Raw genomic sequence first — 53,967 nt, forward strand, 5'->3', positions numbered from 1 at the left:
ACCAGAACGAGCAAAAGGAGCTTGAAACAAAAATAAGACAGCTTCACGAAACGATGGAAGCCGCCGTACAGACCGCAGCGGACGCTGAAAAGTGGATTGCCCTGATGAAACAGTATGTCAACCCTGTGGCGCTGACCGCCGAACTTCTGAACACTCTAATTGAAAAAATAACCGTCCACGAAGCTGTCAAGGGCGAGGATGGAAGTCGTGAGCAGGAAGTAGAAATCTACTACCGCTTTATCGGCAAAATCGATTGACCTTTCTTTTTTACCCAACAATATCTTTAATTAAGGGAAACGGGCAACAGTCTGCCTGAGATCACGCTGCTTGGAACTCTCTGTGAAGCATTGGACAGTAATGTTAATGAATTATTGTCCGGAGAAAAAATTGTAGATACGGAGTATTCAAAGAAAGCGGAGGAAAATATGATGAATTTAATTGCAGACAGCAGGAAGAATGGAAAGGCAGAATTTATTTTTGGAATTATCCTGGCAGTTGTACTGATCGTACTGCTTGGACTTGGTGTACAGAGCTTTGGGGGTGGAAGTGGAGTTAAAATTGGATATTATATCGATGTGCCAAGCCTCTTTTTTCTGGTACTTGGATGTCTTGCCTTTGGGATGATCGCAGTGGAAAAGACACTGATGGGATTTCTGAGGGTAGCAGAAGCGCTGGTGATCCCGTTTAGTGTCATGGAAACAATGATTCAGATGCTGTATGTCCTGCATCATGTGAATGAAATTACCAAGCTTGGACCAAATGTGGCTGTCGCACTGTGCTCGACTCTGTATGCATTGATTATTTATGTGGTCGTAAGACTGATCAGGTTCCGGAAGGAAAGACAAAAGGTATGCTAAGATTCACAAAACAGCGTAACAGAAGTGATAACGACTTTGCAAAACACGAAATGAGAAGCACAGATCTGCTTGATGAAAGAACTTCAATGACTTATAATTTTTGTTGAAGTTCTTTTTTGTATAGGAAAGTTGATTCAGGAAGATAATTTCTGATCTGTCATACAGAAAGGCAGAAGAGGTGAAGAATGATAACCATAGATTTAATTACGGGCTTTTTGGGATCTGGAAAAACAACCTTTATCAAAAAATATGCCAGGTACCTGATGGATCAGGGACTGAAGATAGGTATTCTGGAGAATGATTTTGGGGCAGTAAATGTAGACATGCTGCTTTTGCAGGAGCTTCTGGGAGAGCAGTGTGATCTGGAAATGGTGTCCGGCGGATGTGATAAAGACTGCCATATCAGAAGATTCAAGACTAAGCTGATCGCCATGGGAATGAGCGGCTATGACAGAGTGATCGTAGAACCGTCCGGCATTTTTGATGTGGATGAATTTTTTGATTCTTTAAGGGAGGATCCACTGGATCAGTGGTATGAGATCGGAAATGTGATCACGATCGTAGATGCCCTGTTAAATCTGCGGCTTTCCGAGGAGTCAGATTATCTGCTGGCTTCTGAGGTGGCTGATGCAGGAAAGGTTATCATAAGCCATGCAGATGAAGCTGATCCGTGGCAGATTGATGGGACAGTACAGCATCTGAATCAGGCGCTTGCGAAGATCAAATGTAAAAGACAGCTGACAAATGAGGATGTCATTGCTGAAAATATGGAACAGCTTTCTGAAAAGGCACTGGATGCTGTTTTTCACTGCGGCTACCGGCTGGAAAGCTATTGCAAGCTGGATGCTGGGGATTACAGGGGATTTGATTCTGTTTACTTTATGAATGCAGAGATTTCAGAGGAAAAGCTGAAGGAAGCGGCCGTGAAGATCCTTTTGGATCCAGCCTGTGGCAACGTATTCCGTATTAAGGGATTTATCAGGAAAGGCAGTGGATGGCTGCAGCTGAATGCTACACGTAGCGTGGTCGAACTGAGGCCGATCGGAACCGGACAGGAGGTTCTTATTGTGATCGGTGAAAATCTGAAGGCGGAAGTTATCAGCGATATTTTTGGAGCGAAGCCTGCTGTATAGGAAAAAGAAAGGAAAATACAGATGATTAAGATATTAGAGGCACTTCTGCCGGTTCTGCTGATGATGGGACTTGGTGCCTTCTGCAAGGCCAGAGGCTGGCTGAAGCAGGAAAGTATAAATGGATTGAAATTTCTTGCCACAAAGATTATTCTGCCGGTAGCGATTTTTCATGCACTGTCTACGGCAGATTATAGCAGCAGTATTTTTAAAATTGTACTGATCATGTTCTGCATGCTGCTTATCTCCTTTGGGGCAGGTTTTCTGGTAAAGGGGTTTGTAAAGCCGCCATACCGAAAGTATGTACCGTTTCTGGTCAGCGTGTATGAGGGCGGCATGATGGCATATCCGCTGTATACGAATCTGTGCGGTACAGAGAATCTGTCACAGATTGCAGTACTGGATATTGCAGGACTGTTGTTCGGGTTCAGCGTTTATATGAGTCTGCTCCGGGCAGTAGATGGCTCTGAAAAGATGGGAGTGCGTGACATATGTCTGGACGCTGTGAAGAATCCGGCATTCATTGCTACCGTACTTGGTATTTTGTGTGGGCTTACCGGCATAGTCAGAGGACTTCTGGAGAGCAGTGCCGGAGACCTGTACCTGATATGTGAGTCCATGATTACCAGTCCTCTGTCAGCCATCATCCTCCTGATTGTAGGATATGAGCTGAAACCGGACAGGGCACTTATGATCCCATGTCTGAAAACACTGCTGCTGCGTATGGCTGTGCAGGCGGTGATGATACTTGGAGTTCTGGCTGCAGTACACCGGTTTGCAGGAAGAAATCAGCTTCTTGATCTGGCAGTTCTGATCTATATGTCAGCACCAGCGACATTCAGTCTGCAGACTTTTGTGAAAACGGAGGAAGGGTCTACTTATATTGCAACGACCAATTCTCTGTACTGTTTTATCAGCATTGCTGTTTATGCCATAGCGGCATTTTTTGTGAGATAAACACAGGATGTGATTACCTGTGAGAGGGGTTAACTGACAGTGAAAAAGAAAGCACTGAAGGCAGCTTTTCCTTATACGCTGCCTATTTGTATCGGATTTTTATTCCTGGGGATATCCTATGGATTTCTGAGTATTGCAGGCGGCACCATTCTTTATATGGTACTGGTGCAGACTGTTTTTCAATGAAAAGGAGAAGCTTTATATGAGTACAATGAACACATATACGGGGAAACAGTTTGATCCAATGCTAATGACAGAGGAGGATGTAAGTCTCCGGGACATTGCCCATGCCTTAAGCCTGCTTTGCCGGGGCGGCGGACAGGTGACCTACTTCTATTCGGTAGGACAGCACAGTGTGAACTGTGCCAGGGAAGCCAGGGCACGTGGATGGTCAGATAGACTGGTGCTTGCCTGCCTTCTGCATGATGCCAGTGAGGCTTATCTTTCTGATATTATCAGGCCGGTGAAGGAGCATCTGCAGGGATATCGTGAGATTGAATCGCAGATCATGCAGGTGATTTTTGAAAAATTTGGTCTTGGTGATCTGACAGCAGAAGAGAACCGGTGCTGGAAGCAGATTGATAATGAAATACTCAGTAACGAGATGCCGGCTATGCTAAATGGAAGGATGCCCATAGAAAAGGTAAAAATCTATTCAGAGCCAGATCTTGCAGAGCATCCGTTTCGGAAAGTAGAGGAGGAATTTTACTCCATGGCAGAAGAATTGCTTTCTCTCAGGGAATAGAAAATGAAATTCTGATCCATAATATCATTGTAAAAACAGGTGAAGGAGTGGAATGCAATGATATTAAAGGAAAAAGAAAGAACAGCGATCGAAGATCTGCAGACACAGGAAAAAAGCTGTGTGGAAAAGTATGGAAAGTATGCAAAGGAAGCCAAAGACCCGGAGCTGAAGAATCTCTTTTCCAGACTACAGAAGGAGGAGCAGAAGCATTATGATTCCCTTTCGCAGGTACTGAATGGCAGTGTACCGGACTGTGACTGCAATGACAGTCAGGGAAGGGATTACACACCCAAGGCGGCATATTCATCCATGAGCAGCAATGCTGACAAAGAGCATGATGCATTTCTGGCTACTGACTGTATTGGCACGGAGAAGCTGGTATCTGGAGAATATAATACAGATGTATTTGTCTTTGGAGAGAGCAAGATCCGAAAACTGCTGGCCGATATCCAGATCGAAGAGCAGAATCATGCGGAGATGCTGTTCAAATACAAGATGGCAAATGGAATGGCATAAAGAGAAAAACACTTCTGCAAAAAGAAGAGGGCTGTCAGATGGGTAAATTTACCTGGACGACAGCCCTGTTTTATACCTGCTTTTACGTCATTTCTTCCGGTTTTTGTTCCTAATTTATTGTTGGTTTGATGATAAGATTGTTATTATATTACGGTTTACAGGCTGAAACATGTCTGATATAATGCTAATTAAGGAAAGTCAGAGAGCAAAGGTGGCACCCTCTAATATGGAGGGGCTAATCCCTCCAGACGAAAGAAAGGAGGGCGATGCCAATGGTTACATATTCAGAGCTTATAGAGTTCAGTATGTTCATTGTTACCCTTATTGGATTGTGTTATGCAATCTTCAAAGGTAGAAAATAGCCGCCAACTACTCGCACTAGTTGACGGCTTGGTATAAAAGCTAAACTATAGAGGGTAGACCGCTTCTCTGGCTTTTCCTCTACTCAAGGATAGCATATAAATCAGCAAAAAGCAAGAATAGTTCAGCCTGTTCTGATACCATCCGGCTTTAAATCAGCTTTACATAAACAGCGGTTCCACCGTCTACAGAAACACCACCTTTTTCAAGGACAGCATTGCCGCCAACCGTAGTCAGGATCTCGCCGGCAGTGTCAGGAACAAAGGCAGGCTTCCCGGCAGGATTGATGACCACAAGGATGGTTTCTTCCTCGCAGCTTCTCTGGTAAACCATAGGATAGTCATCCTTCAGGAATGTAACGGCAGCTTTGCTCTGCAGTGCAGGATGCGCCATACGAAGAGCAATCAGATGTTTTACGGTACTGCGGAGGGAAGAGGTGTCGTTCATCTGGCTTTCCGCATCCGGACGATCTTTGCTTTCATCCTGCTTAATATAAAGCTTTTCTGCTGCGGCAGTGGAGAAACCGGCATTGGTCATCTTATTCCACTGCATGGGGGAACGGGAACCGGTACGCTCATAGCCGCCTTCAACAGAAGTCAGCCCTTCCACATAACGCATACCGATCTCATCACCATAGTAAATAAAAGGTGCGCCCGGCATGGAAAGGAGGAACGCAAAGGCAACCTTCATTTCTTCCGGCTCCAGCCGTCTTGCCATTCTATCCATATCATGATTACCGGAAGGAATACAGATCAGTCCTTTTCCATTTGTCTTTTCATAGTTACCCTGATAGGTTTTAATAAACTCTTTGGCACTGCCAAGTCCCCTTCTTGAAAAATAAGGCTCCTCACAGCGGAAAAGATCATTGTAATGGGAAGGACCAAAGTGAAGCAGAAAGTCCATGTGGAAGCCGCCGATCAGGCTCTTGTCAGGTTCGCCCCATTCGCTGACCATGGCAGCCATAGGAAATTCTTCATTTAAAAAGGTACGGATATCCTGCCAGAGTGCAATCGTACCCTTGCCGTCTTCATCATTTTTGACAAGGGAGCCGGCCATATCCACACGGAAGCCGTCACAGCCCATGGAAAGCCAGAAACGCATGATATTTTTCAGCTCTTCCCGGGTGGAAAGAGGACCCTCATCATTCATGGACTGCTGCCATTTTTTATCCGGATCCGGCTTGTAGAAGCCGTAGTTCAGGGCAGGCTGATGGGAGAAGAAGTTGACGATACAGGAACCGTCACGGGGAGAGATGCCACGGATACAGCCCATATTGTCAGGGGATTCCCAGACGCTGTCTGTCCATACATAGCGGTCTGTATAGGCATTCTTTTCTGCCTTCATGGATTCCTGAAACCATTTGCAGGTAACAGCAGTATGACCAGGAACCAGATCCAGGATCACATGCATATCGCGCTTATGGGCCTCGGCAAACAGATTTGCCAGATCTTCATTGGTACCATAACGGGGTGCTACGGTATAATAATCCTCTACATCATAACCGGCATCGCCAAAAGGGGACTGGAAGCAGGGATTCAGCCAGAGAGCTGTGCATCCAAGTTCTTTGATATAATCCAGCTTACTGATGATACCGTTGATATCACCGATACCGTCGGCATTGGTATCGCAGAAAGACTGGGGATAGATTTCATAAAAAACAGCATTGTCAAGCCATGCGGGCTGTTTTACAGTTGTGCTCATGAGAGATTCCTCCTTAAAAATAGTGTTTCCGTTTTTGCAGAAATGTGTTTTGACCGAAGATGAAAAAGAAGTTGTTTCTTTTTCCTTATAACGATACAATACTATTAGAAAAGGAATCATTCAACTGAAATTCTATGAAAAACTGGTATGATTCTACTGCGGATATCCAAAAGAAGATTCCATCACATTGTAGAACAAACAAAAGCAGGATGACAGAAAGCAGCTATGGAAAAAGAGAAGAGAGTACACAGTTCAATATTGATCCCCTACAGTTATTACTCCGGCCGGATCCCTGATTACTTCCCCTTTGTGCCCCTGCACTGGCACAGGGAATGGGAGCTGAATGTGATCACAGAAGGAAATGGTGTGGTACGTCTTGGGGAAAAGGAAACAGAGGCAAAGGCTGGTGATATCGTGCTGATCCAGCCAGAATTGTTGCATGCCATTACCACTGATGACAGACTGTTCTATGACACCGTGGTGTTTAGTAGTGATATGTTCGGAAACGGGGAGGACCGGAGTTACCGGAAGATGGTGCATCCTCTTTGCCTTGGCAGGGCCTGCCTGCAGATCGCTGAGGAGAAAAATGTGTGTTACAAGGAAATCAGAGAATGTGCAGATACTGTGATCTGCTGCGCAAGAGAGAATAGTGCGGAGGCAGATCTTTTGATGAAAGGAGAACTTCTGCGGCTTTTATGGTTCTTTTATGAAGGTGACCTGGTGTCCGGAAACAGGGAGCCTGTGCAGAACGTGGAGATCAAGGCGGCCATTGATTATATGTCGATCCACTATGCTGAAAATATTACCATTGCAGATCTGGCAGGGCAGGTGAATTTAAGCCAGAGCTACTTTATGCAGAAATTCCGGGAGATGGCCGGAATGGGAGCGGCAGAGTACCTGAACAGACTGCGGATCCAAAAGGCCTGCGAAGAGATTCTTTCCGGAAGCAGCATCTCCGGGGCAGCTTTCGACTGTGGATTCCGGAACCTTTCCAATTTCAACAGACAGTTCCGCATGATGGTAGGGTGTACCCCGAGGGAATACAGGGGAAGAAACCAATGCCCGCCTGCAGAAATTGCAGGAAGAGGTATCTTTCAAGCAGGGGATATGCTATGATAGGAAAGACAGGTAACTGGATGAGGAGGAATGAATATGAAGGCATTAAGCAGTAGAACAGCAGATTTTACAGATTCCGTTATCAGACGTATGACCCGCGTTTCCAATCAGCATGGTGCCGTGAATCTTTCCCAGGGATTTCCTGACTTTGATCCCCCAAGAGAGATTACAGACCGTCTTTCTGAAGTGGCGAAAAGCGGTCCTCATCAGTATGCACTGACCTGGGGGGCACAGAATTTCAGAGAGGCTCTTGTCAGAAAGCAGGAGCATTTTTCCGGCATGAAGTTTGATCCGGATAAAGAGGTCGTGGTGACCTGTGGCAGTACGGAAGCCATGATGGCGTCCATGATGAGTGTATGCAATCCGGGAGACAAAGTAGTGATCTTTTCTCCTTTTTATGAAAATTATGGCGCTGACACCATTTTAAGTGGTGCGGAGCCGGTTTATGTACCGTTAAAGCCGCCCACGTTCTGCTTTGATGCGGATGAACTGGAAGCGGCCATGAAGCAGGATGGCGTGAAAGCACTGATCCTCTGTAATCCTTCCAATCCCTGTGGTAAAGTATTTACAAGGGATGAGCTCCTGGTGATCGCTGATCTGGCGAAGAAATACGATCTTTATGTGATCACTGATGAAGTTTATGAGCACATTTTATATAAGCCTCACGTACATACTTATATGGCATCTCTGCCGGGCATGAGAGAACGCACGATCATGTGCAATTCCCTGTCAAAGACCTATTCCATTACCGGCTGGCGTCTTGGCTATGTGATTGCCCCGCCGGAAATCGCAGACCGTGTGAAAAAGGTGCACGATTTCCTGACAGTAGGTGCGGCAGCTCCGCTGATGGAGGCAGCTGTGGTCGGCCTGAACTTCGGAGATGACTATTATCAGCAGCTACAGGCACATTATACGCATATGAAGGAGCTGTTTGTGGGAGGACTTAAGGATATCGGACTTACCTTTACAGAGCCCCAGGGCGCTTACTATGTACTGATGGATATCAGTGAATTTGGATATGACAGTGACCTGGTATTCTGCGAGGAACTGGCAGAGAAGGTTGGCGTTGGCGCTGTGCCGGGCTCCAGCTTTTTCAGGGAGGATATAAACCATCTGATCCGTTTCCACTTTGCAAAGCAGGATGAGACTCTTAAGAAGGCACTGGACAGACTTGCCGATATCCGTACAAAGATGAAAAAATAAAGGACGGGAATACCGATGAAATATAAAATACTGGTAGCAGAGGATGATACAGATATTGCAGATTTTATCAAGCTTTATCTGGAAAATGAAGGCTATGAGGTGATTCCTTCGGCAGATGGGATGACAGCTTATGAGAAACTGAAGGAAAGCAGGGCAGATCTGGCAGTTGTTGACATCATGATGCCGAAGTTAAACGGCTATGATCTGATCCGGCGGATCCGGGAGGACAGTAATATTCCCATTATCATTTTGTCTGCGAAAAATCTGGACAGTGACAAGATCCTCGGTCTTGATCTCGGTGCAGATGATTATCTGACAAAGCCCTTCAATCCCCTGGAGCTGATTGCCAGGATACGATCTAATATCAGAAGATATTACAGCCTTGGCAGCCAGGCAGAGGCTGAGGCGAAAGAGAGCAGACAGATCCGTGTAGGTGATCTTGTACTGGATGAGGATTCCGTTACTCTGAAAAAGGGTGATCAGGTGATCACTATCACGCCTACAGAATATAAGATGCTTTCTCTGTTTATGAAGTCTCCCGGTAAGGTGTTTACCAAGATGCAGATCTATCAGGCAGTTAACGGAGAGTGCTATGTCAATGATGACAATACGCTGATGGTGCATATTTCCAATCTGAGGGACAAGATCGAGGATAATCCGAGGGAACCCAGATATATCAAAAACATAAGAGGTATCGGTTACAAAATTGAAAAGCTATAAGAAGAAAGAAAAAAGTCTGTATACCCTGCTGATCAAAAACTATGTGATTTTCGCTGTTGTTCTGCTTCTGGCAGTTCAGATCCTCGGGCTGTTGGAAGAGCTTATGGATCAGAAGATTGCACGGCTGCCCAGAATCGATCACCCCGTCGGAGAGCAGGAAAAGCTGGCGGATGAAGACTATGGATCCCTTTCCATGAAAGCTTTGCTTGGAACGGAAGGCTATTTTGATATATATACAGCAGCGGGAGAAAGGTTATACACAGACTATGATGCTTTTGGGAGCAGCTATACACTGAAGGAGATCAGTCTGATCCCGGAGTGCAATACACATGTCAGCTATGAAACAAAGAATTATGAAATGGAAGATGGCAGCAGGCAGATCCTGGTGACAGAAAGTAAAAAAGAAGAGGATACCGGATATCAGGAGAACATTGCCTATTATCTGTTTGATGGAGAACTGAGGCTTCTGGAAAGCAGTGTCTCATTTCCGTATAAGCAGATCACAGAGCGGGAGCTGCGTCTTCTCACAGCTGCAACAGATAACGGGTACAGTACCTATAAATATTCCTACAGAACAGAAAATGGGGAAGACAGGATCCTGCTCATGCATGTGAAAAGAATGGACAGACAGAGGGTTAAAAGACTGATGGTTTTCAAACAGATCTTTATTCCTGCTTATGTGTTGATCCTGATAGGGGCTACACTGTTCTTCGCATTATGGATGCACAGGCGTGTGAGGGAGCCTCTTTTTATCCTGAAAAACGGGATCCAGGATTTTGCTGATGGCAAAAGGGATACTGTCCTTTCTTATCAGGGACCCAGGGAATTTGAGGATATTTTCAGCAGCTTTAACCGGATGGCGGTGCAGCTTAAGGAAAGTGAAAGTGCCAAAGAGCATCTGATCATGGAAAAGCAGCGCATGCTGGCAGATATTTCCCATGATCTGAAAACACCGATCACGGTGATCCAGGGATATGCCAAAGCAGTGGCAGATGGCCTGACGGATGAGGAGATGCAGAAGCAGTATCTGAATACAATTGTTAAAAAGGCTGAGAGCCTGACAGATATGATCAATACCTTTCACGATTACAGTAAGCTGGAGCATCCGGAATTTTGTCTGGTAAGGGAAACACAGGATCTGGCTGAGTATCTGCGGGAATATCTGGCGGAGAAATATGATGAGATCGATCTGGGCGGATTTAACCTTGAGGTGGAGATCCCTGAAGAAACGGTATCCTACAGCTTTGACCGAGTACAGATGAAGCGGGTATTTGATAATATCATTTCCAATTCCCTGCGTCACAATCCGCCTGGAACTGTTATTTATGTAACACTGCAGCAGTCAGATAAGGCGGTCCGTATAGAGATCGGAGACAGTGGTGTTGGCATTCCGCTGGAACTGCAGGATACACTTTTTGATCCTTTTATTGTTGGGGATGAATCACGGAATACAAGACAGGGCTCAGGGCTTGGACTAGCCGTGGCACATAAGATCATAGAGCTTCACGGAGGAGCTCTTTTCCTTGAAAAAGGGGAGCAGCATGGCAATGGCATCAGCACACTGTTTGTGATACGGCTGCTTAAATAAAAAAAGGCATAATGGAAATCAGAGCTTCTGATCCATTATGCCTTTTTAGCGCGAAATGGTTATTCAGCCTTATATCTGTCGGCCTGCTCTGCAATCAGGGCATGGTCATCAAAGTAATTGATCTTCATGGACTTTTTGACATCATCAAGAGTCCTGGCGGCAACTTCTTCAGCTTCCATGCTTCCCTTGTGCAGAATCTCGTAAATATCAGGGATACGCTGTTCCCATTCCTTACGGCTTGTTCGGATAGGGGAGAGCTGCTCCTGAAGGACGTTGTTCAGGAATTTCTTAACCTTCACATCACCAAGACCGCCTCTTGTATAGTGATCCTTTAATTCCTGGAGGCAGCTGTACTCAGGCAGATATTCAGCAAACATATCATCCTTACAGAAGGCGTCCAGATATATGAAGACAGGATTGCCCTCTACCTGGCCGGGATCAGATACCTGTAAGTGGTTAGGGTCTGTAAACATGCTCATAACCTTCTTACGAACCTCTTCTTCAGGATCGGAAAGGTAAATGCAGTTATTCAGGGATTTGCTCATCTTGGCCTTTCCATCGGTACCTGGCAGACGAAGGCATGCCTTGTTGTCAGGAAGCAGGATATCAGGCTCTACCAGAGTGTCACCGTAAACGGAATTGAACTTTCTTACAATCTCCTTGGTCTGCTCCAGCATGGGAAGCTGATCTTCACCGACCGGAACGGTAGTTGCCTTGAAGGCTGTGATATCAGCAGCCTGGCTGATCGGGTAGGTAAAGAATCCAACCGGTATGCTGGCTTCAAAGTTTCGCATCTGGATTTCAGATTTAACGGTAGGGTTACGCTGCAATCTGGAAACAGTAACCAGATTCATATAGTAAAAAGTAAGTTCAGTCAGTTCTGGGATCTGTGACTGGATCAGAAGCGTGGATTTCTCGGGATCAAGACCACAGGAAAGGTAGTCAAGAGCCACCTCAATGATATTCTGGCGGACTTTCTCCGGATTTTCTGCGTTGTCTGTCAGTGCCTGTGCATCTGCGATCATAATAAAGATTTTATCGAATTCACCGGAATTCTGAAGCTCCACTCTTCTGCGGAGGGAACCGACATAGTGACCCACATGAAGTCTTCCGGTAGGTCTGTCACCGGTCAGTATGATTTTTGACATAATTTTGTTCCTCGTTTCTTCTGTGTACGGCAGGAAACCGTCCTTTTCATTATACACTATTGTGAAGCATTTTCCATATAGATTTCAAAAATAAATTCATGTACAATGAAAACAGGGAAAAGGATCTGGAATATGATCAACGGGAATAGAAGGTAGACACAGTGATAGGGAATGACAGGAAAATGAACTGGAAGAAGACGGGCAGAAGAATCAGAGAGGATGCGAAATGGGCATTTCTTACGGGAATTGTCTTTTTCGTTTATTATGAAATCGTACATTATTTTTATGGGGCATTCTGTCCTATGCTGGTGACCACAGGATTTCCCTGTGCGGGCTGCGGACTGACAAGAGCCTTTCTATATCTTGGAAGCGGTCAGCTTGAAAGAGCCATGTATATGAATCCCATGGCTCTGTTTGTCATTGTCTTTGCCCTGTACTGCGGATATTACCGATATATCCGTCTGACCACAGTAAAGCATTTTTCACTGGCGCTTGGATTGCTGATCACTGTCATGCTGGTATTTTACGGTGTCCGGATGTATTTGTATTTCCCGGACAGGGTTCCATATGTCTATACAAGGAGAAATGTGCTGGCAGAGTGTTTCCCCGGCTATCAGCAGCTGGTGGATCAGCTGCTGAACCGGATCCGTGAGAACAGGGTATCATAATTTGCCGGAAAGCAGGCAGTTTTCTGGTACATATCCTACAGGGAGGACCATCTTCCTGATGCACCACAGGGCAGCACCAGTCCGTTTGCAGAAACCGGAAGACCGATCTCAGAGGACACCACATGGCCGCCTCTCCTTCTGGCAACAGCCGTATTCAGCATATAAGTCAGAACAGCGGGCTGCAGACCTGTTGTGTAAGAGTTGACAAGGAAGAACAGCGGTTTGTCAGAAAGGAGCTTTTCTGTCAGCTCGATAAAGGGATAAATGCTGTCTTCAATTTTCCAGATCTCTCCCTTTGGACCTCTTCCATAAGAGGGAGGATCCATGATGATACCATCGTAGGTATTGCCTCTTCGGAGCTCCCGTTCCACAAACTTCACACAGTCATCCACCAGATAGCGGATGGGGGCATCGGCAAGACCGGAGGCTGCTGCATTTTCTTTTGCCCAGGCTACCATTCCCTTGGAAGCATCCACATGGGTAACACTGGCACCGGCTTTAGCAGCAGATATGGTAGCACCGCCGGTGTAGGCAAACAGGTTCAGCACCTTGACAGGACGGCCAGACTTCTGTATCAGGTCAGAGAACCAGTCCCAGTTCACAGCCTGTTCCGGGAAAAGACCGGTATGCTTGAAGCTGAAGGGCTTTAAATGAAAGGTCAGTGAATGATAATGAATGCTCCATTCCTGCGGAAGGTCAAAAAACTCCCATTCTCCACCGCCTTTGCTGCTTCTGTGGTAGTGACCATTTAAATGCTTCCATTCTTTCCGTTCTTTTTTTGTATTCCAGATGACCTGCGGATCCGGGCGGAGGAGGATGTATCTTCCCCAACGCTCCAGCTTTTCTCCACAGGAGGTATCAAGTACTTCGTAATCTTTCCAGTTATCTGCGATCCACATAATCCATTTCTCCCAAACGGCCGGTAAGGCCGGTATTCTTCTATATAGATGATAGTGAAAGCAGAAGGAAAAAGCAAGCAAATACTGAAATTCCCATGTAAGGACGGGGAAAAGTGTGGTACACTGACAAAAGGAAATATGTCATTGGCAAAGGGAAGCATATATGGGAAATAAAGCAGGCAGACGGTGCGCAGGCTGCAGGAAGGAAAGCTGCAATGGCTGCAGTCTTTTTAACAGAATACAGAATCCGAAGGACCGGGAGGTGATCTTCCCGGAAGACTTTGTACCGGATCCCCGGCAGGGCTTTGGGATCGCTTTTGACGTGGGAACGACCACACTGGCAGCACTTCTCTTTGATCTTACAGACGGCCATCAGCTTGGGGCACTGACCGGTGTGAATCCGGGACGGTTTGCCGGAGCAGATGTGATCAGCCGGATCACCTATGCGGCAGGATCAGAGGAAAATGCCAAAAGGCTGCAAGGCACTCTGATCCGCAGGTTGGATGAAATGGCCGAGGCACTTGCAGATGGAAAAGAAATAAGCAGAGTTACAGTGGCAGGCAATACGGCTATGTGTGAGAGTCTTCTTGGAATCTCCGTTGAGGGCCTCTGCAGGGCACCCTTTCATAAGGACTATCAGGGCTGCTGCAGCAAAAAAGGAGAGGAGCTTGGATTTTCCTTTTTAAAGGCTGCAGAGATATTAGTACTGCCTTCTATAGATGGTTATGTCGGGGCAGATGCTCTTTCTGTGTATACATGGGTGAAAGCCATGGATGGGAGAAAAAAGATATTGGCAGTGGATATTGGAACCAACGGAGAGGTTCTGCTGTTTGGGGAAGACAGGGATTTTGCCTGCTCAGCGGCAGCAGGACCGGCACTGGAGGGAGCTGCGGTCCTGCAGGGAATGGGGGCTGTAGAAGGTGCAATCCGGAAGGTAGCTCTGACGGGAAGGTTTCCCATGCAGGATCTGGCATGTCAGGTGATCGGAGGAGGGGAAGCGAAGGGAATCTGTGGTTCCGGTCTTATCAGTGCCCTTTCTCAGCTTGTCCGGATCGGGGTGATTGATGAAAGCGGATATATCAGAAATGCAAAGGAGCTGCGAAGGATGGGAGTTCCCGTAAGGATCTGCCAGAGAGTCAGAGAAGATGGAGAAGCAGGTGAGAGAAGGATCCTGCTTTCGGGAGAAGTGCTTCAAAAGCCTGTTTTTCTTACAGCCTCAGATATCAGGCAGCTTCAGCTCGCCAAGGGAGCTATCCGGGCAGGGATCGAAACCCTGCTTCAAAAGGCACAGATCCCGGCTAAGGAGCTTTGGCGGATCTATCTGACCGGTTCCTTTGGAAACAGTCTTTCAGCGGAAGATGTGACGGGAATAGGACTTCTGCCGGAAACAGAGAAGGAGAAGATCACCAGTGTCAGCAGCTGTGCCGGCATGGGGGCAGCCATGGCGCTTCTTTCCGGCCAGGTGCAAAGAAAGATGGAAGAGGATGCGGAAAAGATCTGTCATGTGGAGCTTGCCGGCGAACCGGATTTCCAGGAAAGATTTCTGAAGGAGATGAATTTTAAAGGAAATGAGGTTCACTGAATTTCCACCGGATTTTCAGGCAGAGATTGACGAAGCTTTAACGCGGGAGTATGATAAAGCGTGGTGCAGTGCAGACCTGAGGACAGGTTGAAAACAGAGAAAAGAGGATGGAAGAGTGGACAGAAGCTTTTTGAAGGATAAAAAAAGAATTGTTGTGAAGATCGGTACTTCCACGATCACGCATACCAGTACCGGAAATTTAAATCTTGGCAAGCTGGAAAGACTGGTGCGGATGCTGACTGATATCAGGAACCAGGATAAGGAAGTGGTAGTGGTTTCCTCCGGAGCCATCGGCGCAGGAAGAAAAGCACTGGGAATCAAGGAAAGACCGAAGACTCTTTCTGTAAAGCAGGCATGTGCTGCAGTAGGACAGGCAAGACTGATGATGATCTATCAGAAGCTGTTTGCAGAATATAACCAGACCATTGCGCAGATCCTGATCACCAAGAGGATCATGCTCAATGAGATCAGCAAAGCCAATGCGGAGAACACCTTTGCTGAGCTTCTTCATATGGAGGTTATTCCTATTGTAAATGAAAATGACCCGATTTCTACAGATCAGATCCAGGAAGAAAATTTTGGTGATAATGATACGCTTTCTGCTAATGTGGCTGAGCTTGTAAAGGCGGATCTGCTGATCCTGCTATCAGATATTAACGGACTGTATACGGATGATCCAAGAACCAATAAGAACGCAAAGCTGATTCCATATGTAGACCATATTGATGCTGCACTGGAAAGCATGGCCAAGGGGGCAGACAGTAATTATGGAACCGGCGGCATGACGACCAAGATCGCAGCTGCCAAGATTGCTGCAGAAGCAGGCGTTGACATGGTGATCGCCAACGGTGAGCATCTGAGCAATATCAGCAGGATCTTAAATGGTGAAGAGATAGGAACTCTATTCAAGGCTATGTAGGAAGAGACCGCTTCGGAGCTTTGGCTCAAACCAGGTGGATTTGGGCGGCATCAGAAGACCGGCATCCGCTACCTGGAACAGCTCCTGCATGGAAGTGGGATACATGGAAAAGGCAATTTCCATATCAGAGGAAGCCCTTTTTTCCAGCTCCTGTAAGCCACGGATACCCCCAACAAAATCAATGCGTTTGTCTGTCCTGGGATCTCCGATCCCAAGGATCGGTGCAAGAAGATGATCCTGCAGAATGGAAACATCCAGCCCTTTGATCGGATCCTCCGAGAGAAGGGCTTTTTTTGCGGTCAGCAGATACCAGCTTCCATGCAGATACATACCGAAGGTGCCTTTTTCTTTGGGAGATACGGCGTTCTTCTCCATATCGCAAATGGAAAAGCCGGCATCATGGACAGCCTGCAGGAATTCTTCATCAGTATGGCTGTTCAGATCCTTTACTACACGGTTATAAGGCAGGATCTTAAGCTGATCATCCGGGAAAAGAACAGAAAGGAAACGGTTGAATTCTTCCTGCCCGGTGTAGCTTTTCTTTTCTTCCCTGCGCTTTAATCCAACCTTGACAGCAGAGGCACAGCGGTGATGCCCATCAGCAATATAGGTACAGGGCAGCTCTTTAAATAAGGAAGAAAGGGCTTCTGTAACAGCAGGAGAAGCAGCTTTCCATGCCCGGTGTCCGATCCCGTCAGGGGAAACAAAATCATAAAGAGGGGCATCCTTTTTGCACAGGTCTACGATCTCGTTGATCTCTGCTTTGGATCTGTACGCCAGAAAGATAGGACCGGTATGGGTATTGGTCGTATCTACATGACGGATCCGGTCAATCTCCTTTTCTTCCCTGGTGTTTTCATGCTTCCTGATCGTTCCGGCCAGATAATCGTCAATGGAAGAGCAGCCAACGATACCGGTCTGGCTGCGTCCGTCCATGGTCAGCTCATAAATATAGAAGCAGGGCGTTTCGTCCTTTATAAAATGACCATCCTTAATTTGGGAATCCAGAAGCTCTCTGGCTTTTTGGTATACCCGGTCATCGTAGGTATCAATATCAGCAGCGAGCATGGTCTCTGCCCTGTCGATGGCAAGGAAAGAAAGAGGTTCCCTTCTGACCTCCTCAAGGGCTTCGTTTCTGTTATATACATCATAGGGAAGGGCGGCAATCCGGTCTGCAAGAGCAGGATCCGGTCTGATTCCCTTAAAGGGGGTAACTGATGGCATATAGATTCTCCTTTTTCTTCCGGTTAATTTTTAACTATTATATAATGGGTCCGAAAGAAAAACAAGCAACGGAAGGTTATACTTGACGCATGCCGTCAATTCGTTTATATTTGTATACATGTATATTGCATAAATATACGGGCAAAAGACAACAGATTATGAGGAGGACATTATGACAGGAAATTCACTTGGATTTGTCATTCTGGCATTTGTACTGTATCTTCTGATGATGGTCATCATCGGCGCATTATATGCGAAGAAGAATAGTACCACAGAGGATTATTTTTTAGGAGGCAGAAGCCTTGGCGGCTTTGTGGCAGCACTGTCTGCGCAGGCATCTGATATGAGCGGCTGGCTGCTGATGGGACTGCCGGGTTCTATTTATGCACTTGGAACGGGACAGGCATGGATCGCTATCGGACTTTTTATCGGAACTGTACTGAACTGGATCTTTATTTCAGGAAGACTTCGCAGGTATACGATCAGGGCGAACAATTCACTGACCCTTCCGACCTACTTTGAGAACAGATTTCATGATAAGAAAAAAGTACTTCTTTTCATTTCGTCTGTGACAATTGTTATCTTCTTCCTGGTATATACAGCATCAGCACTGGCAGCGGGAGGCAAGCTTTTTACTTCCGTATTTAATGTAGATTATAAACTGGCGCTGACAATCGGCGCCGTTGTTATCCTGACCTACACCTTTCTTGGCGGTTTTATGGCTGTTTGCGTTACTGACTTTGTTCAGGGAACACTGATGCTGATCGCACTGCTTGCTGTACCGATCATGGCATACAGTATCGTAGGCGGTGGAAATGTCATGAGCACACTGGATGCCAGTGGCGTTGCAGGCGGCAGTGCAGCGTACTTAAGCCTTTTTTCCAATGGCGGAGAGGCCTATAAGGCAGTAGATATCATTTCAGGACTTGCATGGGGACTTGGTTACTGTGGCATGCCCCATATCCTGGTCCGCTTTATGGCTGTACGAAATGAAAAGGAACTGAAGAAATCCAAAGGCATTGCTATTATATGGGTATTTATTTCCCTGGCATGCGCGTGGGTCATTGGTATTCTCGGAAGAGCTTACCTGTTCCCGGAGGTACTGACAGGTGGAGAAGAAGAAAAAGTATTTATCAAAATGATTATCAAGCTGTTCAGCGAAGATGTGAAGCTTCCTCTGATCGGCGGATTCTTCCTCTGCGGAATCCTGGCAGCAATCATGTCAACAGCAGATTCTCAGCTCCTTGTCAGCGCTTCCAGTGTAGCGGAGGATATTGTGAAGGGTATTATCAAGAAGGATGCAGATGAAAAGCAGATCTTCAGGATCAGCCGTTATACTGTGCTGGTGATTGCAGTATTGGCCTACATCATCGCCCTGAACCCGAATAACTCCATTATGGGACTTGTTTCCAATGCCTGGGCAGGTCTTGGTGCAGCCTTCGGTCCTACTGTACTGTTATCTCTTTATTGGAAGAGAACCAATTTCCAGGGAGCAGTAGCAGGTATTGCCAGCGGAGCCCTGACTGTTATCGCGTGGGATTATCTTCCTATTATAAGTGGACAGACCATCGGGGCAGCTACCGGGTTATATTCCCTGGCAGTTGGATTTCCTGTGAGCCTTCTCTTCATTATTATAGTGAGCCTCTTAACACCTCCTCCGACAGAAGAGATGGTTACAGAGTTTGAAGATGTCAGTAAGAGAAAAATTGATTTTGATCAGGAGTAGAAACAGTTCAGCTCTCTGAAAAATTGCTGAAAAAAATTTAAAAATGGTATTGCATTCTCATGCCACATCGTTTATACTAATAGACGCTGTGGCATGATAGCTGTGAAGCGTGAGGTTGCTGCGGATCCGAAAGGAAGCGCAGGTTTTCCGTGGAGCGAATGTCAAGAGTTCTGCCAGGTGGCAGAACGAAAGAACCTGACGGCAAGTCACTGTACAAACGTAAGTCTGTAAAGAAACAGAAACACGTGTGTTAAGAATGCAGAACCTTAAGAAGCTGAGTCCTTTGGATCCGGCATTTTGCGTGGGAGAGCAGGACACACACGGAAGAGTGTACAGTCACCGCTTGTCGTACTTATCAATAAAAAGTGCGAAAAGGAGGCGACTTTTTTTATGGCAAGTCAAGTAATGAGAATCACACTCAAGGCTTATGACCATCAGCTTGTTGATGCGTCTGCCAAAAAAATCATCGAAACAGTTAAGAAGAATGGAGCACAGGTGAGCGGCCCTGTACCGCTTCCTACTAAAAAGGAAGTTGTTACAATCTTAAGAGCAGTTCACAAGTATAAGGACTCCAGAGAGCAGTTCGAACAGAGAACTCACAAGAGACTGATCGATATCATTACACCTACACCCAAGACTGTAGATGCTCTGCAGAGACTTGAGATGCCTGCCGGTGTATATATCGACATCAAGATGAAGAACAAGTAAGAAGCAGGCAGAAAACTCTAATCACTAGAATGGCCCGATAGCGGCCCGCTGTAGAATCAAATGGAGGAAAAGAAATGAAAAAAGGTATTTTAGCTACCAAAGTCGGAATGACTCAAATCTTCAATGAAGACGGAACATTAGTTCCTGTTACAGTACTTCAGGCTGGACCCTGTGTAGTAACACAGGTTAAGACCGTAGAGAATGACGGTTACAGCGCAGTACAGGTTGGATTTGTTGACAAGAAAGAAAAGGCTGTTAACAAAGACAAGGCTGGAAAGAAGGAAGTAATCCACAGACACGGCGTTAACAAAGCATTAAAGGGACACTTCGAAAAGGCTGGCGTATCCTGCAAGAGATACATCAGAGAGTTCCGCTTTGAAAATGCAGAGGAGTATACACTCGGAAGCGAAATTAAAGCCGATATGTTTGCAGCCGGAGATAAGATTGATGCATCTGCTATTTCCAAAGGTAAGGGATTCCAGGGCGCAATCAAGAGACTCGGTCAGCACAGAGGTCCCATGGCTCATGGTTCCAAATTCCATCGTCATCAGGGTTCCAACGGTGCATGTTCATCACCGAGCCGTGTATTCAAAGGCAAAGGAATGCCCGGTCACATGGGCTGCGTAAAGGTTACCGTACAGAACCTTGAGGTTGTACGTGTAGATGCAGAGAACAATCTGCTTCTGGTAAAGGGTGCAGTACCCGGACCTAAGAAAGCCTTAGTGACAATCAAAGAAACTGTAAAGGCTAATGCATAAGCAGCCTGAAAGATGAAAGGAGGACCATTCAGAAATGGCAAACGTATCTGTTTATAATATGGAAGGCAAGGAAGTTGGCACAATCGAATTAAACGATGCGGTATTTGGTGTTAAAGTAAATGAGCACCTGGTACACATGGCAGTTGTACAGCAGCTTGCTAATAATCGTCAGGGAACACAGAAAGCAAAGACTCGCTCTGAAGTTTCCGGTGGCGGAAGAAAACCCTGGAGACAGAAAGGAACCGGTCATGCAAGACAGGGTTCAACAAGATCTCCCCAGTGGACAGGCGGCGGCGTAGTATTCGCACCCGTACCGAGAGATTATTCCTTCAAGTTAAACAAGAAGGAAAAGAGAGCAGCTCTTAAGTCCGCTCTTACAAGCAGAGTAGAGGCTGGCAAGCTGATCGTGGTTGACGAGCTGAAGTTCGATGAGATCAAGACAAAGAAGTTCCAGGCAGTTCTTGATAACTTAAAGGTAAGCAAGGCTCTGGTTGTTCTTGCAGAGAACGATGAAAAGGTTGTTATGTCAGCAAGAAACATCCCTGCTGTAAAGACAGCACTCACCAATACAATTAATGTATATGACATTTTAAAGGGCGATACACTGGTTCTTACAAAGGACGCAGTCGCTAAGATCGAGGAGGTGTATGCATAATGGCAGCAATTCAGTATTATGACGTTATCCTTAAGCCGGTTGTTACCGAAAAGAGTATGGCTGGCATGAGCGAAAAGAAATATACTTTTCTTGTTCACCCCGAAGCAAATAAGACAATGATCAAAGAAGCTGTTGAGAAGATGTTCGAAGGTGCAAAGGTTAAGAAAGTAAACACCATGAACCTCGATGGAAAGACCAAGAGACGTGGAATGACCTTCGGTCAGACAGCAAAGACAAAGAAAGCTATCGTATGGCTTACAGAGGACAGCAAGGACATCGAGATCTTTGCAGGACTGTAAGATCCGGTAACAGGTAAAAGTCAGTTAAATATGCACAAACAAGTGCGATAAGAAATGTAGAACTCGAAAGGAGAAAAAGAAATGGGAATTAAGAGTTATAACCCATATACACCTTCCAGAAGAAATATGACCGGTTCTGATTTCTCAGAGATCACAAAGAAGACTCCTGAAAAGGCTCTTTGCGTATCCCTTGACAAGAACGCTGGTCGTAACAATCAGGGTAAGATCACAGTAAGACACCGCGGAGGCGGTTCCAGAAGAAAATACAGACTGGTAGACTTTAAGAGAAACGCTAAGGACGGCGTTCCCGCAACAGTAATCGGAATCGAGTACGATCCCAACAGAACAGCAAACATCGCACTGATCTGCTATGCAGACGGTGAAAAGGCTTATATCCTTGCTCCCGAAGGACTGACAGATGGCATGAAGGTCATGAACGGTCCTGAAGCAGAAGTAAGAGTTGGTAACTGCCTTCCTTTGGCAGCTATCCCGGTTGGTACCCAGGTACACAACATCGAGCTTCATCCCGGCAAGGGCGGTCAGCTGGTTCGTTCCGCTGGTAACAGCGCACAGCTGATGGCAAAAGAAGGTAAGTATGCAACACTTCGTCTTCCTTCAGGCGAAATGAGAATGGTTCCTCTTGAATGCAGAGCAACCGTAGGTGTTGTTGGTAATGTAGACCACAGCCTGATCAACATCGGTAAGGCTGGACGTAAGCGTCATATGGGTATCCGTCCTACAGTCCGCGGTTCCGTTATGAACCCGAATGACCATCCTCATGGTGGTGGTGAAGGTAAGACCGGTATCGGACGTCCGGGTCCCTGCACACCTTGGGGCAAGCCTGCTCTTGGCCTTAAGACCCGTAAGAGAAAAGCTTCTGACAAGCTGATTGTAAGAAGAAGAAACGGTAAGGCTATTAAATAATTAAGGAGGAGAGAAGAAAATGGCTAGATCACTGAAAAAAGGACCTTTTGCAGATGCAAGTTTACTGAAAAAAGTAGATGCAATGAATGCAGCAGGACAGAAGCAGGTCATCAAGACCTGGTCCCGTCGTTCTACAATCTTCCCCTCTTTTGTGGGACACACATTTGCAGTACACGACGGAAGAAAGCATGTGCCTGTATATGTAACAGAAGATATGGTTGGACATAAGTTAGGCGAATTCGTGGCAACCAGAACCTATAGAGGACACGGAAAAGACGAAAAGAAGTCAAAAGTAAGATAAGGAGGTTTTTGGCAATGGCAAAAGGACATAGATCCCAGATTAAAAGAGAAAGAAATGCGCAGAAAGATACAAGACCTTCAGCTAAGTTATCTTATGCAAGAGTGTCTGTACAGAAAGCATGTTTCGTTTTAGATGCCATCAGGGGCAAAGATGTTACAACAGCCCTGGCAATTTTAGAGTATAATCCCAGATATGCTTCCAGCATCATCAAGAAGTTGCTTGAGTCTGCTATCGCAAATGCAGAGAACAACAACGGAATGAATGTAGAAAACCTTTATATTGCAGAATGCTATGCAGATAAGGGACCTACTATGAAGCGTGTAAAACCGAGAGCACAGGGAAGGGCTTACAGAATCGAGAAGAGAATGAGCCACATCACAGTTGTGCTTGATGAAAGATAGGAGGAAGAGTAAATGGGACAGAAAGTTAATCCCCACGGCATGAGAGTCGGTGTTATTAAGGATTGGGATTCTAAATGGTATGCAGATGCAGAGTTTTCTGATTACCTTGTTGAAGACTATAACATCAGAAAATTCCTGAAGAAGAAATTATACAGTGCCGGCATTTCCAAGATTGAGATCGAAAGAGCAGCAGGCAGAGTAAAGGTTATCATCTACACAGCTAAGCCCGGTGTTGTAATCGGTAAGGGCGGTGCAGAAATCGAAGTTACCAAGAAGGAACTTTCCAAGCTGACCGGCAAGAAAGTACTTGTTGATATCAAAGAGATCAAGAGACCTGACAGAGATGCACAGCTTGTTGCAGAGAATATCGCACAGCAGCTTGAGAACCGTGTATCCTTCAGACGTGCTATGAAGTCCTGCATGGGCAGAACCATGAAGGCTGGCGCTCTTGGTATTAAGACTTCCTGCTCAGGACGTCTTGGCGGAGCTGATATGGCCCGTACAGAATTCTACAGCGACGGAACTATCCCGCTTCAGACATTACGTGCTGATATCGAGTATGGTTTCGCAGAAGCAAATACAACCTACGGTAAGGTAGGCGTTAAAGTATGGATCTACAAGGGTGAAGTACTTCCTACTAAGAAGAATGAAGAAAAAACAGTGCAGGAAGGGAGCGATAAATAATGTTAATGCCTAAAAGAGTTAAACGTCGTAAACAGTTCCGTGGCACCATGAGAGGAAAAGCAACCCGTGGCAACACAATTTCTTACGGTGATTTCGGTATTGTAGCATTAGAGCCTTGCTGGATCAAGTCAAACCAGATCGAGGCAGCCCGTATTGCTATGACACGTTATGTAAAGCGTGGCGGTAAGGTTTGGATCAAGATTTTCCCTGACAAGCCGGTAACAGCTAAGCCTGCTGAAACTCGTATGGGTTCCGGTAAAGGTGCATTAGAGTACTGGGTAGCAGTAGTAAAGCCCGGCCGTGTAATGTTTGAAATCTCAGGAGTAGCCGAAGAAACAGCTAGAGAAGCATTAAGACTTGCAACTCACAAGCTTCCCTGCAAGTGCAAGATCGTTTCTAAGGCAGACTTGGAAGGCGGTGTATCAAATGAAGACTAACAAGTATGTAGAAGATTTAAATGCGAGATCAGCTGCAGAATTAGCACAGGATTTAGTAGCTGCTAAGAAAGAACTTTTCAATTTGAGATTCCAGAATGCAACCAACCAGCTGGATAATACAGCAAGAATTAAAGAAGTAAGAAAAAACATTGCAAGAATTCAGACCGTTATTACAAAGAAGCAGAAAGAAGCTTAAGGTTGTAAACTGAATTTCAAGAAAGGAAAGGAGACTTAAGTCGTGGAAAGAAATTTAAGAAAAACACGTACCGGTAAAGTTATCAGTGATAAGATGGATAAGACAATCGTTGTTGCTATCGAAGAGCACGTTAAGCATCCTCTTTACAAGAAGGTTGTTAAGAATACCTACAAGTTAAAGGCACATGATGAGAACAACGAATGCCATATCGGAGATACTGTTAAAGTTATGGAAACAAGACCTTTATCCAAGGATAAGAGATGGAGACTTGTTGAGATCGTAGAGAAAGCCAAATAGCATAAGGCTATGGATAGTAATTTTGGAAGGAGATTAGCATGATTCAACAGGAAAGTAGACTGAAGGTCGCTGATAACACAGGTGCTAAGGAAATCCTCTGCATCAGAGTTATGGGCGGTTCTACAAGAAGATATGCACAGATCGGCGATGTGATCGTTGCTACTGTTAAAGATGCAACACCAGGCGGCGTTGTAAAGAAGGGTGATGTAGTAAAGGCTGTAGTTGTCCGCTCTGTAAAAGGCGCACGTCGTAAGGACGGTTCCTATATTAGATTTGACGAAAATGCTGCTGTTATCATTAAAGATGATAAGACTCCCAGAGGAACCCGTATTTTTGGACCGGTAGCAAGAGAGCTTCGTGAGAAACAGTTCATGAAAATTGTTTCCCTGGCTCCCGAAGTATTATAGGAGGATACAGGCATGGCAAGCTTAAAAATTAAAAAGGGCGATACCGTTAAGGTTATCGCCGGTAAAGATAACGGAAAAGAAGGCAAGGTGCTTTCTGTAGACGCTAAGAACCATAAGGTTGTTGTAGAGGGTGTTGGCGTTGTTACAAAACACACAAAGCCTTCAGCAGCTAACCAGAATGGTGGAATTATTCAAAAAGAAGCTCCCATTGATATTTCAAACGTAATGCTCGTTCACAACGGAAAGACTACAAGAGTAGGCTTCAAGATTGAAGGCGACAAGAAGGTACGTTTTGCAAAGTCAACTGGCGAAGTAATTGACTAATTCTTGGAAAGGAGAACTGGAAGCGTGAGCAGACTGAAAGATTTATATAATGATGAGATCGTAGATGCTTTAACCAAAAAGTTTGGTTATAAGAATGTGATGGAAGTACCCAAGCTTGACAAGATCGTAATCAACATGGGCGTAGGCGAAGCTAAGGATAACGCAAAGCTTCTTGAGTCCGCTGTTAAGGATCTTGAAACCATTACCGGTCAGAAGGCTGTACTTACCAGAGCAAAGAAATCTGTTGCTAACTTCAAGATCAGAGAAGGACTGGCAATCGGATGTAAGGTTACACTCCGCGGCGAGAGAATGTATGAGTTCCTTGATCGTCTTGTGAACCTGGCACTGCCTCGTGTACGTGACTTCAGAGGTGTTAACCCCAATTCATTTGATGGAAGAGGAAATTACTCCCTTGGTATCAAGGAACAGCTGATCTTCCCTGAAATCGAATATGATAAGGTTGACAAGGTAAGAGGTATGGACATCATCTTTGTTACAACAGCAAAGACTGATGAAGAAGGACGCGAGTTATTGAGATTATTCAATATGCCGTTTGCAAAGTAAGAAGGAGGTAAATAGAATCCATGGCTAAGACTTCAATGAAGATTAAACAGCAGCGTAAACCTAAATTCTCTACAAGAGAATACACACGTTGCAAAATTTGTGGACGTCCCCACTCTGTTTTGAAAAAGTACGGAATCTGCAGAATTTGCTTCCGTGAACTGGCATATAAGGGTCAGATTCCCGGTGTTAAGAAAGCAAGTTGGTAGGCAATAATTTAAGGAGGAAAAAAGAATGACAATGAGTGACCCTATTGCAGATATGCTTACAAGAATCCGTAATGCAAATACTGCAAAACACGATACAGTAGATGTTCCCTCTTCCAAAATGAAGCTCGCAATTGCAGATATTCTTGTAGAGGAAGGATACATTAAGAAATATGACCTGATCGACGAAGGAAGCTTCAAGACGATCCGCATCACATTAAAGTATGGTGCAGACAGAAATGAGAAGATCATTTCCGGATTAAAGAGAATCAGCAAGCCTGGTCTTCGTATTTATGCAGGCAAGGATGAACTCCCCAGAGTGCTTGGCGGACTCGGTATCGCTATCATCTCTACCAATCAGGGTGTCATCACAGATAAGAAAGCAAGAGAGCTTCAGGTAGGCGGGGAAGTACTCGCATACGTTTGGTAATAAGAAACTCAAAGGTTTGTTTCATTAATTTATAGGAGGTACGGGCATGTCACGTATAGGAAGAATGCCAATCGCAATTCCTGCAGGAGTTACTGTAGAGGTTGCAGAAAATAATAAAGTGACTGTAAAAGGTCCTAAAGGAACACTGGAAAGAGTGCTTCCGGCAGAAATGGAGATCACGGTTGAAGGCGCAGAAGTAATCGTTAAGAGACCCAATGATCTGAAGAAGATGAAGTCCTTACATGGTCTGACAAGAACACTGATCCACAACATGGTTGTTGGTGTTACTGATGGCTATGAGAAGAAACTGGAAGTAAACGGTGTTGGTTACAGGGCAGCAAAGTCAGGTAATAAGCTGACCTTATCTTTAGGATATTCTCATCCGGTTGAGATGATCGATCCTGAAGGAATCGAGACAGTTCTTGACGGACAGAACCTTATCATCGTAAAGGGTATTGATAAAGAAAAAGTTGGCCAATTCGCAGCTGAAATCAGAGATAAGAGAAGACCTGAGCCTTATAAGGGCAAGGGAATCAAGTATGTTGATGAGACTATCAGACGTAAAGTTGGTAAGACTGGTAAGAAATAAGAGATAAGGAGAGTGTAAAAATGGTTAGTAAGGAATCAAGACAGAAAGTTCGTGTTAAGAAGCACATGAAAATTCGTAACCGTTTCAGCGGAACAGCGCAGAGACCACGTTTAGCTGTGTTCAGAAGTAATAATCATATGTATGCTCAAATTATTGACGATACAGTTGGCAATACTTTAGTTTCAGCATCTACTCTTGAGAAGGATGTAAAGGCTGAGCTTGAAAAAACCAATAACGTTGATGCAGCAGCATATCTTGGAACTGTAATTGCTAAGAGAGCAATTGAAAAAGGTATTGATACCGTAGTCTTTGACAGAGGCGGCTTTATATACCAGGGTAAGATCGAAGCATTAGCAGATGCAGCCAGAGAAGCTGGCTTAAAATTCTAGGAAAGGAAGACGTGTAATCATGAAGAATATCATAGATGTAAGCCAGTTAGAGTTAAATGATAAAGTTGTTACCATCAAGCGTGTAACAAAGACCGTAAAGGGTGGACGTAACATGAGATTTACCGCACTTGTAGTTGTAGGCGACGGTAATGGCCATGTTGGTGCAGGACTTGGAAAGGCTGTAGAAATTCCCGAAGCTATCCGTAAGGGAAAAGAAGATGCTATGAAGCACATCGTCAGCATTCCTCTTGATGAGAACAATTCTATCACCCATGACTTCATCGGTAAGTACGGTTCCGCAAACGTTCTTTTAAAGAAGGCTCCCGATGGTACCGGTATCATCGCTGGTGGTCCTGCACGTATCGTTTGCGAACTTGCAGGTATTAAGAATATCCGTACCAAGTCACTTGGATCCAACAACAAGCAGAACGTAGTTCTTGCAACAATCGAGGGATTAAGCCAGTTAAAGACTCCTGAAGAGGTAGCAAAGAACCGCGGTAAGTCTGTAGACGAAGTATTAGCATAGGAGGGAATGTAAGATGGCAGAACAGAAAATGTTAAAGATCACATTAGTGAAATCTCCTATCGGTGCTGTTCCCAAGCAGAAGGCTACTGTAGCATCCATGGGACTTCGTAAGCTGAATAAGACAATCGTACTGCCCGATAATGCAGCTACCAGAGGACAGATTCAGCAGATCAGACATTTAGTTAAAGTAGAAGAAGCATAAATTATAGATAAGGAGGTGTCACAATGAGTATTGAATTATCCAACTTAAGCCCTGCAGAAGGTTCTGTAAAGAGTGATAATTTTAGAAGAGGTCGTGGACACGGTTCAGGAAACGGCAAGACAGCTGGTAAGGGCCACAAGGGTCAGAAAGCTCGTTCAGGAGCACCGAGACCTGGCTTTGAAGGCGGTCAGATGCCTTTATACAGAAGAATTCCCAAGAGAGGCTTTAATTGCCCCAGCCACAAGGAAATCGTGGGAATTAACTTATCTGCACTCGACAGATTCGAAGATGGCGCAGTCGTAGACGTAGACGCATTAGTAGAGTCCGGAGTTGTAAGAAACCCTAAGGATGGCGTTAAAATCCTCGGAAATGGAGATATTACCAAAAAGCTTACAGTCAAAGCAAATGCGTTCAGCGCATCCGCAAAGGAGAAGATTGAAGCTGCTGGTGGAACTGCAGAGGTGATTTAATGTTAGAAACCTTAAAAAACGCATTTAAAATCAAGGAAATTAGAAATAAGATATTATTTACATTTGCCATGCTGGTTGTGATCCGTTTAGGATCACAGCTGCCTGTGCCGGGTGTAGACAGACATTATTTTTCTAACTGGTTTGCACAGCAGACAGGTGATGCGTTCAACTTTTTTGATGCCTTTACGGGTGGATCATTCTTAAATATGTCCATTCTGGCACTCAATATCACACCCTATATTACATCCTCCATTATCATGCAGCTTCTTACCATTGCAATTCCGAAGCTGGAGGAGATGCAGAGAGACGGGGAAGAGGGAAGAAAGAAAATGGTTTCCATTACCCGTTATGTAACCGTAGGGCTTGCTTTATTTGAATCTACCGCAATGGCAATCGCATTTGGCGGCAACGGTCTCCTGGAGAATTACAATGCACTGAATGTGATTACAGTTATTGCAGCTTTAACAGCAGGTAGTGCCTTCCTTATGTGGGTAGGTGAAAGAATTACTGAAAACGGTGTTGGAAATGGTATTTCCATCGTCCTGGTAATCAACATCATTTCCCGTATTCCACAGGATCTGGCAAGTCTGTTCCAGCAGTTTGTTATCGGAAAGCCGATTGCAACCGCTGTCTGTGCAGCAGCACTGATCCTTGCGATCATTATAGGAATGGTAGTACTTGTTATTATACTGAATGACGGCGTTCGTAAGATCCCCGTTCAGTATGCGAAGAAAATGCAGGGAAGAAAAATGGTCGGCGGACAGACATCCTCTATCCCGCTGAAGATCAACACCGCTGGTGTTATTCCGATCATTTTTGCATCTTCACTGATGCAGCTTCCGATCATTATCTGCAGCTTCTTTAAGATTAATGGTACCGGAATATGGGCACATATCTTAAGAGGACTGAATTCCTCTTACTGGTGCAATCCCAAGGAACCGGTGTATTCCATAGGACTTCTGGTGTATGTTGTACTGGTTATCTTTTTCGCCTACTTCTATACATCCATTACCTTCAATCCACTTGAGATTGCAGAGAATATGAAAAAGTCCGGCGGCTTTATTCCGGGTATCAGACCTGGAAAGCCTACCAGCGAGTATCTGTCAAAGATTTTGAATTATATCATTTTCATCGGTGCAGTTGGTCTTACCATTGTTTGCATTATTCCTTATTTCTTCAATGGTATCTTCAATGCTTCCGTATCCTTTGGCGGAACAAGTCTTATCATTATCGTCAGCGTTGTGCTTGAGACAATGAAGCAGATCGAATCTCAGATGCTGGTTCGTAATTACAAAGGTTTTTTGAATGACTAAGATGAATTAAAATTTAGAGGTTGTGGGGAAGGGATTCCCCTGACCTCTATATTGCGTAATGGAGGGTAAAGATGAAGATCATCATGTTAGGCGCACCTGGAGCCGGAAAAGGCACACAGGCAAAAATGATAGCAGAGAAGTACGGTATTCCCCATATTTCTACGGGAGACATTTTCAGATACAACATCAAGAACGGTACAGAGCTTGGAAAAGAAGCTAAGAAGTACATGGATCAGGGTCTTCTTGTTCCCGATGAACTGACTGTTAAGATCCTTCTTGACCGTGTTGCCCAGGATGACTGCAAGAACGGTTATGTTCTGGATGGCTTCCCGAGAACCATTCCTCAGGCTGAAGTACTGGAAGAGGCACTGACAAAGCTTGGTGACAGGATTGATTATGCTATCAATGTAGAGGTTCCCGATGAGAACATCGTTAAGAGAATGGGTGGAAGACGCGCCTGCGTAAACTGTGGCGCAACCTATCATATTGAGCACGTTCCTCCGAAGAAGGAAGGCATCTGCGATAACTGCGGAAGTGAGCTGATCCTTCGTGATGATGATAAGCCGGAGACAGTAAAGAACCGTCTTTCTGTTTATCACAAGCAGACACAGCCATTGATCGATTTTTACAATGGCAAGGGCGTACTCAGAACTGTAGACGGAACGGTAGACATGAAGGATGTATTCAATGCTATCGTTGCTATTTTAGGTTAAGCTTCCCCGTTTTGTGAAGATGCAGACTGAAAACGGAGGCGTGTATGGCGATAACAATTAAATCTGCAAGAGAAATTGAGCTGATGCGGGAATCCTGCAGGCTGCTTTCAGAGGTTCATGACAGACTGAAGGAAGCGATCAAACCGGGGATTTCAACCTATGAAATCAATGCACTGGGAGAAAGGCTGATCAGAGGATATGGATGTGAGCCGAATTTTTTGAATTATAACGGATATCCGGCTTCCATCTGTGTATCTGTGAATGATGAGGTTGTCCATGGCATCCCGAAGAAGGAACGGATCCTTGAGGAGGGCGATATCGTCAGCCTGGATGCGGGACTGATCTATAAAGGCTATCATTCTGATGCGGCAAGAACCTATCCGGTAGGAACGGTTTCTGCAGATGTGCAGCAGCTTATGGATGTAACAAGACAGAGCTTTTTTGAAGGAATTAAATTTGCAAGGGCAGGCTGTCATTTATATGACATTTCAAGAGCCATTGATGCCTATGCAAGCAAATTTGGATATGGGATCGTCCGTGACCTTGTCGGACACGGAATCGGAACTCATCTGCATGAAGATCCACAGATTCCTAACTTCAAACAGTGGAGAAAGGGAATTAAGCTTCAGCCGGGTATGACACTTGCTATCGAGCCCATGATCAACCTTGGAACCTATGAGGTCGGATGGCTGGATGACGACTGGACCGTGGTAACTGCGGACGGACTGCCGTCAGCACATTATGAGAACACAGTCCTGGTCACAGAGGGTGATCCGGAGATACTGACACTGCCAGCCGGGGCGAAGGGCTGATGGATGAGGTGAAGAATGACAGAGATGTTTGCAATTTCCAAAGCAGGACACGATAAAGGCCAGATGTATGTTATTTTGAAAGAAGAAGGCGAATATCTTTATCTTGTGGATGGAAAGACCAGAGGTGTGGATAATCCGAAGAAAAAAAAGAAAAAGCATGTACAGCCTGTGAAAACGGGTGCTGACGAGAAGCTTGCAGAAAAAATAAAAGACATGCGCACTATATATAATGAAGAAATCAGATTTGCGATCAAAAGCAGAACAAATAAGGAGGTAGACAATGTCTAAGTCAGATGTAATCGAAATCGAAGGAACTGTAGTAGAAAAGCTTCCCAATACCATGTTCCAGGTAGAACTGGAAAACGGACACAAGGTGCTTGCCCATATCAGTGGTAAGCTGAGACAGAATTTTATCCGTATTCTTCCCGGAGATAAGGTAACTCTGGAGCTTTCTCCCTATGATTTATCCAAAGGAAGAATTATTTGGAGAGATAAATAAAAAAGCTATTGTATTTATTATAAACACATGCTATAATGTAAAACGGTCTTTTTTGAAAGGAGGGTTTAACATGAAGGTTAGATCATCAGTAAAACCGATTTGCGAAAAGTGCAAAATCATCAAGAGAAAAGGACGTATCAGAGTAATCTGCGAGAATCCGAAACACAAACAGAGACAAGGATAATCCACTGCGACAGCAGAAGGGTTCTTGTCCATTTATTATGAAAGCGGCTGCAGTGTCAGAAGACACTGATTATTCTAATAAATTGTACCAAGGAGCCTTAGGTGATTACTTGTTGATACTGGTGCGCAGTCTTTCTTCTTAATATATAAAGAGAAAGATGCATCGGAAAGATCGGAACGTCCGATTGGGCAATAGACCTGCCCCAATCAATTAGTATCAGGTATCTGTCATGAACAGATGCCGGCAGACACGAAAGCTGTGATCTGCAAAAAAGGAAAATGGAGGAAACGTAAATGGCTCGTATTGCAGGTGTTGACTTACCCAGAGAAAAACGTGTAGAGATTGGCCTTACCTATGTCTATGGAATTGGCAGAGTAAGCGCTAACAAGATTCTGGAGAAAGCAAAGGTAAATCCCGATACCCGTGTCAGAGAGCTCACTGATGATGAAGTTAAGAGAATCAGCGAAGTAATCGACGCAGAGTACATGGTAGAAGGTGATCTGAGAAGAGAAGTGGCTCTTAACATTAAGAGACTTCAGGAAATCGGATGCTACAGAGGAATCCGTCACAGAAAGGGACTTCCTGTTCGTGGTCAGAAGACAAAGACCAATGCAAGAACAAGAAAAGGTCCTAAGAGAACAGTTGCAAATAAGAAGAAGTAATTCAATTTTGAGAAAGTAGGTTAGTTTAAAATGGCAGCAGCAAAAAAAGTTACAAAAAAGGTGACAAAGAAACGTGTCAAGAAAAACGTTGAACATGGACAGGCACATATCCAGGCTTCATTTAACAATACTATCGTTACTTTAACAGATAGCGAAGGTAATGCACTGAGCTGGGCAAGTGCTGGTGGTCTTGGATTCAGAGGTTCAAGAAAATCTACTCCCTATGCAGCTCAGATGGCAGCAGAAACAGCAGCAAAGGCTGCTCTGATTCATGGTCTTAAGTCTGTAGATGTTATGGTTAAGGGACCTGGATCAGGACGTGAAGCCGCAATCCGTGCGCTGAATGCATGCGGAATTGAGGTAACCAGTATCAGAGACGTAACTCCTGTTCCTCATAACGGATGTCGTCCGCCCAAGCGTCGTAGAGTATAGTCTGCGACTCAGTCAGAAGTAAATCGTAAATCAAGTTGGAAGAAGGCGCCAGGTGCGCTGTAAACAATAATTTCAGGAGGAAATTTAAAATGGCAGTAAACAGAGTCCCCGTATTAAAGAGATGCAGATCACTTGGTCTTGAACCCGCATATCTTGGTTATGACAAGAAGTCTAACAGAACAAATGCAAGAGCAGGCAAGAAGGTAAGTGAGTACGGACTTCAGTTAAGAGAGAAGCAGAAAGCAAAGTTCATCTATGGTGTACTTGAGAAGCCTTTCAGAAACTACTATGAAAAAGCTGACAGAATGAAAGGTATGACCGGTGAAAACCTTATGGTTATGCTTGAGAGCAGACTTGACAGCGTAGTTTTTAGAATGGGATTTGCAAGAACAAGAAGAGAAGCAAGACAGATTGTTGACCATAAGCATGTACTTGTAAATGGTAAGCAGGTAAATATCCCTTCTTATCTGGTAAAGGCTGGTGACGTAATCGAAATCAGAGAGAAGTCCAAATCCTTACAGAGATATAAAGATATCCTCGAAGTAACAGCAGGAAGACTGATTCCCGAATGGATGGATGTTGACCAGGAAGCTTTCAAAGGAACAGTTAAGAACCTTCCTACAAGAGAAATGATTGATGTTCCTGTAGACGAAATGCTTATTGTCGAATTATATTCCAAGTAAAAAGCATAAAAGGTTTCACTGGCTGTATATTCTGCAGCCGGTGGAATTTACATTTGTTCGTAAAGGAGGGTATTGGCAGTGTTTGATTTTGAAAGACCAAATATTGAGGTGGCAGAAATCTCTGATGACAAGAAATATGGCAGATTTGTAGTAGAACCCCTTGAAAGAGGATACGGTATCACTCTCGGTAACTCACTGAGAAGAATCATGCTTTCATCACTTCCGGGTGCTGCAGTAAGCCAGGTCAAGATCGAAGGTGTGCTTCATGAGTTCAGTTCTATTCCCGGTGTCAAAGAGGATGTAACTGAGATCATCATGAACATCAAGAGTCTTGCTATCAGAAACAACAGCGATACAAATGAGCCAAAGACCGCATACATCGAGTATGAAGGCGAAGGCGTTGTTAAAGCATCTGATATTCAGGCCGATCAGGATATTGAGATCTTAAATCCGGATCTCCCGATCGCTACCTTAAGCGGTAAGGACACCAAGCTTTATATGGAACTCACTATCACCAAGGGTAGAGGCTATGTAAGTGCTGATAAGAATAAGAGTGCTGATCTTCCTATCGGTGTCATCGCTATTGATTCAATCTATACACCTGTTGAAAGAGTGAATGTGACTGTAGAGAATACCCGTGTGGGTCAGATCACAGACTTTGATAAATTAACACTGGACGTTTACACAAACGGAACACTGGTTCCCGACGAGGCAGTCAGCCTGGCTGCTAAAGTACTTAGCGAACACTTAAGCCTTTTCATCGACCTGTCTGAGAATGCCAAGACTGCGGAAGTTATGGTAGAGAAGGAAGAGGACGAAAAAGAAAAAGTATTGGAAATGAGCATCGACGAATTAGAGCTGTCAGTTCGTTCCTATAACTGCTTAAAGAGAGCTGGTATCAATACCGTTGAAGAATTAACAAACAAGACTTCCGAAGATATGATGAAGGTTCGTAATCTTGGTCGTAAGTCTCTTGAAGAAGTACTTGCCAAGTTAAAGGAACTGGGTCTGCAGCTGAATCCCAGTGATGAATAAATTTAACGAAGAAGAAATAGCTGCGCAGTGAATCCAAAGTGTATGTGCAGCATTCTCATCATGGAGCCTGTCGTAAGACAGACCGGTAACTGCATTCGGTAAGTAAGTCCAAAGAGCGTAGCCGGATGTACCATAATGGGCAGGAAATGCCACAATGAGAAGGGAAGAAGAGTCTTCCTTGGAAAGGAGCCTTAGATGGCAAAATACAGAAAGCTCGGAAGAACATCCGACGTAAGAAAAGCATTACTTAGAAGTCAGGTAACAGCCCTGATCGCTAACGGCAAGATCGTAACTACTCTTGCAAGAGCAAAAGAAGTTCAGAAGATTGCTGACGGACTGATCGCACTTGGCGTAAAAGAGAAGGATAACTTCGAAACCGTTAAGGTTACAGCTAAGGTTGCTGTAAAGGACAAAGACGGCAAGAGAGTAAAAGAAGTTGTTGACGGTAAGAAGGTTACCAAGTATGAGACCGTTGAGAAGGAAATCAAGAAGGATCTTCCTTCCAGAATGAATGCCAGAAGAAAAATGGTTAAGGTACTCTATTCTGTAACTGAAGTTCCTTCAACAGCAGCAGGAAAGAAGAAAGCAACCAAGGAAGTTGACCTTGTTGCAAAGCTTTTCGATGAGTATGGTGTTAAGTATGCAAACCGTAACGGTGGTTATACAAGAATCGTAAAGATTGGCCAGCGTAAGGGTGACGGTGCTATGGAAGTAGTACTTGAGCTTGTTTAATTAAAATTCATTTAATTAAAAGCGATTGCCTGACACATAAAATGATGGTAAACTAATCTCAGTAGAGTCCTCTCTACTGAGATTTTTGCTTTAGCATGCAGAAAAGCTGCCGGTGGCAGGTTTTCTGTAATTGAGCAAAGAAAAACAAGCGGCTGCAGCGCCAGTTCAAATACACAGGGGGAAATCATGGATAATTTATATCAGGCGATCAAGGGTTTATGTAAGGCAGTCATTAATCTGGTTGTGGCACTTTTGGATCTTCTGGCAGGAATTTTCAATGGGATTGCCTGCTTATTTGAAAAGCTCAGACCGCGTGCATCCAGGCAGTTCCATGAGATCAGAGAAAATGGAGGCCTTAAGTTTTCTGCTTTCCGACAAACCTCCGGAGAAGAAAAGGAAAACAAAAAGGTATTCGGGAAAAATACAGGAAAAGGATTGGATGAAGAAAAAATCCAATCGATCCGTGAGAGGCTGACCGAAAAGGTCGTAAGCAGGGATACTTATTACCAGACTTACACCAAAGCTTCTTACAGCAGCAGGGAACATGAACTGATTGTTCTGATTGCATTTTTGTCGCTCTTAAGCGTGATTCTTTTACTGGGAATGACAGAAATATCAGGTGGAAGTTGGCTTGCGCTTACTGTTGTGATCCTGCTGGCAGCTCTGGCAGCCTGTGCCCGGATTCATTTTATCAGGAAGAAAGAGCAGAATGACAGTCTGATCCGCATGATTCTGGAAGAAGAGTTTGTTGAATATAAATCTGCAGAGCAGAAAAGTGAAGCAGTTGAAGAGACAGAAATCTCTGAGCCGGAGAGCAAAGCAGATGTAGAAATGAAAGCAGCAGTGACAGAGTCGGAGAGGGCAACAGAGGCAATCGTGGATCCCATACCGGAGGCAGAAGAAACAGCGAAAGACTCAGAAGAGAAGACTGTACTGGAAACGGTGGAGGAGGCAAAACCGGAATTAGATTCAGGAGCAGAAGCTGAACAGGAATCTGAAATAAAGCAGGAAACTGATGTATGAAAAGATGGGATATAAAAGTATAAAGAACATACAGAAGAAAGTGGACTTTCTTTTGTAGATATGAGAAAAGAATGATCGGATTAAATAATTAAATAATTATCGGAAATCAACGTTGACGATTCCTTCCATAAGTGTTAATCTAAAAACATGAAAAGAGCGTTACCGTAAAGCAACGGTTCGCCCAAGTTAATAGTTACTCATTAAAAAAGCAACCTATTCCTTTGGTCGAGGGCGGTTGCTTTTTTGATGGATATCTTTTCTGCATGTCTGAATGATACTGATCAGAGTTACAATTATGCTGATAACTGTTACCACAATACCAATCACACTCAGAAGTATTTCGATCATCAAATTATGTACCTTTCATCCTATTTTCCATTTGTATCACCTCCCAGATACTGGAAGTTCTCAAAATGTAAAACATTCTGGCGAAAGGCGAACCGCTACCCGTTTGAGATAACGCTCATATTTGTATCATATACCAAAGCCAGGACAGAGTACACAAAATTAGAAGAAAAAACAAATAAAATACAAAACATATATACAGATAAGCGGACATAGGAGAAAAATCACTTTACTGGAAAAGAAGGAAGTAATAAAATGAATATGGAGTTAGATGCAACTAATCACAAACAAAAGAAATAATTGTAAAGGAGCTGCAATCGTATGAACTAGAATGAATTTAATCCAATTGGAATAGACAGCCAGCTTGACTGGCCAAGAATTAGAAAGCTGCTTTCCATAGGGCTGTTTGCAGCAATTCTTACACTGATCGGAGATATGATGATCGGATGGGGAATCCAGGATGAAACGAAGAAGGGGCTGGTAAGGATGTTTTCTGCCTACAGGCACGCAGAGAACAGCACATTATTTGCAGCGGCACTGCTTGGAATGTTCGGTATATTTCTGGAAGGCCTGTTTTACTTTGGAATTTATCGTCTTATGGCAGAAAGGTCACAGAAGCAAGCACATAACTTCAGAACGGGAATTATCGGGTATATTGTGTTTGGACCATGTGGATTTCATGTGCCGATCTGTATGATGCTGTTTCTGTACCGAAGCCTGACAGAGGCAGGGGCAGAGAATGTACTGGAAACGGTAGAACAGTTTGCTGATTATTTTATTGCACCGTCACTGATTCTGTTCTGGATCTTTTTCCTGATCCTGGAGGGAACACAGATTTCAGCCTTTCTGAAGGGAAAAACACCATATCCGAAGCGGTGTTTTGTATTTTCACTTCCGGTAGGTATGCTGATCGCAAAGCTGTTCAATATCTTTGGCAATCATGCTTTTGTCAATGCGATTGACTGTGCATGGATTTCAGTAGGAAATATATGGATGTTTGCGGGACTGCTTTTTATGATGAAAAAGGCGCAGGCAGAATAAGGTACCGCTCACTGCGGCACCTTCTGAAAATGCTGATAATCTTTGCAGGAATTCCAGTTACCACCCCAGGTGAAGCCGTGTTCCTTAAAAAGCTTATAGCAGAGATCGTTTTCATCGATCTTATAGGCAAAGACTTTCGAGCGGTCAGCATAGATTTCACTGCCGGCTGGGGAAATGTAAGTTTCTCCGGCTTTTCCTTTGTTAAAGACGACATAAGGATTGTAGAAGGGATTGATGTCAATGGCACAGCCAAGGGCATGCTTGCTTAAAGAGGATGTTCCTTCCACAGGCCTGTAGTTGAAACAGGAGGTATTGTTTGCTTCCATGGAAGCGGTGTCATCACCGTTATAATCATCTATCAGACGGACACTTTCAATCTGGTATTCGTTCTCATATAATTCATAGAAAATCTCGATCAGATCTTCAGCGATCGCTTTATTGCAGATCAGTTCGCCGGTCTGTACATCACCATTGAAATCATAGTACAGAATATTCATATAACGAAGATCTTCATAGGATACAGCAAGGGATGCCATTTCCTCATCAGATAAGATATTAGGAGGCGCTTCTAAAGAAAGCAGCGCTGCATCTGTTTTTGACATAGGATAGGAGATGCCGGTAATACGGTGGATAACAGGATAAGTCAGAGGCTGGTAAAAGAAGCCGGTTTCATATTCAATACTGTCAGTCACTTTCTCTGCAAGCGGAAAGGGCACAGCACTCTGAACTGCAGGATTACCTGCGGAAGCAGAATCACCGGCATCTGCTAAAACAGACGGCGAAGGGGTGCCGGGGGCTTTGGTTGCATAGGCTGTTTCCGGATTTTTTTCTGCATAATCCTGAAGGGTTTCCTTGCCGGACAGCTTGTGGGAAATCACAGAACAGGTAAGGATCAGGATACCGAGGATCACAAGGTACTTTATGGGAAGCTTTTTCATAAGTGGATACTCCTTTAAAAATCATGAATGGACGGCAGAAAACAGTCAGTTTTACTGCCGATATTCTGATGATACCTCGAAATTCCTTCTATTGCAAACAGAACTGATATCTAGTAAAATAGGGAACAGACGTGAATTGTAAACCGGATTGGCATATGAGGTGAACAAATGGCAATTATAGAAACCAGGGATCTGGTGTTTGACTATATCAGAAGAGATGAAGAGGGAAATGTTGAGGGAATTATAACCGCTGTGGACAACGTTTCTCTTTCTGTGAAACAGGGAGAGTTTATAGCAATCCTTGGTCATAATGGATCAGGAAAGTCCACACTGGCCAAGCATTTTAATGCCATTCTTTACCCTACAGAGGGAACTGTCTTTGTAGACGGCATGGATACCCGGAATGATGAGAAGCTGTGGGATGTGAGAAGAGAGGCCGGGATGGTGTTTCAGAATCCGGACAATCAGATCATTGGACAGATTGTGGAGGAAGATGTGGGCTTTGGCCCGGAGAATCTCGGTGTGCCGACAGAAGAGATCTGGCAGCGTGTGGAAGAGAGCCTTAAAGCAGTTGGAATGTATGAGTTCCGGAAATATGCACCCGGCAAGCTTTCAGGAGGGCAGAAGCAGCGGGTTTCCATTGCTGGTGTGATCGCCATGCATCCAAAGTGCATCGTACTGGATGAGCCGACAGCCATGCTGGATCCCCTTGGAAGAAAAGAAGTGATCCGGGCAGTACGGGCACTGAATGATGTGGAAGGGATCACAATCATTCTGATCACTCATTATATGGAAGAAATTATTCATGCGGATAAAGTATTTGTTATGGATCAGGGAAAAGTTGCCCTGCAGGGAACACCAAGGGAGATCTTCAGCCAGGTAGAAAAGCTGAAGGAGCTGCGGCTGGATGTGCCACAGGTGACTATGCTGGCACATGAGCTCAGGGAAAAGGGGCTTGATATTCCGGAGGGGATTCTTACAAAGGAGGAGCTGATCGAAGCACTCCATTTATAAAGCGTGAAGTCTACACAGCGTATAGATAGTGGATTTATTATAGAAGAAAGAGGAACAGCATGGCGATAGTTTTGGATCATGTGAATCATATATATGAGGAAGGAACAAGTATTTCCTTTCAGGCGCTGACAGATATCAATCTTGTGATACCGGACGGGCAGTTTATCGGACTGATCGGGCATACCGGATCCGGAAAGTCCACGCTTGTACAGCATCTGAACGGGCTGCTTGCCCCAACTTCGGGAGCCATTTATTACAATGGTGAGGATATTAATGAAAAGGGATATTCCAGAAAGACACTGCGCAGCAAGGTCGGACTGGTATTTCAGTATCCGGAGCACCAGCTTTTTGAAACCGATGTGTTTACAGATGTCTGTTTTGGACCAAAGAACCTGGGACTTGACCGGAAAGAGGTGGAACTGAGGGCTTATACCGCACTGAAGCAGGTAGGGCTTCCGGATGAGTGCTTTTACCAGTCACCCTTTGAACTTTCAGGCGGGCAGAAAAGAAGGGCAGCCATAGCCGGTGTACTGGCCATGAAGCCGGAGGTGCTGATCCTGGATGAGCCGACAGCAGGACTTGATCCGAAGGGAAGAGATGAGATCCTTGACCAGGTAGCGAAGCTTCGGGAAGAAACAGGGATGACAGTGATTTTGGTTTCCCACAGCATGGAGGATGTAGCCAGATATGTGGACAGGATCATTGTGATGAATAAAAGCCGTGTAATGTTTGACGATGCGCCGAAGATGGTGTTTCGGCATTATAAGGAGCTTGAGGAAGTAGGACTTGCAGCGCCGCAGATTACCTATATCATGCAGGCACTGAAAGCAAAGGGACTTCGGGTAGATACTGATATTACCGGTGTGGAAGAGGCGCGGGATGCCATTCTTGCCGCACTGCACAGGGGATAGTTATGTTAAAGGATATTACATTAGGACAATATTATCAGACAGATTCCGTGATACACAGACTGGATCCCAGAGTAAAGCTGGTGACAACGATATGCTTTATCATATCGTTGTTTGTTGTGGATAACTGGGTCGGATATGTGCTGGCCGGTGTATTTCTTGTGTTAGTTATCGCTCTTTCCAAAGTGCCGCCGTCCTTTATGGTAAGAGGCATGAAGTCGATCGTATTTCTGCTTATTATGGCAGTGGTCTGCAATCTTTTCCTGACACAGGGAGAGCCGCTTGTTACCATCTGGAAGCTGACGATCACGAAGGAAGGTGTGATCCAGGCAGGGAAAATGGCGGTCAGACTGGTATTCCTGATCACGGGTTCTTCCGTGATGACACTGACAACCACACCCAATCAGCTTACGGACGGTCTGGAAAAGCTGTTAAAGCCATTAAATGCCATCCGGGTACCGGTGCATGAGATCGCCATGATGATGTCAATCGCACTTCGGTTTATTCCGATCCTGATCGAGGAAACAGATAAGATCATGAAAGCCCAGATTGCCCGTGGTGCAGATTTCGAGAGTGGTAATCTGATACAAAAGGCAAAGAATATGGTGCCACTGTTAGTGCCTCTTTTTGTTTCGGCATTCCGGAGAGCCAACGATCTGGCGACTGCTATGGAAGCCAGATGCTACCGGGGCGGGGAAAACAGGACGAAGATGAAGCCACTGATTTACCACAGGAGAGATTATCTGGCCTATGGAGCTGTTGTATTGTATCTTGCAACCGGTGTGGTTCTCGGACGGATCCTGTTCTAAAGGGAAAGAACATCTTGTAAAACAGAGGCTGCATTGCAGAACAGTAAGACAGTTAGGAAGACAGGAGTGCCATGAAACGGGTAAAATTAGTTGTTGCATATGATGGAACTGCATATCATGGCTGGCAGGTACAGCCAAACGGGAGAACCATAGAGGGAGAACTGAACCGGGCACTGTCGGAGCTTTTACAGGAAGAAATTCAGGTAATCGGAGCGAGCCGGACGGATTCCGGGGTGCATGCGCTCTGTAATGTGGCGGTGTTTGATACACAGGCAAGGATTCCGGCAGAGAAAATCTGCTATGCGGTGAACCAGAGACTGCCTGAGGATATCCGGGTGCGGGAATCCTGTGAGGTGGCACCTGATTTTCATCCTAGACACTGCAGCAGCCGGAAGACCTATGAGTACCGGATCTATCAGGATACCTTTCCAGAGCCGGTCAGAAGGCTGTATACCTACTTTACCTATGTCCCACTTGATCTTGACAGGATGAGAGAAGGAGCGGCATATCTTGTCGGTGAACATGATTTCAAGAGCTTCTGCAGCGTGGCAGCAGTAGTAGAAACTACAGTCAGGACGATACTTTCCATTACGATCAAAAGGCAGGGAAAGGAAATCGTAATCTCTGTCTGCGGTACAGGCTTTTTATATAATATGGTGCGTATTATTGCCGGTACCCTGATGGAGGTTGGAAGGGGAAGCTATCCGCCGGAGCATGTCAGGGAAATTCTTGAGGCAAAGGACAGGCAGGCAGCAGGACCAACGGCACCTGCCTGCGGCCTGACGCTGGTAAAATATGAATGGACAGGGCAGGATGAAAATAGATCTGATTCATAGGAAATTCCTGTGTTTATATGGAAAAAGTTGTTGACACTCCGGGAACCGTGTAATATAATAATTCAGTGCGAAATTGCTTGATAATACTGTGTAAAATCTCCTTAGCACAGTATTTCAAATAGAGTACCTGACAGAGTATTTGATCGTCGAAGTGCGGCCCGGACATCCGCATGCAGATAATAAAGTACCTGTGCATTATGTGCGCAGCACATGAACAAATTTTACGGAGGGAAAACAATGAAAACATTTATGGCAAGTCCTGCTACAATCGAAAGAAAATGGTATGTAGTAGACGCTACAAATATGACACTTGGACGCCTGGCTTCAGAAGTAGCCAAGGTTTTAAGAGGAAAGAACAAGGCAATCTTTACTCCTCACATTGATACCGGTGATTATGTGATCGTGATCAATGCATCGAAGGTTAAGGTAACAGGAAGAAAGTTAGACCAGAAGATCTACTATCATCACTCAGATTATGTTGGTGGCATGAAGGAAACCACATTAAGAGAGATGCTGGCTAAGAAGCCTGAGAAGGTAGTTGAACTCGCTGTTAAGGGTATGCTTCCCAAGGGACCTTTAGGAAGAGAAATGTATACAAAGCTCCACGTTTATGCAGGTCCTGAGCATCAGCATGCAGCTCAGAAACCCGAAGTATTAACATTTTAATCAAGGGACTGAAAGGAGAGAATAAAGATGGCTAAAGCAGCAAACAAATGCTACGGAACAGGTAGAAGAAAGAAATCAATCGCCAGAGTATATTTAGTACCTGGAAAGGGCGATATTACAATTAATAAAAGAAGTATTGATGAGTATTTTGGATTAGAGACACTGAAGGTTATCGTTCGTCAGCCTCTGACAGCTACAGAAACAGCTGACAAGTTTGATGTAATCGTTAACGTTCGTGGTGGTGGATATACAGGACAGGCCGGAGCAATCAGACACGGTATTGCAAGAGCATTACTTCAGGCTGATGCAGACTTCAGACCGGTTCTCAAGAAGGCTGGCTACTTAACAAGAGATCCTCGTATGAAAGAAAGAAAGAAGTACGGTCTCAAAGCAGCTCGTCGCGCTCCGCAGTTCAGCAAGCGATAATCGTTTTAAAATTAGAACCCCCAAGAACGCTGTATTCTTGGGGGTTTGTTCATTGTTCAACTTTCCCTGTCTGCCTGTGAAAATCGGTGTCTATGACACATATATGACACACATATGACACAAATTCATATGCTTTAGATTTTATCAATAGCTTCTAACATTTGTTGCATATCAAGGTGAGTATATACTATTTCTGTCACACCTTTTCCTGCATGACCAACAATCTTTTTTAAGAAAATTGAAACATATTCATTCTTGGTTGATCAACCCCACATAGTTTTGATTTCTTCATCTGTGAATGGAAAGCGGTCAATCTTATTTGGGTTTTTGTCCCTGTATTGTGATATATCTACAAATTCAGAATAATCTTTTGCACAAATATTATGCTTCATATCCCATCCATACATGGAATTAAAAAGAACCTTCACTTTTCGCAATGTTGGGTAGTTTTTTCCGCAGTTGTCAATCACACCCTGTAAATGATTTAATCTAATATCAGCAAATACCATTTTTTCTATATCACCGCATAACTTGAATGATGCATTATATCCATTCACATTTGAACGTGAAATTTTTGAATAGTGTTCAGCTGACCATTTTTCAAATACTTCCTTGAATGTTATCTTTGAAGCATCTATCTGTAAGTATAAAAGTATATATGATTGGTGAGCAGACAAGATTTAAAATTGATGCTGATAAACTAAAAAAGCACATCCTGAAATAGCTGCACAATACGGAAAAATTATAAATGTAAAACCTTTTTGCAAAGTAAAATATTTAGGGTGATTAGAATGGATATTGAAATTGATGTTGAATATTTGCAAGGGAATACTGCTATTAAGCGGAAAATGAAGCAGAAAGAATTGGCTGCATTACTTCTTGATGAAGATGTGGTTCTGCTTTTTGTAAATAAACCCAAGGTAACATATTACAGGAGAAAAACCAAGAACAGGTCAAAGAAATCTTGATTGATTTGGACTGTGCTGACCTTGTTACAGAGTAACATGGAAATTTATCAACTAACACACTTGAAGCACCTATATGACCTTTATATGAGTTTACACAGTAAGAAAATCATGTTATTATTCCAATATGGAACAACCGTTTCAGGGTGATTTCCCCATACTCTACTAGGGATGGGGGTGATGCTGATGAATACTTTTGAAGTGATAACATTACTGTTGTCTTTTGGAATATTTCTGATAGCGTTGCTTACCTACATAGATAAGCACAAATAAATGCAAAAATCACCCTTAACTTGGCGGTCAGGGTGATTTTTTAATAATCAACTTTGATGGGGTTAACCACTTTGTGCAGTTGTTCCTCTTTAATTATATTATCATAGATACTGAAAATATTCAACAATTACATTGAACAGAATTGAAAAGTGAAAAGGTGATTACGTGGATGAATTATTGCTGAAATATGTGGATGAATTTGATGAAAACTTCCCGGTGTTCCTGTTCCGCAGTGAGGATGAAGATGAAATAAAGGCTACGATTCAGAAATGCTTGGATGATGGAATCCCTTGTAAAATTCCTGAAAACTTGGAATGTAAGTATTGATAAACAGTAAAGGGGTGTACAGTAATGCCGGGAAATTGGTATAAAAATAATCCTGATGATAAAATATGGTGGTTAGATAATTCTGAAACCAAAGGTGAATGGTTATTCAGCTTTGATAAAGAGCACACATTTAATATGTTTGCTGATTATCCGCATAATCTGACAGCTGAACAGAAAAAGATATTTGATGAAGAAAACCCATATTGGGCTGACTTCTTCAAAGACAGAAATTAAAGGCAAGGGCACAAAACAGTGTACCTTGCTTTTCTTATACGTTACAGTTAAGTTACGCTTTTCATGAATTTAGCCTTGACTTTTTATTTGCAGGCTCAGTGGAACCGTATTACACACGCAGCTATTCAACCTTTTGTGCGATAAGGCTGATGATGTGTACGGCGGGCGGCTGCCTGTTCATGTGCGCTGTCTGCTTGACGAGTTTGCGAATATCGGGCAGATACCGAAGTTTGAAAAGCTCATTGCCACTATCCGAAGCCGTGAAATCTCCGCGTCAATCATTCTGCAATCACAGTCACAGCTAAAGGCGATCTACAAGGACAACGCAGATACCATTGTCGGCAACTGCGATACGACCCTGTTTTTGGGCGGCAAGGAAAAAACCACGCTCAAAGAAATGTCGGAGCTTTTGGGCATACGATGAGCAGATGTTTTTTATTGCCTTTCGAGTATAGATACGTTAAAATATACTTATTAAGCATGATGAATTTGGGAGGTATTTTTCGTGGAAATTAGAGTCCTTCGATATTTTCTGACTGTAGTAAGGGAAGAAAGTATCACAAAAGCCTCAGAAGTTTTACATATCACGCAGCCGACACTTTCACGTCAGCTTGCACAGATGGAGGAAGATATTGGTGTAAAGCTGTTTGATAGAGGGACACGGAAAATCAAATTGACAAATGAAGGAATACTTCTTCGCCGTCGTGCGGAAGAGATTTTGCAGCTTGTAGATAAGACAGAAAAAGAATTAGTGGAGCAAGAGGAACAGGTGGAAGGTAAAATTTCCATTGGGTGTGGAGAAATTGCTGCTGTACAACTTCTTCCTAAAATAATTGAGTCCTTTCGTCAGAAATATCCCCGTGTTACTTTTGATATTTTTACAGCCACAGCAGATTTGGTAAAGGAACAGATGGATAAGGGGTTACTGGATATTGGTTTGCTTCTTGAGCCGGTTGATATGGAAAAATATGAATTTATTCGTTTGAATATAAGGGAAAAATGGGTGGTTCTGATGAAATCGGATGATCCACTCTCCAAGAAAGAAACGGTAAGCGCAAAAGATTTGTCTGTACTGCCTTTGATTCTTCCAAGGCGTATGAATGTGCAGAGTGAGTTGGCAAGTTGGTTTGGCAACTACTATGAGAAACTGGATATTGTTTTTACCAGCAATTTAAGTACGAACAGCGCAATTATGGTGAATGGAGGCTTGGCATATTCATTGGTGATTGAAGGGGCTGTACCCTTCTGGGATCAATCAAAGGTTACATTCAGACCGCTTGATCCGCCACTTACAGCAACAAGTGTATTAGCATGGAAACGTGGTCAGCCGTTTAGCTTAGCAACCACAAAATTCATCAAACATATTCAATGCTTTTTAGGCATTGATAAGCCATAAAAACTAAGCATTTGATATAATTCAATTAGAAAATTATTATATAGGTGTAGAGATAAAGCAAACAGCTTTAATTTCTGCACCTATATTTTTTATTGAGGAGGGAGTGCCATTTCATGAAACCGGATTATGATTCCCTTATAAACGCCGGATTAAGCAAAGAAGAAATCGCAAAAATTTCAGGATGTGAAGATCAAGAAATGCAGATAAGGATGTTGCGAAAATATCGGTACAAATTGCTTGATGAGGTACATGAAAAGCAGCAGTCACTTGATGCAATCGATTATATGATCTGTAAAATACAAAAATAACAATAAGAGGAAGTGACAAATTAAATGGGGGTAATTATGAAAAAATTTCCATCTATTCTATTCGTTTTTTCTCTGCTTTTTATGCTGACTGCTTGCAGCAGTAGCGCAGATCCATCGCAGGAGAGCAGTGGACAAACCACAAGTCCATCTTCTCAGCAAGATAGCGTTTCAGTGTCTAATGCAGTTTTAGAATCTGAAAGCACAGAAAGCGAACAATCGGCCAATAACACTTTAATCGTCTATTTTTCACGCTGGGGCAATACAGAATATCCCTCTGATGTGGATGCCATAACTTCGGCAAGTATTGTAGTGGATAATAATTCCCGTTATGGTACAACAGAGTATGTCGCTAATATGATAGCGGAGAATGTGGGTGGAGATCTGCACCGGATTGAAACAGTTACTCCTTATACGGCAGATTTTGATGAATTGCGGGATGTAAACCATGATGAAATGAGTCGTAATTATTTGCCGGAGCTTAAAGAAAGCAATCTGGATATTTCCGCTTACGATACGGTATTTATTGGCTATCCCGTATGGGCAACAGATGTTCCGCAGGCAGTGCTATCTTTTTTGAAGGAGTATGATTTAAGTGGGAAAACAGTTATCCCATTTTGTACCCATGATGGCTATGGTGCAGGTAACAGTTATCAGACTATTGCAGAAGCAAGCCATGCAGCAGTTTCGTTAGAGGGTATTGCGATTGAAGCAAAAGATGTTCCAAACGCACAGGATGCCGTTTCATCATGGCTTGCAGATATAGGAATATCTAAATCTGAAGTACAAACAGGAACTCCTATCAAGATTACGGTTGGTGAAGTTAGTTTAGATGGAATTCTATACGATACAGAACTGGCAGAGGAAATCAAAACATATTTTCCGTTGACAATTTCCATGGTGGGTTACGGTGGCAGAGAATACTATGGAGGGGTTGAGTTCTATCCAGAACATTTGGAAGGCGGTCAGAAGAATTTTGAGAATGGTGATATTACCTATTGCGAGGCACACCATAATATGGCCATTTTCTATGCACAGACAGATAACCCGGTACTTTCTGTGGATGTCATTCCGATTGGCAGAGTGACTTCGGACTTATCTGTTTTTGAAAACCTTGACAGCCGGGAGGAAGTCATCTTCTCGCTGGCAGAATAAAAATGATGGAGGTATTTATAATGAAAAAAGCAATCGCTATCTTACTTTCTTTGACTATGATTTTGGGACTTGCAGCTTGCGGAAATTCTGCAAGCCAGACAGAGCAACCATCTACAGAAGATACTTCCGTGGAAAGTAAAGCTGATACCAATTCTGCGGAAAGCAGGACAGATATGGAGAATACGGAGAATCAAGATGTACAGGATCATAAGGTTTTGGTTGCCTACTTCTCTGCGACAGGTACCACAAAGGGTGTGGCAGAGCATATCGCAAATGGTCTGAACGCAGACATTTACGAAATCGTTCCTGAAGATCCATATACAGATGCAGACCTTAACTACAATGACAACAACAGCCGTACTACGATTGAAATGAACGATCCCAATGCCCGTCCCGCAATTTCCGGTTCTGTTGAGAACATGGAGCAGTATGACATCATATTCGTTGGCTATCCCATCTGGTGGGGAGAGGCACCGAGAATCGTCAGCACTTTCATGGAAAGCTATGACTTTTCCGGCAAGACCATTGTTCCTTTCTGCACTTCCGGTGGCAGCGGCATTGGTTCCAGTGCGTCTAATCTGGAGCGTCTCACCAGCGGAGCTACTTGGCTTGATGGACGGCGGCTAAATGGCAGCGATTCTCAGGATACCGTTATGGAATGGGTAAACAGCCTTGATCTGAACCTGGCAGAATAACCCGATAAAGAAGATTTCAAGGAGATGATTACATGAAAAAAATAACCGCACTGATACTTTCTGTTGTACTGGTGTTTTCTCTGGCAGCCTGCTCTAATACACAGCAGAACGATGCTTCTGATCCTGTGTCCAGCGAAGCACCCTCTCTGGTGATAGAATCCACTCCCGCAGAAGGCACAGAAACGAAAGGTAGCAATATTCTGATTGCTTATTTTACCTACGGCGAAAATGCGGAGCTTCCCGATGACGTGGACGCTTCTGCATCAGCCAGTATTCAAATCTTTAACGGTGAAGTCACAGGCAATACCGGTGTGATGGCCCGTATGATTGCAGAAGCTTCCGGCGGAGAATTGTTTTCTATCCGAACAGTAGAACCTTATCCCAATAACTACAATGATACTGTTGAGGTTGGACAGACTGAAAAGAACAATGGCATTCATCCGGAATTGGCTACGCATATCGAAAATCTGGATCAGTACGATACGATTTTTGTTGGCTTCCCAAACTGGTGGTATGGTATGCCTATGGTAATGTATAGCTTTTTTGACGAGTATGACTTCAGTGGGAAAACAGTGATCCCCTTCTGCACTTCCGGTGGCAGTGCATTCTCGGATGCGATTGATGAAATTAAAAATATGGAGCCGGATGCAACCATTCTTGACGGACTTCATATTGGCAGTTCCAGTGTAACCGATGCGGAAAGCAGAGTGAGCGAATGGGTGCAGGGACTCGGTTTATCTAAATGATACGAAAGGACAAATGACTCATGAAACTAAAAATAAAGATGGGAATTGATTTACTGATGACAGCGCTGTTACTTTGTCTGATGGCTTATCAAGTCACCGGACAGAAGCTTCATGAGTGGTTTGGAACAGGGATGCTTGTACTGTTTTTGCTACATAACATTCTGAATATCCGGTGGTATGGTAGCCTGTTCAAAGGGAAATATACCCTGCTGCGGGCAATGCAGACACTCATCAATATCAGTGTCCTTATTTCTATGCTGTGTTTGGGGTTCAGTGGAATTGTGTTGTCCCGTCACATTTTTGCGGGATTACCCATTCAAGGGCCGATGGCAACAGCGAGAACCATGCACCTGGCGGCATCTTATTGGGGATTTGTGCTGATGAGTATTCATTTAGGATTTCATTGGAGCATGGTTCTTGGACTGTTCCGCAGACTTTGGAGCAGAAAGAAAACCCCTGCTACATTTGTATGGCTGATGCGTTTTATAGCAATTTTTATTGCGGGGTACGGAGCGTACTGTTTCCATAAGGAAAATATTGTCTCCTATATGTTCCTTAAACAGGAGTTTGTGTTTTTTGATTTTGAACAGAGTGCAGTTTCTGTATTTGCAGGGTATATCACCATGATGGGACTATGGGTCTTTATCGGCTTTTACACAGTGAAAGGACTCAGAAAGATAACCTCACAGAGCAGAAGAAAAGAATAAATTGTAAAATCTTAGTGGAGGAAAAGGCATGGATCAGCAAACGGTTCTGTTTTCAAATAAGAGTTTGAAGGCTATGATTATTCCCCTGTTTTTAGAGCAGCTGCTGATAATGCTTGTAGGGATGGCGGACACACTGGTGGTCAGCTACGCAGGAGAAGCGGCAGTATCCGGTGTTTCACTGGTAAATCAGTTCAATACTATTTTTATTTATCTATTTACAGCATTGGCATCTGGAGGGGCGGTTGTGATCAGCCAGTATATTGGTAGAAAGAAAAATGATGACGCTGGAGAATCCGCCAGTCAGCTTCTTTCATTTTCTGCGATTTTTTCCATACTGATCGCAATGATAGTTCTGATTGGAAATGAAGGGATGCTTCGTCTGATGTTCGGTAAAGTGGAAGATTCTGTGATGCACTCTTGTATTACATACCTTAGGATTTCTGCATATTCCTATCCGGCATTGGCGGTTTACAATGCTGGCGCTGCCCTTTTTCGCAGTATTGGAAAAACCAGTTTGACCATGTATTTGTCGGTAATTTCCAATATCATCAATGTTGTTGGAAATCTCATTGGTGTATTTGTTTTGCGTGCAGGTGTTGCGGGTGTTGCATACCCTTCACTGATCGCTCGGACATTTTCAGCCGTGATGATTACAGCACTTTGTTTTCAGAGAAAAAATGAAGTGTTATATCGCTGCAAGTGGATTTTTCGGTGGAATGTGGATTTCATGAAACAAATTCTAAAAATCGCAATTCCAAACGGAATGGAAAATGGCGTTTTCCAGTTAGTAAAAGTGGCATTAAGCAGTATTGTTGCACTTTTTGGAACATACCAGATTGCTGCAAATGGCGTTGCACAAAGTATCTGGTCGTTGGCTGCACTGGCGGGAGTTGCTATGGGTCCCGTATTTATAACAGTCATTGGACAGTGTATGGGAAATGGGGATACAGATGCTGCGGATCATTATTTTAAGAGATTGACAAGAATCACATTGCTGATTTCATCGGCATGGAATCTTTTGATTTTTCTTCTGACCCCATTCTTTATGAAATTTTATGCTTTGCAGCCGGAGACCAAACGGCTTGTGATCTGGCTGGTTTTAATCCATAACGTGTTTAATGCAGCAGCATATCCCTTTTCCGGTGCGCTTAGTAATGGGCTGCGTGCAGCGGGTGATGTAAAATTCACCATGTATGTTTCGGTTATATCTACAATAGCAGTGCGCCTGCTTTTATCATGGCTCTTGGGAATTGTTTTGAAAATGGGCGTGATCGGGATTGCTATTGCAATGGTTTGCGACTGGAGCATTCGGGCGGTCATTTTCTTCTGGAGGCAGAAGTCCGGAAAATGGAAAACATTTCAGGTGATATAGATTCATTTATAATAAGTTCAATAACATAATTTACGGAGGAAATTACTATGAGTAAGAAAATTTTGGTAGCCTATTTTTCAGCAAGCGGCGTGACTGCAAAGGCAGCGTGGAAACTTTCGGAAGCGGCAGGCGCAGACCTGTATGAGATTAAACCAAAGGTGCCGTACAGCAGTGCCGATCTGGACTGGACAAATAAAAAGAGCCGCAGCAGTGTGGAGATGAACGATCCGACATTCCGTCCTGCAATTGCCGGGAAACTGGAAGGTATGGATCAGTATGATCTAGTGTTTGTCGGATTTCCTATCTGGTGGTATGTTGCACCAACGATTATTAACACTTTTTTGGAGAGTTATGATTTCTCAGGCAAAACCATCGTTCCTTTTGCTACTTCTGGCGGCAGCGGCATGGGAAACACAAATGAAAAACTTGCACCGAGCTGTCCTGGCGCTATCCTGATGAAAGGAAAAATGCTGAATGGCTCGTTGTCTCAGGAAGAATTGAAAGCATGGGTAAAAAGTCTGTGAGTTGGATGTGGGCATTGTAACAAACGCTGCCCGTTCCATGTGGATCAGGTTGCAAGGATGCAAGAGATTTTAGGCTATTTTAATTCTTGAAGGGAGAATCAATCATGACAGAAAAAGATTTTAAACAGATCTTCCCATTGGGTGAGAAAAATGATGCGTATGCACAATATTTTGTTGGACAGAGTTACCTGTCCATGCTAACAACGGAAAGAGTTGGAATTGCAAATGTAACTTTTGAGCCAGGATGCCGGAATAACTGGCATATTCATCACAAAGGCGGACAGATTTTGCTCTGTACTGCCGGACGTGGATATTATCAGGAGTGGGGAAAACCGGCTCAGGAGATGAACCCCGGTGATGTCATCAATATTGCGCCGGAAGTGAAGCATTGGCATGGCGCTGCTCCTGATAGCTGGTTTTCTCATTTGGCGGTGGATGTACCGGCAGAAGGAAGTTCTAATGAATGGTTGGAACCGGTGAAGGAAGAAGAATACAGTAAGCTAAAATAAGGAGACAGATTATGAAAAAGGTAACAGCGGGCAGAGATGCTCTGGGTGATTTTGCACCAAAATTTGCGGAACTGAATGATGATGTTCTGTTTGGAGAAGTGTGGTCACGAGAAGATAAGCTCCCTGCAAGAGATAGAAGCATTGTTACAGTAACAGCACTTATGGCAAGCGGCGTTCTGGACAACTCTCTTGCCTTTCATATAGGAGAAGCAAAAAAGAACGGTATTACAAAAGAAGAAATGGCAGAAATTTTGACACACGCTGCCTTTTATGCTGGCTGGCCGAAAGCATGGGCAGCATTCCGCATGGCAAAAGAAATCTATCAGGACTAAGGAGGAAAAACATTATGTTAGGAAATTTTTCGTATTCAAATCCGACAAAACTTTACTTTGGAGAGGAGTCTCTTTGTTCTTTGAACGAGGAGCTTCCCAAATATGGAAAAACCGTTCAGTTAATTTATGGCGGTGGTTCTATCAAGAAAAATGGTATTTACAATCAGGTTATGAGATTACTGAAAGATAACGGAAAAGTAGTCGTTGAGGATGGAGGAGTGATGCCAAATCCTACCGTGGAGAAACTGCGGGAGGGTGTTCAGATTGCCAGAGAGAATCATGTGGACTTTCTGCTGGCTGTAGGCGGCGGCTCTTGCTGCGACTATGCAAAAGCGGTTTCCGTGTCTGTTCACTGTGACGAAGATCCGTGGGAGAAATATTATATCCGCTTTGAGGAGCCGGATTGTGAGATTGTCCCTGTTGGCTGTGTATTGACTATGGTGGGAACCGGAAGCGAAATGAATGGAGGTGCGGTCATCACCAATCACGATCAAAAGCTGAAAATTGGTCATGTGTTTGGAGATGCTGTGATG

General features: G+C 44.1%; 76 protein-coding genes and 1 pseudogene (1 of these 77 only partly in view). 71 read left to right on the top strand and 6 right to left on the bottom strand.

Annotated elements, in window-relative coordinates:
- From OCV77_RS13545 to OCV77_RS13575, 7 genes are all read left to right on the top strand, one after another.
- A partial coding sequence (locus OCV77_RS13545; protein ID WP_262575550.1) for a DUF4368 domain-containing protein occupies positions 1-257 on the top strand: 257 nt, incomplete at its 5' end.
- A gap of 168 nt (positions 258-425) precedes the next feature.
- Positions 426-857: a hypothetical protein gene (locus OCV77_RS13550; RefSeq protein WP_262575551.1), complete on the top strand. Its 432-nt coding sequence runs from the start codon at positions 426-428 to the stop codon at positions 855-857.
- 185 nt (positions 858-1,042) lie between these two features.
- The gene (locus tag OCV77_RS13555; protein WP_262575552.1) at positions 1,043-1,990 is read left to right on the top strand and encodes a GTP-binding protein; all 948 of its coding nucleotides are present in this window, start codon (positions 1,043-1,045) and stop codon (positions 1,988-1,990) included.
- A gap of 21 nt (positions 1,991-2,011) precedes the next feature.
- Positions 2,012-2,944, top strand: a complete 933-nt coding sequence (locus OCV77_RS13560; protein WP_262575553.1) for an AEC family transporter — start codon at positions 2,012-2,014, stop codon at positions 2,942-2,944.
- A gap of 39 nt (positions 2,945-2,983) precedes the next feature.
- Entirely contained in the window at positions 2,984-3,130 is a 147-nt protein-coding gene (locus tag OCV77_RS16840) for a hypothetical protein (RefSeq protein WP_331488886.1), read from the top strand.
- A 16-nt stretch (positions 3,131-3,146) separates the two neighbouring features.
- Positions 3,147-3,689 carry a phosphohydrolase gene (locus OCV77_RS13570; protein WP_262575554.1) on the top strand — a complete coding sequence of 181 codons (543 nt, stop codon included), beginning with the start codon at positions 3,147-3,149 and terminating at the stop codon, positions 3,687-3,689.
- Positions 3,690-3,746: 57 nt separating this feature from the next.
- The gene (locus OCV77_RS13575; protein ID WP_262575555.1) at positions 3,747-4,205 is read left to right on the top strand and encodes a ferritin-like domain-containing protein; all 459 of its coding nucleotides are present in this window, start codon (positions 3,747-3,749) and stop codon (positions 4,203-4,205) included.
- Positions 4,206-4,715: 510 nt separating this feature from the next.
- On the opposite strand, the gene OCV77_RS13580 is transcribed toward OCV77_RS13575, so the two are convergent.
- Positions 4,716-6,266: an alpha-amylase family glycosyl hydrolase gene (locus OCV77_RS13580; RefSeq protein ID WP_262575557.1), complete on the bottom strand. Its 1,551-nt coding sequence runs from the start codon at positions 6,264-6,266 to the stop codon at positions 4,716-4,718.
- A gap of 225 nt (positions 6,267-6,491) precedes the next feature.
- On the opposite strand from OCV77_RS13580, the gene OCV77_RS13585 reads away from it, so the two are divergent.
- The 4 genes from OCV77_RS13585 to OCV77_RS13600 are packed head-to-tail and all read left to right on the top strand — an operon-like array spanning position 6,492 to position 10,893.
- Entirely contained in the window at positions 6,492-7,382 is an 891-nt protein-coding gene (locus OCV77_RS13585; RefSeq protein WP_262575558.1) for an AraC family transcriptional regulator, read from the top strand.
- Positions 7,383-7,418: 36 nt separating this feature from the next.
- The gene (locus OCV77_RS13590) at positions 7,419-8,585 is read left to right on the top strand and encodes a pyridoxal phosphate-dependent aminotransferase (RefSeq protein ID WP_262575559.1); all 1,167 of its coding nucleotides are present in this window, start codon (positions 7,419-7,421) and stop codon (positions 8,583-8,585) included.
- A gap of 15 nt (positions 8,586-8,600) precedes the next feature.
- Positions 8,601-9,305 carry a response regulator transcription factor gene (locus OCV77_RS13595; RefSeq protein WP_262575560.1) on the top strand — a complete coding sequence of 235 codons (705 nt, stop codon included), beginning with the start codon at positions 8,601-8,603 and terminating at the stop codon, positions 9,303-9,305.
- On the top strand, positions 9,292-10,893 hold the full coding sequence (locus OCV77_RS13600) for a sensor histidine kinase (protein ID WP_262575561.1): 1,602 nt from the start codon (positions 9,292-9,294) through the stop codon (positions 10,891-10,893). The genes OCV77_RS13595 and OCV77_RS13600 overlap by 14 nt, the downstream gene beginning before the upstream one ends.
- A gap of 59 nt (positions 10,894-10,952) precedes the next feature.
- Here OCV77_RS13600 and trpS read toward each other — a convergent pair whose 3' ends face one another.
- The gene (trpS, locus tag OCV77_RS13605; RefSeq protein ID WP_262575562.1) at positions 10,953-12,041 is read right to left on the bottom strand and encodes a tryptophan--tRNA ligase; all 1,089 of its coding nucleotides are present in this window, start codon (positions 12,039-12,041) and stop codon (positions 10,953-10,955) included.
- 182 nt (positions 12,042-12,223) lie between these two features.
- On the opposite strand from trpS, the gene OCV77_RS13610 reads away from it, so the two are divergent.
- Entirely contained in the window at positions 12,224-12,709 is a 486-nt protein-coding gene (locus tag OCV77_RS13610) for a DUF2752 domain-containing protein (RefSeq protein WP_262575563.1), read from the top strand.
- Positions 12,710-12,744: 35 nt separating this feature from the next.
- Here the strand turns inward: OCV77_RS13610 and OCV77_RS13615 are convergent, their stop codons facing one another.
- Positions 12,745-13,608, bottom strand: a complete 864-nt coding sequence (locus tag OCV77_RS13615) for a class I SAM-dependent methyltransferase (protein WP_262575564.1) — start codon at positions 13,606-13,608, stop codon at positions 12,745-12,747.
- A gap of 163 nt (positions 13,609-13,771) precedes the next feature.
- Here OCV77_RS13615 and OCV77_RS13620 point away from each other — a divergent pair, with 163 nt between their 5' ends.
- Together OCV77_RS13620 and proB are read left to right on the top strand one after the other, a co-directional pair.
- Positions 13,772-15,190: an ASKHA domain-containing protein gene (locus tag OCV77_RS13620; RefSeq protein ID WP_262575565.1), complete on the top strand. Its 1,419-nt coding sequence runs from the start codon at positions 13,772-13,774 to the stop codon at positions 15,188-15,190.
- A gap of 115 nt (positions 15,191-15,305) precedes the next feature.
- Complete coding sequence (gene proB, locus OCV77_RS13625; RefSeq protein WP_262575566.1) at positions 15,306-16,109, top strand: glutamate 5-kinase; 804 nt, start codon at positions 15,306-15,308, stop codon at positions 16,107-16,109.
- Here the strand turns inward: proB and OCV77_RS13630 are convergent.
- Positions 16,092-17,333, bottom strand: a complete 1,242-nt coding sequence (locus tag OCV77_RS13630) for a DUF1015 domain-containing protein (RefSeq protein WP_262575568.1) — start codon at positions 17,331-17,333, stop codon at positions 16,092-16,094. The genes proB and OCV77_RS13630 overlap by 18 nt on opposite strands.
- A gap of 172 nt (positions 17,334-17,505) precedes the next feature.
- On the opposite strand from OCV77_RS13630, the gene putP reads away from it, so the two are divergent.
- The 35 genes from putP (at position 17,506) to OCV77_RS13805 (ending at position 38,297) form a co-directional block, all read left to right on the top strand.
- On the top strand, positions 17,506-19,059 hold the full coding sequence (gene putP / locus OCV77_RS13635) for a sodium/proline symporter PutP (RefSeq protein WP_262575569.1): 1,554 nt from the start codon (positions 17,506-17,508) through the stop codon (positions 19,057-19,059).
- 390 nt (positions 19,060-19,449) lie between these two features.
- The gene (gene rpsJ, locus OCV77_RS13640; RefSeq protein WP_118799088.1) at positions 19,450-19,767 is read left to right on the top strand and encodes a 30S ribosomal protein S10; all 318 of its coding nucleotides are present in this window, start codon (positions 19,450-19,452) and stop codon (positions 19,765-19,767) included.
- 74 nt (positions 19,768-19,841) lie between these two features.
- Positions 19,842-20,525, top strand: coding sequence for a 50S ribosomal protein L3 (rplC, locus tag OCV77_RS13645; protein ID WP_118799089.1), 684 nt, complete (start codon positions 19,842-19,844; stop codon positions 20,523-20,525).
- A 34-nt stretch (positions 20,526-20,559) separates the two neighbouring features.
- A complete protein-coding gene (rplD, locus tag OCV77_RS13650; protein WP_118799090.1) occupies positions 20,560-21,180 on the top strand; it encodes a 50S ribosomal protein L4 in 621 nt (206 codons plus the stop codon).
- Positions 21,180-21,479, top strand: coding sequence for a 50S ribosomal protein L23 (rplW, locus tag OCV77_RS13655; protein WP_118799091.1), 300 nt, complete (start codon positions 21,180-21,182; stop codon positions 21,477-21,479). The genes rplD and rplW overlap by 1 nt, the downstream gene beginning before the upstream one ends.
- 81 nt (positions 21,480-21,560) lie before the next feature.
- Positions 21,561-22,403 (top strand): 50S ribosomal protein L2, encoded by an 843-nt coding sequence (gene rplB, locus OCV77_RS13660; RefSeq protein WP_118799092.1) that lies wholly within the window; start codon positions 21,561-21,563, stop codon positions 22,401-22,403.
- Between the two features lie 19 nt (positions 22,404-22,422).
- Positions 22,423-22,704, top strand: a complete 282-nt coding sequence (rpsS, locus tag OCV77_RS13665; RefSeq protein WP_022350138.1) for a 30S ribosomal protein S19 — start codon at positions 22,423-22,425, stop codon at positions 22,702-22,704.
- A gap of 14 nt (positions 22,705-22,718) precedes the next feature.
- Complete coding sequence (rplV, locus tag OCV77_RS13670) at positions 22,719-23,105, top strand: 50S ribosomal protein L22 (protein ID WP_118799093.1); 387 nt, start codon at positions 22,719-22,721, stop codon at positions 23,103-23,105.
- Between the two features lie 12 nt (positions 23,106-23,117).
- Positions 23,118-23,789 (top strand): 30S ribosomal protein S3, encoded by a 672-nt coding sequence (gene rpsC, locus OCV77_RS13675; protein WP_118799094.1) that lies wholly within the window; start codon positions 23,118-23,120, stop codon positions 23,787-23,789.
- Positions 23,789-24,226 carry a 50S ribosomal protein L16 gene (gene rplP, locus OCV77_RS13680; RefSeq protein WP_118799095.1) on the top strand — a complete coding sequence of 146 codons (438 nt, stop codon included), beginning with the start codon at positions 23,789-23,791 and terminating at the stop codon, positions 24,224-24,226. The genes rpsC and rplP overlap by 1 nt, the downstream gene beginning before the upstream one ends.
- Positions 24,216-24,422, top strand: coding sequence for a 50S ribosomal protein L29 (rpmC, locus tag OCV77_RS13685; RefSeq protein WP_118799096.1), 207 nt, complete (start codon positions 24,216-24,218; stop codon positions 24,420-24,422). Before rplP ends, rpmC begins: the two co-directional genes overlap by 11 nt.
- 42 nt (positions 24,423-24,464) lie before the next feature.
- Positions 24,465-24,719, top strand: a complete 255-nt coding sequence (gene rpsQ, locus OCV77_RS13690; protein ID WP_118799097.1) for a 30S ribosomal protein S17 — start codon at positions 24,465-24,467, stop codon at positions 24,717-24,719.
- Between the two features lie 38 nt (positions 24,720-24,757).
- On the top strand, positions 24,758-25,126 hold the full coding sequence (gene rplN, locus OCV77_RS13695) for a 50S ribosomal protein L14 (protein ID WP_118799098.1): 369 nt from the start codon (positions 24,758-24,760) through the stop codon (positions 25,124-25,126).
- A gap of 12 nt (positions 25,127-25,138) precedes the next feature.
- Positions 25,139-25,450 (top strand): 50S ribosomal protein L24, encoded by a 312-nt coding sequence (gene rplX / locus OCV77_RS13700; RefSeq protein ID WP_118799099.1) that lies wholly within the window; start codon positions 25,139-25,141, stop codon positions 25,448-25,450.
- 24 nt (positions 25,451-25,474) lie between these two features.
- Positions 25,475-26,014, top strand: coding sequence for a 50S ribosomal protein L5 (gene rplE, locus OCV77_RS13705; RefSeq protein WP_118799100.1), 540 nt, complete (start codon positions 25,475-25,477; stop codon positions 26,012-26,014).
- Between the two features lie 20 nt (positions 26,015-26,034).
- Positions 26,035-26,220 carry a type Z 30S ribosomal protein S14 gene (locus OCV77_RS13710; RefSeq protein WP_118799101.1) on the top strand — a complete coding sequence of 62 codons (186 nt, stop codon included), beginning with the start codon at positions 26,035-26,037 and terminating at the stop codon, positions 26,218-26,220.
- A gap of 25 nt (positions 26,221-26,245) precedes the next feature.
- A complete protein-coding gene (gene rpsH / locus OCV77_RS13715; RefSeq protein WP_118799102.1) occupies positions 26,246-26,647 on the top strand; it encodes a 30S ribosomal protein S8 in 402 nt (133 codons plus the stop codon).
- A 46-nt stretch (positions 26,648-26,693) separates the two neighbouring features.
- A complete protein-coding gene (gene rplF / locus OCV77_RS13720; protein WP_118799103.1) occupies positions 26,694-27,236 on the top strand; it encodes a 50S ribosomal protein L6 in 543 nt (180 codons plus the stop codon).
- Between the two features lie 20 nt (positions 27,237-27,256).
- Positions 27,257-27,625 (top strand): 50S ribosomal protein L18, encoded by a 369-nt coding sequence (gene rplR / locus OCV77_RS13725; protein WP_118799104.1) that lies wholly within the window; start codon positions 27,257-27,259, stop codon positions 27,623-27,625.
- Between the two features lie 19 nt (positions 27,626-27,644).
- Positions 27,645-28,151, top strand: a complete 507-nt coding sequence (gene rpsE / locus OCV77_RS13730; RefSeq protein WP_262575574.1) for a 30S ribosomal protein S5 — start codon at positions 27,645-27,647, stop codon at positions 28,149-28,151.
- A 13-nt stretch (positions 28,152-28,164) separates the two neighbouring features.
- A complete protein-coding gene (gene rpmD / locus OCV77_RS13735; RefSeq protein ID WP_118799106.1) occupies positions 28,165-28,353 on the top strand; it encodes a 50S ribosomal protein L30 in 189 nt (62 codons plus the stop codon).
- Between the two features lie 29 nt (positions 28,354-28,382).
- Positions 28,383-28,823, top strand: coding sequence for a 50S ribosomal protein L15 (rplO, locus tag OCV77_RS13740; protein ID WP_118799124.1), 441 nt, complete (start codon positions 28,383-28,385; stop codon positions 28,821-28,823).
- Complete coding sequence (secY, locus tag OCV77_RS13745) at positions 28,823-30,136, top strand: preprotein translocase subunit SecY (RefSeq protein WP_262575575.1); 1,314 nt, start codon at positions 28,823-28,825, stop codon at positions 30,134-30,136. Before rplO ends, secY begins: the two co-directional genes overlap by 1 nt.
- A gap of 71 nt (positions 30,137-30,207) precedes the next feature.
- Positions 30,208-30,849 (top strand): adenylate kinase, encoded by a 642-nt coding sequence (locus OCV77_RS13750; protein ID WP_118799108.1) that lies wholly within the window; start codon positions 30,208-30,210, stop codon positions 30,847-30,849.
- A 44-nt stretch (positions 30,850-30,893) separates the two neighbouring features.
- Complete coding sequence (map, locus tag OCV77_RS13755; protein WP_262575576.1) at positions 30,894-31,661, top strand: type I methionyl aminopeptidase; 768 nt, start codon at positions 30,894-30,896, stop codon at positions 31,659-31,661.
- A 15-nt stretch (positions 31,662-31,676) separates the two neighbouring features.
- On the top strand, positions 31,677-31,949 hold the full coding sequence (locus OCV77_RS13760) for a KOW domain-containing RNA-binding protein (protein ID WP_118799110.1): 273 nt from the start codon (positions 31,677-31,679) through the stop codon (positions 31,947-31,949).
- Positions 31,942-32,160: a translation initiation factor IF-1 gene (infA, locus tag OCV77_RS13765; RefSeq protein ID WP_118799111.1), complete on the top strand. Its 219-nt coding sequence runs from the start codon at positions 31,942-31,944 to the stop codon at positions 32,158-32,160. The genes OCV77_RS13760 and infA overlap by 8 nt, the downstream gene beginning before the upstream one ends.
- Positions 32,161-32,230: 70 nt before the next feature.
- The gene (gene rpmJ, locus OCV77_RS13770; protein ID WP_031271335.1) at positions 32,231-32,344 is read left to right on the top strand and encodes a 50S ribosomal protein L36; all 114 of its coding nucleotides are present in this window, start codon (positions 32,231-32,233) and stop codon (positions 32,342-32,344) included.
- Between the two features lie 293 nt (positions 32,345-32,637).
- Entirely contained in the window at positions 32,638-33,006 is a 369-nt protein-coding gene (rpsM, locus tag OCV77_RS13775; protein ID WP_118799112.1) for a 30S ribosomal protein S13, read from the top strand.
- 30 nt (positions 33,007-33,036) lie between these two features.
- On the top strand, positions 33,037-33,438 hold the full coding sequence (gene rpsK, locus OCV77_RS13780; RefSeq protein WP_118799113.1) for a 30S ribosomal protein S11: 402 nt from the start codon (positions 33,037-33,039) through the stop codon (positions 33,436-33,438).
- 89 nt (positions 33,439-33,527) lie between these two features.
- Positions 33,528-34,121, top strand: a complete 594-nt coding sequence (rpsD, locus tag OCV77_RS13785; protein ID WP_118799114.1) for a 30S ribosomal protein S4 — start codon at positions 33,528-33,530, stop codon at positions 34,119-34,121.
- Between the two features lie 78 nt (positions 34,122-34,199).
- Positions 34,200-35,156 carry a DNA-directed RNA polymerase subunit alpha gene (locus OCV77_RS13790; RefSeq protein WP_118799115.1) on the top strand — a complete coding sequence of 319 codons (957 nt, stop codon included), beginning with the start codon at positions 34,200-34,202 and terminating at the stop codon, positions 35,154-35,156.
- A gap of 195 nt (positions 35,157-35,351) precedes the next feature.
- Positions 35,352-35,888: a bL17 family ribosomal protein gene (locus OCV77_RS13795; RefSeq protein WP_118799116.1), complete on the top strand. Its 537-nt coding sequence runs from the start codon at positions 35,352-35,354 to the stop codon at positions 35,886-35,888.
- A 186-nt stretch (positions 35,889-36,074) separates the two neighbouring features.
- Entirely contained in the window at positions 36,075-36,911 is an 837-nt protein-coding gene (locus tag OCV77_RS13800) for a hypothetical protein (RefSeq protein WP_262575577.1), read from the top strand.
- 732 nt (positions 36,912-37,643) lie between these two features.
- Positions 37,644-38,297, top strand: a complete 654-nt coding sequence (locus OCV77_RS13805) for a DUF6796 family protein (RefSeq protein ID WP_317246641.1) — start codon at positions 37,644-37,646, stop codon at positions 38,295-38,297.
- Positions 38,298-38,305: 8 nt separating this feature from the next.
- On the opposite strand, the gene OCV77_RS13810 is transcribed toward OCV77_RS13805, so the two are convergent.
- Complete coding sequence (locus tag OCV77_RS13810; RefSeq protein WP_262575580.1) at positions 38,306-39,235, bottom strand: M15 family metallopeptidase; 930 nt, start codon at positions 39,233-39,235, stop codon at positions 38,306-38,308.
- Positions 39,236-39,403: 168 nt separating this feature from the next.
- On the opposite strand from OCV77_RS13810, the gene OCV77_RS13815 reads away from it, so the two are divergent.
- The 6 genes from OCV77_RS13815 (at position 39,404) to rpsI (ending at position 43,894) form a co-directional block, all read left to right on the top strand.
- Positions 39,404-40,249: an energy-coupling factor transporter ATPase gene (locus OCV77_RS13815; protein WP_262575581.1), complete on the top strand. Its 846-nt coding sequence runs from the start codon at positions 39,404-39,406 to the stop codon at positions 40,247-40,249.
- Between the two features lie 59 nt (positions 40,250-40,308).
- The gene (locus OCV77_RS13820; RefSeq protein WP_118799632.1) at positions 40,309-41,160 is read left to right on the top strand and encodes an energy-coupling factor transporter ATPase; all 852 of its coding nucleotides are present in this window, start codon (positions 40,309-40,311) and stop codon (positions 41,158-41,160) included.
- A gap of 2 nt (positions 41,161-41,162) precedes the next feature.
- Positions 41,163-41,966, top strand: a complete 804-nt coding sequence (locus tag OCV77_RS13825; protein ID WP_262575582.1) for an energy-coupling factor transporter transmembrane component T family protein — start codon at positions 41,163-41,165, stop codon at positions 41,964-41,966.
- Between the two features lie 71 nt (positions 41,967-42,037).
- The gene (truA, locus tag OCV77_RS13830) at positions 42,038-42,802 is read left to right on the top strand and encodes a tRNA pseudouridine(38-40) synthase TruA (RefSeq protein ID WP_262575584.1); all 765 of its coding nucleotides are present in this window, start codon (positions 42,038-42,040) and stop codon (positions 42,800-42,802) included.
- Positions 42,803-43,039: 237 nt separating this feature from the next.
- On the top strand, positions 43,040-43,468 hold the full coding sequence (gene rplM / locus OCV77_RS13835) for a 50S ribosomal protein L13 (protein ID WP_118799626.1): 429 nt from the start codon (positions 43,040-43,042) through the stop codon (positions 43,466-43,468).
- Positions 43,469-43,495: 27 nt separating this feature from the next.
- Complete coding sequence (gene rpsI, locus OCV77_RS13840) at positions 43,496-43,894, top strand: 30S ribosomal protein S9 (RefSeq protein ID WP_118799624.1); 399 nt, start codon at positions 43,496-43,498, stop codon at positions 43,892-43,894.
- Positions 43,895-44,157: 263 nt separating this feature from the next.
- On the opposite strand, the gene OCV77_RS13845 is transcribed toward rpsI, so the two are convergent.
- Positions 44,158-44,571, bottom strand: coding sequence for a hypothetical protein (locus OCV77_RS13845; protein WP_262575585.1), 414 nt, complete (start codon positions 44,569-44,571; stop codon positions 44,158-44,160).
- A gap of 114 nt (positions 44,572-44,685) precedes the next feature.
- Here OCV77_RS13845 and OCV77_RS13850 point away from each other — a divergent pair, with 114 nt between their 5' ends.
- The 16 genes and pseudogenes from OCV77_RS13850 to OCV77_RS13925 all read left to right on the top strand — a co-directional run.
- Complete coding sequence (locus OCV77_RS13850; RefSeq protein ID WP_262575586.1) at positions 44,686-44,862, top strand: hypothetical protein; 177 nt, start codon at positions 44,686-44,688, stop codon at positions 44,860-44,862.
- Positions 44,863-45,045: 183 nt separating this feature from the next.
- Positions 45,046-45,132, top strand: coding sequence for a putative holin-like toxin (locus tag OCV77_RS13855; protein ID WP_262575618.1), 87 nt, complete (start codon positions 45,046-45,048; stop codon positions 45,130-45,132).
- Between the two features lie 165 nt (positions 45,133-45,297).
- Positions 45,298-45,459 (top strand): hypothetical protein, encoded by a 162-nt coding sequence (locus OCV77_RS13860; RefSeq protein WP_262575587.1) that lies wholly within the window; start codon positions 45,298-45,300, stop codon positions 45,457-45,459.
- A gap of 24 nt (positions 45,460-45,483) precedes the next feature.
- Entirely contained in the window at positions 45,484-45,693 is a 210-nt protein-coding gene (locus tag OCV77_RS13865) for a DUF7675 family protein (protein WP_262575588.1), read from the top strand.
- Between the two features lie 103 nt (positions 45,694-45,796).
- Positions 45,797-46,108: pseudogene (locus OCV77_RS13870) on the top strand (TraG/TraD/VirD4 family protein); the annotation flags it as partial.
- A gap of 90 nt (positions 46,109-46,198) precedes the next feature.
- Positions 46,199-47,089: a LysR family transcriptional regulator gene (locus OCV77_RS13875; protein WP_262575589.1), complete on the top strand. Its 891-nt coding sequence runs from the start codon at positions 46,199-46,201 to the stop codon at positions 47,087-47,089.
- A 113-nt stretch (positions 47,090-47,202) separates the two neighbouring features.
- Entirely contained in the window at positions 47,203-47,397 is a 195-nt protein-coding gene (locus OCV77_RS13880; protein WP_209285019.1) for a DUF4224 domain-containing protein, read from the top strand.
- A gap of 36 nt (positions 47,398-47,433) precedes the next feature.
- Complete coding sequence (locus tag OCV77_RS13885) at positions 47,434-48,549, top strand: flavodoxin (RefSeq protein ID WP_262575590.1); 1,116 nt, start codon at positions 47,434-47,436, stop codon at positions 48,547-48,549.
- A 20-nt stretch (positions 48,550-48,569) separates the two neighbouring features.
- Entirely contained in the window at positions 48,570-49,244 is a 675-nt protein-coding gene (locus tag OCV77_RS13890) for a flavodoxin (RefSeq protein WP_262575591.1), read from the top strand.
- A gap of 32 nt (positions 49,245-49,276) precedes the next feature.
- Entirely contained in the window at positions 49,277-49,990 is a 714-nt protein-coding gene (locus OCV77_RS13895) for a flavodoxin (protein WP_262575592.1), read from the top strand.
- 20 nt (positions 49,991-50,010) lie between these two features.
- Positions 50,011-50,697, top strand: a complete 687-nt coding sequence (locus OCV77_RS13900; protein ID WP_262575593.1) for a DUF4405 domain-containing protein — start codon at positions 50,011-50,013, stop codon at positions 50,695-50,697.
- A 73-nt stretch (positions 50,698-50,770) separates the two neighbouring features.
- The gene (locus OCV77_RS13905) at positions 50,771-52,069 is read left to right on the top strand and encodes an MATE family efflux transporter (protein WP_331488890.1); all 1,299 of its coding nucleotides are present in this window, start codon (positions 50,771-50,773) and stop codon (positions 52,067-52,069) included.
- A gap of 47 nt (positions 52,070-52,116) precedes the next feature.
- A complete protein-coding gene (locus tag OCV77_RS13910; RefSeq protein WP_262575596.1) occupies positions 52,117-52,593 on the top strand; it encodes a flavodoxin in 477 nt (158 codons plus the stop codon).
- Between the two features lie 104 nt (positions 52,594-52,697).
- Positions 52,698-53,102, top strand: coding sequence for a cupin domain-containing protein (locus OCV77_RS13915; protein ID WP_262575597.1), 405 nt, complete (start codon positions 52,698-52,700; stop codon positions 53,100-53,102).
- 11 nt (positions 53,103-53,113) lie between these two features.
- A complete protein-coding gene (locus tag OCV77_RS13920) occupies positions 53,114-53,434 on the top strand; it encodes a carboxymuconolactone decarboxylase family protein (RefSeq protein ID WP_262575598.1) in 321 nt (106 codons plus the stop codon).
- A 14-nt stretch (positions 53,435-53,448) separates the two neighbouring features.
- Positions 53,449-53,967: the start of an iron-containing alcohol dehydrogenase gene (locus tag OCV77_RS13925; RefSeq protein ID WP_262575600.1), read on the top strand. 648 nt of this gene lie beyond the right edge of the window; only the first 519 of its 1,167 coding nucleotides appear in the window; its start codon is at positions 53,449-53,451; the stop codon falls past the right edge of the window.

The sequence above is a fragment of the Suilimivivens aceti genome (assembly GCF_025567405.1).
Classification (GTDB): Bacteria; Bacillota; Clostridia; order Lachnospirales; family Lachnospiraceae; genus Suilimivivens; species Suilimivivens aceti.

Bases quoted from the DNA above. Each gene is read 5' to 3' on its own strand.
- OCV77_RS13550 (WP_262575551.1), top strand. From the start codon at position 426: ATGATGAATTTAATTGCAGACAGCAGGAAGAATGGAAAGGCAGAATTT.
- OCV77_RS13555 (WP_262575552.1), top strand. From the start codon at position 1,043: ATGATAACCATAGATTTAATTACGGGCTTTTTGGGATCTGGAAAAACA.
- OCV77_RS13560 (WP_262575553.1), top strand. From the start codon at position 2,012: ATGATTAAGATATTAGAGGCACTTCTGCCGGTTCTGCTGATGATGGGA.
- OCV77_RS13570 (WP_262575554.1), top strand. From the start codon at position 3,147: ATGAGTACAATGAACACATATACGGGGAAACAGTTTGATCCAATGCTA.
- OCV77_RS13575 (WP_262575555.1), top strand. From the start codon at position 3,747: ATGATATTAAAGGAAAAAGAAAGAACAGCGATCGAAGATCTGCAGACA.
- OCV77_RS13580 (WP_262575557.1), bottom strand. From the start codon at position 6,266: ATGAGCACAACTGTAAAACAGCCCGCATGGCTTGACAATGCTGTTTTT.
- OCV77_RS13585 (WP_262575558.1), top strand. From the start codon at position 6,492: ATGGAAAAAGAGAAGAGAGTACACAGTTCAATATTGATCCCCTACAGT.
- OCV77_RS13590 (WP_262575559.1), top strand. From the start codon at position 7,419: ATGAAGGCATTAAGCAGTAGAACAGCAGATTTTACAGATTCCGTTATC.
- OCV77_RS13595 (WP_262575560.1), top strand. From the start codon at position 8,601: ATGAAATATAAAATACTGGTAGCAGAGGATGATACAGATATTGCAGAT.
- trpS (WP_262575562.1), bottom strand. From the start codon at position 12,041: ATGTCAAAAATCATACTGACCGGTGACAGACCTACCGGAAGACTTCAT.
- OCV77_RS13610 (WP_262575563.1), top strand. From the start codon at position 12,224: ATGAACTGGAAGAAGACGGGCAGAAGAATCAGAGAGGATGCGAAATGG.
- OCV77_RS13615 (WP_262575564.1), bottom strand. From the start codon at position 13,608: ATGTGGATCGCAGATAACTGGAAAGATTACGAAGTACTTGATACCTCC.
- OCV77_RS13620 (WP_262575565.1), top strand. From the start codon at position 13,772: ATGGGAAATAAAGCAGGCAGACGGTGCGCAGGCTGCAGGAAGGAAAGC.
- OCV77_RS13630 (WP_262575568.1), bottom strand. From the start codon at position 17,333: ATGCCATCAGTTACCCCCTTTAAGGGAATCAGACCGGATCCTGCTCTT.
- putP (WP_262575569.1), top strand. From the start codon at position 17,506: ATGACAGGAAATTCACTTGGATTTGTCATTCTGGCATTTGTACTGTAT.
- rpsJ (WP_118799088.1), top strand. From the start codon at position 19,450: ATGGCAAGTCAAGTAATGAGAATCACACTCAAGGCTTATGACCATCAG.
- rplC (WP_118799089.1), top strand. From the start codon at position 19,842: ATGAAAAAAGGTATTTTAGCTACCAAAGTCGGAATGACTCAAATCTTC.
- rplD (WP_118799090.1), top strand. From the start codon at position 20,560: ATGGCAAACGTATCTGTTTATAATATGGAAGGCAAGGAAGTTGGCACA.
- rplW (WP_118799091.1), top strand. From the start codon at position 21,180: ATGGCAGCAATTCAGTATTATGACGTTATCCTTAAGCCGGTTGTTACC.
- rplB (WP_118799092.1), top strand. From the start codon at position 21,561: ATGGGAATTAAGAGTTATAACCCATATACACCTTCCAGAAGAAATATG.
- rpsS (WP_022350138.1), top strand. From the start codon at position 22,423: ATGGCTAGATCACTGAAAAAAGGACCTTTTGCAGATGCAAGTTTACTG.
- rplV (WP_118799093.1), top strand. From the start codon at position 22,719: ATGGCAAAAGGACATAGATCCCAGATTAAAAGAGAAAGAAATGCGCAG.
- rpsC (WP_118799094.1), top strand. From the start codon at position 23,118: ATGGGACAGAAAGTTAATCCCCACGGCATGAGAGTCGGTGTTATTAAG.
- rplP (WP_118799095.1), top strand. From the start codon at position 23,789: ATGTTAATGCCTAAAAGAGTTAAACGTCGTAAACAGTTCCGTGGCACC.
- rpmC (WP_118799096.1), top strand. From the start codon at position 24,216: ATGAAGACTAACAAGTATGTAGAAGATTTAAATGCGAGATCAGCTGCA.
- rplN (WP_118799098.1), top strand. From the start codon at position 24,758: ATGATTCAACAGGAAAGTAGACTGAAGGTCGCTGATAACACAGGTGCT.
- rplX (WP_118799099.1), top strand. From the start codon at position 25,139: ATGGCAAGCTTAAAAATTAAAAAGGGCGATACCGTTAAGGTTATCGCC.
- OCV77_RS13710 (WP_118799101.1), top strand. From the start codon at position 26,035: ATGGCTAAGACTTCAATGAAGATTAAACAGCAGCGTAAACCTAAATTC.
- rpsH (WP_118799102.1), top strand. From the start codon at position 26,246: ATGACAATGAGTGACCCTATTGCAGATATGCTTACAAGAATCCGTAAT.
- rplF (WP_118799103.1), top strand. From the start codon at position 26,694: ATGTCACGTATAGGAAGAATGCCAATCGCAATTCCTGCAGGAGTTACT.
- rplR (WP_118799104.1), top strand. From the start codon at position 27,257: ATGGTTAGTAAGGAATCAAGACAGAAAGTTCGTGTTAAGAAGCACATG.
- rpsE (WP_262575574.1), top strand. From the start codon at position 27,645: ATGAAGAATATCATAGATGTAAGCCAGTTAGAGTTAAATGATAAAGTT.
- rpmD (WP_118799106.1), top strand. From the start codon at position 28,165: ATGGCAGAACAGAAAATGTTAAAGATCACATTAGTGAAATCTCCTATC.
- secY (WP_262575575.1), top strand. From the start codon at position 28,823: ATGTTAGAAACCTTAAAAAACGCATTTAAAATCAAGGAAATTAGAAAT.
- OCV77_RS13750 (WP_118799108.1), top strand. From the start codon at position 30,208: ATGAAGATCATCATGTTAGGCGCACCTGGAGCCGGAAAAGGCACACAG.
- map (WP_262575576.1), top strand. From the start codon at position 30,894: ATGGCGATAACAATTAAATCTGCAAGAGAAATTGAGCTGATGCGGGAA.
- OCV77_RS13760 (WP_118799110.1), top strand. From the start codon at position 31,677: ATGACAGAGATGTTTGCAATTTCCAAAGCAGGACACGATAAAGGCCAG.
- infA (WP_118799111.1), top strand. From the start codon at position 31,942: ATGTCTAAGTCAGATGTAATCGAAATCGAAGGAACTGTAGTAGAAAAG.
- rpmJ (WP_031271335.1), top strand. From the start codon at position 32,231: ATGAAGGTTAGATCATCAGTAAAACCGATTTGCGAAAAGTGCAAAATC.
- rpsM (WP_118799112.1), top strand. From the start codon at position 32,638: ATGGCTCGTATTGCAGGTGTTGACTTACCCAGAGAAAAACGTGTAGAG.
- rpsK (WP_118799113.1), top strand. From the start codon at position 33,037: ATGGCAGCAGCAAAAAAAGTTACAAAAAAGGTGACAAAGAAACGTGTC.
- rpsD (WP_118799114.1), top strand. From the start codon at position 33,528: ATGGCAGTAAACAGAGTCCCCGTATTAAAGAGATGCAGATCACTTGGT.
- OCV77_RS13795 (WP_118799116.1), top strand. From the start codon at position 35,352: ATGGCAAAATACAGAAAGCTCGGAAGAACATCCGACGTAAGAAAAGCA.
- OCV77_RS13800 (WP_262575577.1), top strand. From the start codon at position 36,075: ATGGATAATTTATATCAGGCGATCAAGGGTTTATGTAAGGCAGTCATT.
- OCV77_RS13810 (WP_262575580.1), bottom strand. From the start codon at position 39,235: ATGAAAAAGCTTCCCATAAAGTACCTTGTGATCCTCGGTATCCTGATC.
- OCV77_RS13815 (WP_262575581.1), top strand. From the start codon at position 39,404: ATGGCAATTATAGAAACCAGGGATCTGGTGTTTGACTATATCAGAAGA.
- OCV77_RS13820 (WP_118799632.1), top strand. From the start codon at position 40,309: ATGGCGATAGTTTTGGATCATGTGAATCATATATATGAGGAAGGAACA.
- OCV77_RS13825 (WP_262575582.1), top strand. From the start codon at position 41,163: ATGTTAAAGGATATTACATTAGGACAATATTATCAGACAGATTCCGTG.
- truA (WP_262575584.1), top strand. From the start codon at position 42,038: ATGAAACGGGTAAAATTAGTTGTTGCATATGATGGAACTGCATATCAT.
- rplM (WP_118799626.1), top strand. From the start codon at position 43,040: ATGAAAACATTTATGGCAAGTCCTGCTACAATCGAAAGAAAATGGTAT.
- rpsI (WP_118799624.1), top strand. From the start codon at position 43,496: ATGGCTAAAGCAGCAAACAAATGCTACGGAACAGGTAGAAGAAAGAAA.
- OCV77_RS13850 (WP_262575586.1), top strand. From the start codon at position 44,686: ATGGATATTGAAATTGATGTTGAATATTTGCAAGGGAATACTGCTATT.
- OCV77_RS13855 (WP_262575618.1), top strand. From the start codon at position 45,046: ATGAATACTTTTGAAGTGATAACATTACTGTTGTCTTTTGGAATATTT.
- OCV77_RS13865 (WP_262575588.1), top strand. From the start codon at position 45,484: ATGCCGGGAAATTGGTATAAAAATAATCCTGATGATAAAATATGGTGG.
- OCV77_RS13880 (WP_209285019.1), top strand. From the start codon at position 47,203: ATGAAACCGGATTATGATTCCCTTATAAACGCCGGATTAAGCAAAGAA.
- OCV77_RS13885 (WP_262575590.1), top strand. From the start codon at position 47,434: ATGAAAAAATTTCCATCTATTCTATTCGTTTTTTCTCTGCTTTTTATG.
- OCV77_RS13890 (WP_262575591.1), top strand. From the start codon at position 48,570: ATGAAAAAAGCAATCGCTATCTTACTTTCTTTGACTATGATTTTGGGA.
- OCV77_RS13895 (WP_262575592.1), top strand. From the start codon at position 49,277: ATGAAAAAAATAACCGCACTGATACTTTCTGTTGTACTGGTGTTTTCT.
- OCV77_RS13900 (WP_262575593.1), top strand. From the start codon at position 50,011: ATGAAACTAAAAATAAAGATGGGAATTGATTTACTGATGACAGCGCTG.
- OCV77_RS13905 (WP_331488890.1), top strand. From the start codon at position 50,771: ATGATTATTCCCCTGTTTTTAGAGCAGCTGCTGATAATGCTTGTAGGG.
- OCV77_RS13910 (WP_262575596.1), top strand. From the start codon at position 52,117: ATGAGTAAGAAAATTTTGGTAGCCTATTTTTCAGCAAGCGGCGTGACT.
- OCV77_RS13915 (WP_262575597.1), top strand. From the start codon at position 52,698: ATGACAGAAAAAGATTTTAAACAGATCTTCCCATTGGGTGAGAAAAAT.
- OCV77_RS13920 (WP_262575598.1), top strand. From the start codon at position 53,114: ATGAAAAAGGTAACAGCGGGCAGAGATGCTCTGGGTGATTTTGCACCA.